Annotated in this window: 47 protein-coding genes and 1 tRNA gene (1 of these 48 running past the window's edge); 46 read left to right on the plus strand and 2 right to left on the minus strand. The window is 53.7% G+C overall.

Annotated elements, in window-relative coordinates:
* The first annotated feature begins 297 nt into the window (after positions 1-297).
* The 15 genes from NTX59_00390 to NTX59_00460 all read left to right on the plus strand — a co-directional run bounded on the left by NTX59_00390 (position 298) and on the right by NTX59_00460 (position 19782).
* On the plus strand, positions 298-1596 hold the full coding sequence (locus tag NTX59_00390) for an MlaD family protein (protein MCX5784125.1): 1299 nt from the start codon (positions 298-300) through the stop codon (positions 1594-1596).
* Between the two features lie 2 nt (positions 1597-1598).
* Positions 1599-3023 (plus strand): DNA repair protein RadA, encoded by a 1425-nt coding sequence (gene radA, locus NTX59_00395; GenBank protein ID MCX5784126.1) that lies wholly within the window; start codon positions 1599-1601, stop codon positions 3021-3023.
* 125 nt (positions 3024-3148) lie between these two features.
* A complete protein-coding gene (locus NTX59_00400) occupies positions 3149-4159 on the plus strand; it encodes a PIN domain nuclease (GenBank protein MCX5784127.1) in 1011 nt (336 codons plus the stop codon).
* A gap of 129 nt (positions 4160-4288) precedes the next feature.
* Positions 4289-5497 carry a 2-C-methyl-D-erythritol 4-phosphate cytidylyltransferase gene (gene ispD, locus NTX59_00405; GenBank protein ID MCX5784128.1) on the plus strand — a complete coding sequence of 403 codons (1209 nt, stop codon included), beginning with the start codon at positions 4289-4291 and terminating at the stop codon, positions 5495-5497.
* A complete protein-coding gene (locus NTX59_00410; protein ID MCX5784129.1) occupies positions 5494-6021 on the plus strand; it encodes a hypothetical protein in 528 nt (175 codons plus the stop codon). Before ispD ends, NTX59_00410 begins: the two co-directional genes overlap by 4 nt.
* A 1-nt stretch (position 6022) precedes the next feature.
* Positions 6023-7432: a cysteine--tRNA ligase gene (gene cysS, locus NTX59_00415; protein MCX5784130.1), complete on the plus strand. Its 1410-nt coding sequence runs from the start codon at positions 6023-6025 to the stop codon at positions 7430-7432.
* Positions 7429-8421: a phosphatase PAP2 family protein gene (locus NTX59_00420; protein MCX5784131.1), complete on the plus strand. Its 993-nt coding sequence runs from the start codon at positions 7429-7431 to the stop codon at positions 8419-8421. The genes cysS and NTX59_00420 overlap by 4 nt, the downstream gene beginning before the upstream one ends.
* 63 nt (positions 8422-8484) lie before the next feature.
* A tRNA-Gly gene (locus NTX59_00425) sits at positions 8485-8558 on the plus strand.
* A gap of 463 nt (positions 8559-9021) precedes the next feature.
* A complete protein-coding gene (locus NTX59_00430) occupies positions 9022-9975 on the plus strand; it encodes an MBL fold metallo-hydrolase (GenBank protein ID MCX5784132.1) in 954 nt (317 codons plus the stop codon).
* 244 nt (positions 9976-10219) lie between these two features.
* On the plus strand, positions 10220-10849 hold the full coding sequence (locus tag NTX59_00435) for a hypothetical protein (GenBank protein MCX5784133.1): 630 nt from the start codon (positions 10220-10222) through the stop codon (positions 10847-10849).
* Between the two features lie 442 nt (positions 10850-11291).
* Entirely contained in the window at positions 11292-13598 is a 2307-nt protein-coding gene (locus NTX59_00440; GenBank protein MCX5784134.1) for a hypothetical protein, read from the plus strand.
* 67 nt (positions 13599-13665) lie between these two features.
* On the plus strand, positions 13666-14982 hold the full coding sequence (locus tag NTX59_00445) for a hypothetical protein (GenBank protein ID MCX5784135.1): 1317 nt from the start codon (positions 13666-13668) through the stop codon (positions 14980-14982).
* Between the two features lie 388 nt (positions 14983-15370).
* On the plus strand, positions 15371-17656 hold the full coding sequence (locus tag NTX59_00450; protein MCX5784136.1) for a hypothetical protein: 2286 nt from the start codon (positions 15371-15373) through the stop codon (positions 17654-17656).
* 366 nt (positions 17657-18022) lie between these two features.
* On the plus strand, positions 18023-18355 hold the full coding sequence (locus tag NTX59_00455; GenBank protein MCX5784137.1) for a hypothetical protein: 333 nt from the start codon (positions 18023-18025) through the stop codon (positions 18353-18355).
* Between the two features lie 392 nt (positions 18356-18747).
* The gene (locus tag NTX59_00460; GenBank protein MCX5784138.1) at positions 18748-19782 is read left to right on the plus strand and encodes a C1 family peptidase; all 1035 of its coding nucleotides are present in this window, start codon (positions 18748-18750) and stop codon (positions 19780-19782) included.
* Between the two features lie 89 nt (positions 19783-19871).
* On the opposite strand, the gene NTX59_00465 is transcribed toward NTX59_00460, so the two are convergent.
* Positions 19872-20732, minus strand: a complete 861-nt coding sequence (locus NTX59_00465; GenBank protein ID MCX5784139.1) for a hypothetical protein — start codon at positions 20730-20732, stop codon at positions 19872-19874.
* A gap of 207 nt (positions 20733-20939) precedes the next feature.
* Between NTX59_00465 and NTX59_00470 the strand changes: the two genes are divergently transcribed.
* From NTX59_00470 to NTX59_00580, 23 genes are all read left to right on the plus strand, one after another.
* Positions 20940-22298: a hypothetical protein gene (locus NTX59_00470; GenBank protein ID MCX5784140.1), complete on the plus strand. Its 1359-nt coding sequence runs from the start codon at positions 20940-20942 to the stop codon at positions 22296-22298.
* 23 nt (positions 22299-22321) lie between these two features.
* Positions 22322-23101 carry a hypothetical protein gene (locus NTX59_00475; GenBank protein ID MCX5784141.1) on the plus strand — a complete coding sequence of 260 codons (780 nt, stop codon included), beginning with the start codon at positions 22322-22324 and terminating at the stop codon, positions 23099-23101.
* Between the two features lie 78 nt (positions 23102-23179).
* Positions 23180-24526, plus strand: a complete 1347-nt coding sequence (locus tag NTX59_00480) for a hypothetical protein (GenBank protein MCX5784142.1) — start codon at positions 23180-23182, stop codon at positions 24524-24526.
* Positions 24527-24766: 240 nt separating this feature from the next.
* The gene (locus NTX59_00485) at positions 24767-26485 is read left to right on the plus strand and encodes a tyrosine-protein phosphatase (GenBank protein MCX5784143.1); all 1719 of its coding nucleotides are present in this window, start codon (positions 24767-24769) and stop codon (positions 26483-26485) included.
* A 45-nt stretch (positions 26486-26530) separates the two neighbouring features.
* Complete coding sequence (locus NTX59_00490) at positions 26531-27412, plus strand: protein-tyrosine phosphatase family protein (protein ID MCX5784144.1); 882 nt, start codon at positions 26531-26533, stop codon at positions 27410-27412.
* A 28-nt stretch (positions 27413-27440) separates the two neighbouring features.
* Positions 27441-28667 carry a hypothetical protein gene (locus NTX59_00495; protein ID MCX5784145.1) on the plus strand — a complete coding sequence of 409 codons (1227 nt, stop codon included), beginning with the start codon at positions 27441-27443 and terminating at the stop codon, positions 28665-28667.
* A 275-nt stretch (positions 28668-28942) separates the two neighbouring features.
* Complete coding sequence (locus NTX59_00500; protein MCX5784146.1) at positions 28943-30019, plus strand: hypothetical protein; 1077 nt, start codon at positions 28943-28945, stop codon at positions 30017-30019.
* 50 nt (positions 30020-30069) lie between these two features.
* Positions 30070-31050 (plus strand): YiiX/YebB-like N1pC/P60 family cysteine hydrolase, encoded by a 981-nt coding sequence (locus tag NTX59_00505; GenBank protein MCX5784147.1) that lies wholly within the window; start codon positions 30070-30072, stop codon positions 31048-31050.
* A gap of 281 nt (positions 31051-31331) precedes the next feature.
* Positions 31332-31838 carry a hypothetical protein gene (locus tag NTX59_00510; protein MCX5784148.1) on the plus strand — a complete coding sequence of 169 codons (507 nt, stop codon included), beginning with the start codon at positions 31332-31334 and terminating at the stop codon, positions 31836-31838.
* A gap of 42 nt (positions 31839-31880) precedes the next feature.
* On the plus strand, positions 31881-32810 hold the full coding sequence (locus NTX59_00515; GenBank protein ID MCX5784149.1) for a hypothetical protein: 930 nt from the start codon (positions 31881-31883) through the stop codon (positions 32808-32810).
* Between the two features lie 56 nt (positions 32811-32866).
* Positions 32867-35095, plus strand: a complete 2229-nt coding sequence (locus tag NTX59_00520; protein MCX5784150.1) for a hypothetical protein — start codon at positions 32867-32869, stop codon at positions 35093-35095.
* Positions 35096-35303: 208 nt separating this feature from the next.
* A complete protein-coding gene (locus NTX59_00525; protein MCX5784151.1) occupies positions 35304-35858 on the plus strand; it encodes a hypothetical protein in 555 nt (184 codons plus the stop codon).
* Positions 35859-36034: 176 nt separating this feature from the next.
* Complete coding sequence (locus tag NTX59_00530; protein ID MCX5784152.1) at positions 36035-36826, plus strand: hypothetical protein; 792 nt, start codon at positions 36035-36037, stop codon at positions 36824-36826.
* A 76-nt stretch (positions 36827-36902) separates the two neighbouring features.
* Positions 36903-37421 carry a hypothetical protein gene (locus NTX59_00535; GenBank protein MCX5784153.1) on the plus strand — a complete coding sequence of 173 codons (519 nt, stop codon included), beginning with the start codon at positions 36903-36905 and terminating at the stop codon, positions 37419-37421.
* A gap of 40 nt (positions 37422-37461) precedes the next feature.
* Positions 37462-38559: a hypothetical protein gene (locus tag NTX59_00540; protein MCX5784154.1), complete on the plus strand. Its 1098-nt coding sequence runs from the start codon at positions 37462-37464 to the stop codon at positions 38557-38559.
* Between the two features lie 80 nt (positions 38560-38639).
* On the plus strand, positions 38640-39704 hold the full coding sequence (locus NTX59_00545) for a hypothetical protein (protein ID MCX5784155.1): 1065 nt from the start codon (positions 38640-38642) through the stop codon (positions 39702-39704).
* Between the two features lie 191 nt (positions 39705-39895).
* Complete coding sequence (locus tag NTX59_00550) at positions 39896-40660, plus strand: L,D-transpeptidase (GenBank protein MCX5784156.1); 765 nt, start codon at positions 39896-39898, stop codon at positions 40658-40660.
* 44 nt (positions 40661-40704) lie between these two features.
* Positions 40705-41811 carry a polysaccharide deacetylase family protein gene (locus NTX59_00555; GenBank protein ID MCX5784157.1) on the plus strand — a complete coding sequence of 369 codons (1107 nt, stop codon included), beginning with the start codon at positions 40705-40707 and terminating at the stop codon, positions 41809-41811.
* A gap of 203 nt (positions 41812-42014) precedes the next feature.
* A complete protein-coding gene (locus NTX59_00560; protein ID MCX5784158.1) occupies positions 42015-42209 on the plus strand; it encodes a hypothetical protein in 195 nt (64 codons plus the stop codon).
* Positions 42210-42365: 156 nt separating this feature from the next.
* A complete protein-coding gene (locus tag NTX59_00565) occupies positions 42366-44135 on the plus strand; it encodes a phosphatidylserine/phosphatidylglycerophosphate/cardiolipin synthase family protein (protein ID MCX5784159.1) in 1770 nt (589 codons plus the stop codon).
* 37 nt (positions 44136-44172) lie between these two features.
* Entirely contained in the window at positions 44173-44949 is a 777-nt protein-coding gene (locus NTX59_00570; GenBank protein MCX5784160.1) for a hypothetical protein, read from the plus strand.
* A gap of 187 nt (positions 44950-45136) precedes the next feature.
* Positions 45137-46447, plus strand: coding sequence for a HEAT repeat domain-containing protein (locus NTX59_00575; GenBank protein ID MCX5784161.1), 1311 nt, complete (start codon positions 45137-45139; stop codon positions 46445-46447).
* Positions 46448-46638: 191 nt separating this feature from the next.
* Positions 46639-47667 (plus strand): hypothetical protein, encoded by a 1029-nt coding sequence (locus NTX59_00580; GenBank protein MCX5784162.1) that lies wholly within the window; start codon positions 46639-46641, stop codon positions 47665-47667.
* Between the two features lie 87 nt (positions 47668-47754).
* Here NTX59_00580 and NTX59_00585 read toward each other — a convergent pair whose 3' ends face one another.
* A complete protein-coding gene (locus tag NTX59_00585; protein ID MCX5784163.1) occupies positions 47755-48663 on the minus strand; it encodes a hypothetical protein in 909 nt (302 codons plus the stop codon).
* A 246-nt stretch (positions 48664-48909) separates the two neighbouring features.
* Between NTX59_00585 and NTX59_00590 the strand changes: the two genes are divergently transcribed.
* From NTX59_00590 to NTX59_00625, 8 genes are all read left to right on the plus strand, one after another.
* A complete protein-coding gene (locus NTX59_00590; GenBank protein MCX5784164.1) occupies positions 48910-51111 on the plus strand; it encodes a hypothetical protein in 2202 nt (733 codons plus the stop codon).
* Between the two features lie 79 nt (positions 51112-51190).
* Complete coding sequence (locus NTX59_00595; protein MCX5784165.1) at positions 51191-52318, plus strand: hypothetical protein; 1128 nt, start codon at positions 51191-51193, stop codon at positions 52316-52318.
* A 335-nt stretch (positions 52319-52653) separates the two neighbouring features.
* Positions 52654-53751 carry a zinc dependent phospholipase C family protein gene (locus tag NTX59_00600; GenBank protein ID MCX5784166.1) on the plus strand — a complete coding sequence of 366 codons (1098 nt, stop codon included), beginning with the start codon at positions 52654-52656 and terminating at the stop codon, positions 53749-53751.
* 72 nt (positions 53752-53823) lie between these two features.
* Positions 53824-54681 carry a DUF2183 domain-containing protein gene (locus NTX59_00605; GenBank protein MCX5784167.1) on the plus strand — a complete coding sequence of 286 codons (858 nt, stop codon included), beginning with the start codon at positions 53824-53826 and terminating at the stop codon, positions 54679-54681.
* Entirely contained in the window at positions 54669-54911 is a 243-nt protein-coding gene (locus tag NTX59_00610) for a hypothetical protein (protein ID MCX5784168.1), read from the plus strand. The genes NTX59_00605 and NTX59_00610 overlap by 13 nt, the downstream gene beginning before the upstream one ends.
* A 6-nt stretch (positions 54912-54917) precedes the next feature.
* On the plus strand, positions 54918-55889 hold the full coding sequence (locus NTX59_00615) for a hypothetical protein (protein ID MCX5784169.1): 972 nt from the start codon (positions 54918-54920) through the stop codon (positions 55887-55889).
* Positions 55890-55922: 33 nt separating this feature from the next.
* Positions 55923-57203 carry a hypothetical protein gene (locus tag NTX59_00620; GenBank protein MCX5784170.1) on the plus strand — a complete coding sequence of 427 codons (1281 nt, stop codon included), beginning with the start codon at positions 55923-55925 and terminating at the stop codon, positions 57201-57203.
* A gap of 178 nt (positions 57204-57381) precedes the next feature.
* A protein-coding gene (locus NTX59_00625; GenBank protein ID MCX5784171.1) for a hypothetical protein crosses the window boundary here: on the plus strand, positions 57382-57671 show its 5' portion. The gene runs 190 nt beyond the window's last position; only the first 290 of its 480 coding nucleotides appear in the window; it begins with the start codon at positions 57382-57384; the stop codon falls past the right edge of the window.

Raw genomic sequence — 57671 nt, forward strand, 5'->3', positions numbered from 1 at the left:
CCGCGACGGTGAGGACCGTTCAAGTCTGAAAGCATTGTCTTTCAGACGCGTTCCGGAGCCGGCGGAAGACTTCAGGATTCTTCTTTAAAACCCGGTCCCGGAGCGCGCGGGGAAAGCGCCGGCGCCCGTTCCCGCAAGATACGCGGGCGTCAGGGTGCCTCATTGCGGAAGTCGGGTCGGCCCGGCTGACGCCGCAGCTGACCCCGTTTTATCCTGTAAAACCGCTGCAAAAATTGCTATTTTATATACTGGGCCGTAATATAGATATCATTCGCTGGCCCGGGTTAACAGGAAAGCATGAACGGCGAGATGAAAGTGGGTTTGTTCGTGTTGGCGGGCGCTATCCTTTTCAGCACCGCCATATTCCTGCTTGGCGACTATTCTTTCCAGCGTTTTTATACCATTAACGCCGAATTCAGCGATGTGGCCGGACTTCCGGACAAAGCCGCCGTCAAACTCTCCGGCGTTGAAGTCGGAAAGATCAAAAAAATATTTTTAAAGAAAGAGAAAGTGATAGTGGAGCTGTACATCAGGGAGGGCGTGAAAATTTACCGCAACGCGCACTATCTGGTGGGCTCAACCAGCGTAATCGGTTCCAAATTCCTTGAGATAGACCAGGGCACTCCCGGTTCCGGCGTTGTGGAGAACGGGGAAACCGTGCTTGGCGAAAATTCCCTGCCGCTGGACCGCGCCATGACCAGAATGATAACCGACCTGCAGGGGCTGATAAAAGATGTGCGCGGCAACGGCAGCCTGACGCGCAACATCAACGAAATCATGACTAATTTGCGCGAGGCAACGGCCAACTTGAACGAGCTGCTGGCCGATACCCAGCCGCATGCCCAGAGAGTGATGGAGCGCCTTGATTCTATCACCGCCAAACTTGACGACATGCTTACAAAGACCGACGCCATAGTGGATAAAATAAACAGGGGGGAGGGCACCGTGGGGGCTTTGGTGTCCGATAAGCAGATGAAGGAGAACGTAACCTCCACCCTTAACAACTTAAAAGACGCCAGCGCCTCGGTAAAAACCGTCGTGGGGCGCATAAACGGCTTTAAAACCTATTGGCGCTGGAATTGGGAATATGAGCCCGCGGCCAATGCCTCAAGAAGCGACTTCGGGATCAGAATTTATCCCAGGGACGGCCGCTACTATTATGTGGGCGCCGCCAATATCGTAAACATAAAAGACCGGGTCCGCGGCACGGATTATGAAACCAGAAACACCGTGGACGCGCAGATGGGCTGGGAGCTGAATGGCTTTGACCTGTACGCCGGCGCGATAAGCGGCTCGGCCGGCGGCGGAGTGCGCTGGCAGCCTTTCTATTACAATTCCAAATGGGATAAAATAAGCCTTATGTTTGAGGCTTCGGAATTTACCCGCAACCGCGTTATAAAACGCAGGTTTTTCAATACTCCGCGCTACGACGCGGGCGTGAACGTCGCGTTTAACAAATATATCTCGGCCGCCGTGCGCTTAAACGACCTGACCGAGGTAAAGCGGCTTGATTACAGCACCAGGATAGCCTTTGAGGATAAGGACATCTCTTATCTTTTAGGGTTCCTCAGCTTCGGCGGGAGCAGCAAAAAATAGCTATGAAACTGAGAACCATCTATCGCTGCCAGGAATGCGGCCAGGCTTCCGCCAAGTGGCTGGGCCAGTGCCCGGCCTGCAACGGCTGGAACACCCTGGTGGAAGAGGCCGAAGAAGTGCTTTCAAAGGCCGCATGCAAGTCGCGCGGGCTGACCGAATTCTCAAGCGACCCGGTAAAACTTTCACAGGCGGGCGCGGAGAAACACAGCTCCATCCCCACCGGCATAGCGGAACTTGACAGGGCGCTTGGGGGCGGCCTGATAGCGGGCCAGGTGCTGCTGCTGGCGGGGCCGCCCGGCATAGGAAAATCCACTTTAATGCTTGAAGCCGCCAAGGCTCTCGCTTCGGGCGCTTTTAAAGGCGGCGAACTGTTGTATGTCACCGGCGAAGAATCCGTTTCGCAGGTGGGGTCAAGGGCCGCGCGCCTCGGCGCCGTGGCGGACAATGTGTACCTGATGGCCGAGACCAACCTGGCCAAAGTGCTTGAGGCTTTCAATAAAATAAAGCCGGCCGCGCTTATCATAGACTCCATACAGACCATGTACCACCCGGATTTTGTGGGCGCGCCGGGTTCCGTGGGCCAGATACGGGAGTGCGCCTCGGAACTGCTGAAAACGGTGAAGGCCAAAGGGGCGCCGCTTTTTCTGCTGGGCCATGTGACCAAGGAAGGGACGCTCGCGGGCCCGAAGGTTTTGGAGCACATAGTGGATACCGTGCTTTATTTTGACGCCGAGAAGAACAATGTTTACAGGATACTGCGCCCCCATAAGAACCGTTTCGGCGCGATAGATGAAATAGGTATTTTTGAAATGGGGGAAAAAGGCCTTAAGTCCGTGACGGACGCTTCGGCTCTTGCGGCTGAAACGAACCGCGAGCGCGCGCTGGCGGGCCGGGCTTTTTCAGTGGCTTTTGAAGGTTCCCGTCCGATACTTGCCGAGGTGCAGGCGCTGGTTTCAAGGTCTTATTACCCGTTCCCCAGGCGCACCGTCACCGGCATGGATCTGAACCGCGCGCAGGTGCTGATGGCCGCGGCGGAAAAAAATGTCGGCCTGCGCCTGGACAACATGGATGTTTTCGCCTCTTTCCAGGGCGGGCTTAAAATAAAAGACACCGCGCTTGACCTGGCTTTCTGCGCCGCGCTCATCAGTTCGGCAAAAGATATAGAACTGCCGGGGGATTGTCTTTTTATGGGCGAGGTAGGCATACTCGCCCAGACCGCGAACCCCGGTTTCATGGCCAGGCGTCTGGCCGAAGCCGAACGGCTGGGTTTTAAAAAAGCTTTTATTCCGAAGCCCTCCGCCAAAGAGTCCGCGAAGTTTAAAAACCTCCGGCTTTTTCCTGTGGAGGATCTGGACGGGCTGAACTGCGAGTTGGCGAAGTTTGTTCCCGCCGCTAAAAGCGCGGCGGTGGATTGCCATAAGCCGTAAGGGCGCCGCGCCCGCCATAAGCCGTATGCCAGAGGCCATAGGCTGTTAGGAGCTTGTTGTTAGCTTATGGCATATGGCCTAAAGCATATGGCTGTTGGAAAGTTGCGTTGCTAAAGGAGAAAAAAATGATACTTTGGATATTCAGGGTTATAGCTGTGGTCGGCACTCCCGTGTTTACCTATTACACGGTTTCAAGAGACCTTAAGGGAGCGGTGTTCGGCTTTTTTATCGGTCTGGTCATTATAGGCATTGAGCATCTGTTCGAAAGCGTAAGCCTGTTCTATCTGATCGTAGGGATCATAGGCGCGGCGCTGGGCATTATTGCTTCAAAGCTGCTCGATTACACCGTGTTTCAGATAGAAAACGACAATTTCAACCGGATTTGGCTGATGTATAACGGCATTGTCCGGTACGCGCTGGCGCTGCTTGGCATGATGATCTGCGTCAATAAAATACCCGAAATCGACGACCTGGACAAGAATATCCTCTCGCTCGGGAAGCGCTCAGGCAGGAATATGAAGGTGCTCGACCTGTCGGCAATTGTGGATGGGCGGGTGATCGACATCTGCGAAACACATTTCATAACCGGCTCCGTGATCACGCCGCGTTTCGTGGTGCAGGAACTGCACGCGCTGGCGGAATCGGGCGAGCCCATAGCAAGGGCCAAGGGCCGCAGGGGGCTGGATATCCTGGCGCGTTTGCAGGAGTCAAAGGAAATACTTTTCCGCGTGATAGACCGCGACGTAAAAGAACTGAACGATAATTCCCTTAAAATCGTGCGTATAGCGTATGAGCTTGGCGCCGCTATCATTACCACGGATTTCAATATCAATAAGCTGGCCGCGCTTGAAAACCTTGTGGCCCTGAACATTAACGATCTCTGCATAGCGCTGAAGCCGGTGGTGCTGCCGGGAGAAGATATGTCGGTGTTCGTGATGAAAGACGGCAAGGAAAAAGAACAGGGGGTCGGCTATCTTGACGACGGAACCATGATAGTGGTGGAGGACGGCCGTGATTTCGTGGGTAAAAAAGTGGATTCCACCGTGCAATCCATCCTTCAGACCTCACAGGGCAGAATAATATTCGCAAGGGTAAAGGGCTCGCGAAACCCGGCAGGACCCGGGAACCGACAGTAACTGCTCAGGTAGCCAAGAAGCGGAATTCAGTAGCCAGCAGACAGTAGTCGGAATGAGGACGACAGAGAAGAGAAAGGTTCTACATTCTGAATTCTGTCTACTGAGTAATAACGAAGAATAAAGAATACGATGGCGAAGAAAAGCGATAAAAAGCCGCCAAGCCGCCAAACCGCCAGGCCGCCGGCAACCGCTCTTATTCTCGCCGGGGGCACGGGTTCGCGCATGGGCGCCGATAAGCAGTACCTGAACCTGCTCTCAAAGCCCATGATAGAATGGACCGTTTCCGCTTTTGAGGACAGCGGCCTGTTTTCTGAAATTGTCCTTGTTCTCAGCCCGGAGAACATTAAGAAGCATGGCGACTGGTGGAAGAGCAGGGGCGTGAAACTGGCGCCCTCGGGGCCGAACCGCACGGCCTCGCTTAAAAGCGGTTTTAAAAAAGTATCCGCGAGCTCCGCGGTTGTGGCCGTGCACGACGGTGCCCGCCCGCTTGTGAGCCGTAAAGTGATAGCCGGATGCCTCTCGCGCGCGCTAAAAACCGGCGCCGCCGTGCCGGGCGTGGCGCTCAAAGACACGGTTAAAAAGCTTTCAAAAGACGGTAAAACTTTTGAGGCCACGCTTGAGCGCGCGGCCTATATGGCGGTGCAGACGCCGCAGTGCTACAGGCGGGCGCTGCTGGCGCGGGCGCTTAAGGCGTCCCGGCCGCAAAGGGATTATACCGACGATTCCCAGCTGCTGGAAATCCTGGGCGTAAAGCCAGCCGCGGTGGTTTCGGAATATTCAAACCTGAAAGTCACAACGCCCGAGGATCTGATAGTAGCGGAGGCTCTTATGAACGCAAAAGAAGCAGTTAAAAAAACGCAGCCGCGTGCCAGGTTCGGCTTCGGCTACGATATACACCGCCTGGCCGGCGGCAGGCCCCTTATAATGGGCGGCATAAAGCTGGATTATCCGAAAGGCCTGCTTGGCCATTCCGACGGCGACGTGGTGCTGCACGCTGTCTGCGACGCGCTTCTCGGCTCAATAGCGGCCGGCGAGATAGGCGTTTATTTTCCGCCCACCGACCTTACCATAATGGGTATTTCAAGCGTGAATATAGCCGAAAAAACCCTTGAGATCATGCAGGCTAAAAAAGCCGAAATAGTCAATCTGGATGTGACCATAGTGGCGGAAGAGCCGAAAATGAAGCCTTATTACGACCAGATAAGAAAATCGCTCGCTAAAATTTTTAAGATCGAGATCGAAAGCGTGAGCGTGAAAGCAAAAAGCCGCGAGGGCCTTGGCGAAGTGGGCCGGGGCGAGGCCATAGTCTGCTACGCCGTGGCAAGCGTGGTTAAATGATAATGGACGGCAGCGGCAAGCCGAAGAAAGCGGAAGAAGGTCGGGAAAAGCGAAAGAAGGCGGCGGAAATAAGGAAAATTCTTTCTTCGGAAACCTTCAGCCGCGTTCCGTCGTTTTCAGCCGCGGCCCTTCGCTTTCCGTTGTTTTCCGCGGCTTTCTTGTGTTTTTTTTGCGCCTGCGCCGCGCCGGGACCTGGCGCGCCCGCCTCCGCGCGGGAGCGGGCGGTGGTTTTTCAAACCCGAAGCTACGCGCTCTCTAAGATCTCCGACCCGGAACTTGAAGCCGCCCTGCCGGATTTTGTGGCCCAAAGTTACGAGTCCGCTTTAAAAAGCTCGGCGGACACTCCGGCGGAGGCCGGTTTCAGCTACACGCTCTCCCCCAGGGGGGCGGTCAATCCTTTTTCGGAAGTGGAAGTATCGTGTGTCATAAGGAAAAAATACGCTTCCCGCTACGGCGCCGAACTCTGTTCCGCTTTTTACTCGGCCCTGGATAAGAAAATAAAAAACGCTTTAAAAAACAACTGATATGGACTTGACCGTTTACAACACCCTGACCCGCAAAAAAGAACTGTTTAAGCCTTTAAAGGAAAAGGCCGCCGGTATTTACACCTGCGGCCCCACGGTGTATCTATTCGCCCATATCGGCAACATGCGCACATACGTCTTTGAGGACAGCCTGGTCCGCGCCCTGAAGTTTCTCGGCTACAAAGTGAAGCGCGTTATGAACATCACCGACGTGGGCCACCTTACTTCCGACGCCGACACCGGCGAGGATAAGATGGAACTGGGCGCCAGGCGCGAAGGCAAATCCGCCTGGGATATAGCCAAATTCTACACCGAGGCCTTTTTTAAGGATTACAAGGCGCTCAACTGCCTTATGCCCGACGTGCTCTGCCCCGCCACGGAATATATTAAAGAAATGATAGAGCTGGTGCTCGAGCTTGAAAAAAAAGGCTTTACCTACCGCATAGGCGACGGCATATATTTTGACACCGCTAAGTTGCCGGATTACGGCAAGCTTGCCGGCAAAAGCCATATAGAAGGAATACAGGAGGGAGCGCGGGTCGAGGCTAACGCCGAAAAGCGCAACCCTCACGACTTCGCGCTCTGGAAATTTTCAACGCCCGGAGAGAAAAGGCAGATGGAATGGCCGTCTCCGTGGGGAACCGGCTTTCCGGGCTGGCATCTGGAATGCTCCGCCATGGCTATGAAACACCTGGGCGGGACCATAGACATCCACTGCGGCGGCGAGGATCACGTGGCTATACACCATACCAACGAAATAGCCCAGTCCGAAGCCGCCACCGGGAAGCCCTTCGCCAGGTACTGGATGCACGGCAGGTTCCTGGTGATGGGCGACACCGGAAAAATGTCCAAATCCGCCGGCGGATTCCTTACCGTTTCAACACTGCCGGAGAAAGGCTACGACCCACTGGCTTACCGCTATTACTGTTTCCTCACCCATTACCGCAAGCAGCTTGAATTTACCTGGGAGGGGCTTGAGGCCGCGGCGCGGGGCCTGGACGGCCTGCGCGCGCTGGCCGCGAAGCTGAAGGCCGAGGTTCAGGGAGAGCCTCCCGCGGCGGACAGGAGCGCTAAATATTTCAATGATTTTGAAGGGGCGCTGGCCGACGATGTGAACCTGCCGGAAGCGCTGGCCGGCCTGTGGGACACTCTTAAAAACGTCTCAATACCCGCGCCGCAGCGGCTGGCTTTCGCGGTTGCCGCGGAAGACGTGCTGGCGCTCGGCCTTTTTGCCGCCGCGGAGCGCCAGGAACTGCCGGCTGAACTGGCCGCCCTCATAAAAGAGCGCGAGGCGGCGCGCAAGGCCAAAGATTTTAAACGTTCCGACGAACTGCGCAAGGCGCTTGCCGACAAGGGCGTGCTGATAGAAGATTCCTCCGGCGGAACAAAGTGGAAACTGGCGCGCGGATGAGTAAAAAGCAGGGTTTAGCATATAGGGGGGAGAGGATAGGGGCGGTATTAGCCGCTTTTTTTATACTCTTTTCTTCGGCGGCCTCCGCGCAGGAAATCTCGTCGCGGACATATACCCTTAAAGACGGCTCCTCCCTTTCCTACGCCGAACCGGGACTTTTTAAAACACTGGGCTCGGCTCCGGCAGACTTCGGCGCTTTTGTTGCGGACAGCTTTAAAAAAGAAAAGCTTCCCTGGCTTGCCGCCATAACCGCTTCCACGCTTGTCCTGATGGAATACGACCGGAAAATATACGACCATACCCGCAAACTCGGCAAAAAAATCGGTATCTCAAGCGAGGACAAAAGCAGAACTTTTATTAAAATTGGCGGTATGTCCATCCTGGACGGGCCGACCGACGCTGGCTCGGCCATGTATTTTTTGGGCGACGGCTGGGTAGCCCTGGGCCTTTTCGGCGGGTTTGAAACTTACGGCCGGCTCAAAGGCGACTGGAGAGCGCGCCAGACAGGCTATCAGCTGGCCGAAGGACTGATCGTTACCGGCTTTGCCACGCAGGCGTTAAAGCACGTTACCGGCCGCGAGGAGCCGGGCGCCGCCGCGGCGCCGCGCGCGGTATGGCGGTTTTTTCCGGGTTTTGGCGCTTTCAGCCGTCACCGTTCCCGCTACGACGCTTTTCCCTCGGGGCACATGGCCACCGGCATGATGACCATCACGGTCATAGCTGAAAATTATCCGGAAAAAAAATACGTGAAGCCTGTCGGCTACACACTGCTCTGCGCGCTTGGTTTCCAGATGATAAACAACGGGGCGCACTGGTCCAGCGATTACCCGCTGGGCCTGGCGGTCGGCTACGGCGTGGGCCGTGCCATAGCTTACGGGGGGCGCACCGCGGCCCGACGCGCCGGGCCGAAAGATATTTCGGCTGTTAATGTCACTCCGTATATTTCTCCTGAAGGGGCGGCCGGCGCGGCTATGACTTATAAGTTTTAAAAAGCGGTCTTTTTTTGATAAAATATCAAAGCGCCTGAGGTGTAAGGCGTTGTAACGGCAAATGCGGGCGTGGTTCAGTGGTAGAACGCGACCTTGCCAAGGTTGAGATGTGGGTTCGATTCCCATCGCCCGCTCCAGTTTTAGTTAGGCCATCCCTTCAGGATGGCCTTTTCCATTTAATCCGGGGCGATGGGAATCTTCCTTATGGGGAGAGGTCGCTGCCGCTCCATGTCGCCCGCTCAAAAATTTTAGGCATCCTTTTAGGATGGCCTTTTCCATTTAATCCGGGGCGATGGGAATCTTCCTTATGGGGAGAGGTCGCTGCCGCTTCATGTCGCCCGCTCAAGAATTTTAGACATCCTTTTAGGATGGTCTTTTCATTTAATCCGGGGCGATGGGAATACGGTGACACAATACCTGTTTACCTGGAATTAAGTATCATCTCCCCGAATTACCCAATAAATTCTGCTTTTGTGCGATATCCACCAAAAGCCTATGGGAACATAGGCCTTTCGGCCCTTAAAATACGGAACCTAATGAGTTAAATTATTATTGCAGGATAACACCCTGAAAAAAGGCGGCGTTGTTTATTTAGCTTTCATGAAAATAAAAAACCAGATAAGCGCAATCGCGAACCTGAAAACTTTATTTGCCGCTGTTGCCCTCTCTTCGGGACTTCTTTTCTCTTCGCTTGGGGCAAATCTTTTTGCCGCCGCTGCCTTCGATTCTCTCACAACTCTTGCCCCCCTTGACACCGTTGCCATCCCTGCCGTTCCCGCTCTCAGCCCTCTTAAGCCCGCGAAGGCCCTGAACGCGTACTTCATAAGTGTCGGCCAGGGCGATGCCGAATACATAGAGCTGCCCAACGGCCAAAATGTACTTATAGACGGCGGCCCGAATCCTTCAACCCCGCTTTCCCAGTTCCTCACTCAGCACAATGTTACAAAAATTGATTATGTGGTGCTGACACACCCTCACTTGGACCATTACAGCGGGCTTGATTACGTTTTCAGCCATACGAAGGTAAGCAATTTTTATGATACGCGTGAAGATAACACCGGCACCGCCGGCGCGAAAACTTTGCGCGACAAAATAAGCGGTATGGGAGTTAAAGTTTCGTATCCGGCGCCGGGAGATAACCTGAACTGGGACCCCGGCGAAGTTAAGGTGAAAGTGCTGAACAGCTGTCCCACTCCCGGGGCCAGCAATTCGGGCCCGGTACTGAATAACTGCTCTATTGTGCTGAAGGTAACCTATCATAACAAATCCATTCTCTACACCGGGGATATGCAGTCGGATGTGGAAGCCACACTGGTATCCACCTACGGCAGCCAGCTGCAGTCGGACGTCCTTAAAGTGGGCCATCACGGCAGCAACACGGCCACCAGCTCCGCTTTCCTGAATATGGTAAAACCGAAATACGCGTATATTGAGGTCGGCGCTGGCAATACTTTCGGTTTCCCCGCGCCGGTGACCTTGTCCAATCTGCAAGCCGTCGGCGCGACCGTTTACCGGACCGACCTTAGCGGTACGCAGGAATATGTCATCAGGTAAGATAATTAGCTTTACAGGATCTGTGAACTTTGCTATAATAAACTTATAGCAGTATCGGGTAACACAGTGGTTTCCGTATCTTACAAGCTGCGCGGGTATCCTTAAAGACCTATTACTACCCGAGGCAGTGATGTCCTTCCCGGATAATATTTGGAAGGCGCGTTAAGTTTCCCCCACCTATAACGGAACTTAGCACAAAGTATCGGGAATATAATAAAAAATTATATTTCGGAGGCTTCTTGCTATGAAAAAAATAACTAAGTTCGTTTCGTGTATCACATTAATCACCCTGTCCGGCTCCGCTTTCGCGCAGTCCGGCGTCGGCAATTCCGCGCTTGAGACCGTTATCGCCAATACCGACGCGCAGCTCGCGCCGGCGATAAACGGCGCCCTGAAAAAATACCAGGCCGTCACGCTTCCCGCACCTTCCGCAGCACGGGCCGCAGCCGGAAATATTCAGCTTACCGATATAACCGAAAAATGCACATACCAGGGCGAAGTCGTTTCCTCGTATCCCGGGATATATAAAATGATCCACACTGAAGAAAATTCACGGATCATAAAGGTATTCCGTTTTATGGACCCGAAAGGGATAGAACGCAGGATAGAGGTTTATTTCACCGGCGGGGACTGGATGCAATTCGGATTGACCTATTTCGTGACGAACGCGGGACAGAATAAAGACCAGGCTAATGCGTATTTTATGACCGACCTTTCCACCCCTGACCGCGAGGAAGGCGCTATAGCTCCCAGGATCAATCCTTTTGATTCCCAGAAACTCGCGGAGTTCATCGCCGCCGATTTTCTGGATACTTACGGGAACGTGAGGCCCGTATTTAACAGCATAGCCGCCGCACCCGCTTCCGTAAAATAACCTTAAGCCGGAAAACCAACTCCCAAATAGCCGACCCACCCGGGCCTGCCCCGCCCTTTTGGGCTGACCGTTAAATCCAAAAGAGCGGGACCTGCCCCGCCCTTTTTCTCAAAAAGGGCCAAAAGGCCCGCGGGGCGCCGTCTGATCATATAGAGCTCCCGCCCCGTCACCCGCTTATTACCCTAAAGGAAATCACAGAGAAGAAAAGCCCGCCTATGGCGGCGCCTCCAATAAATAGTCCCGCCGCCTGGCGCAGGTGACGGAACCATAGGTTTGGACACATTACTTACCGTAAGGCCTATACATAATACCTATATCTATATGGGTCTTTTTTGCGCGGAATCAGGGTATTAAGACACTTTTGGGGTTTTACTCCAGGCGCTATACTATTGATATGGCAACAGAGATAAATTCCAAATCCGCAGTGAAGGAGCCAAAAAGCATGAAGTCATTATATATCCTTATTTGTTCTTTCCTTATATCAGTTTACGGCAGCGCGAACGCCGCGGGAAAATATGACGCTTTTGAATCACTTACAAAAGAGGCCCGGGGACTTGGAGCAGCCGAAGCCGCCCCCGCGGTATCAGCGCCTGAAGTCCCAACCTGGCAGTCGGAGACGGTTGAGACCCCTGGCGCCGGTGAACAGAATTTCTGGGATGACCTGTATGACAATGTAATGAAGAAGGATATCTGCGAGAACATACTGCATCAGATCCCTCCCGTAGAATACGGCATGGAACACGGCCTCGGAAACGCCTACGGAGCCGACATAACCGGCACTGTGACAGGCTCCGCGAACCGCAGGTTCCACAGATATGCCGACAAAACGCTGGCGCTGGTGGACGAAGCCAGCCTTAAATTTGAGTTCGGCGCCGAAAAGACCCTCCTTGATCTGTCCGATCTGTACGAGCTGCCCGAGAACGCCGGCGCGGCGATTTCGATAACGGGCGGCGTAAGGCTGGAAGGTTCCTCGATGGTCATCCGGCCGCTCGGCGGGACCAAAGCCTGCAAAGAGCTGCCGCAGATCCTCAATGCTTTCACATATAAGACCGTTCTTCCTTTCAAAGCCGAGCGGTTCGCGGCGATGCAGAACGGGGAAGTCTGGAAGATCCCCGTCGTCCTGTGGGTCGGCTTCAGCCCCACCGTGTCCGGCGGCTATGGTCCGGCAAGCGTAAGCGTCTCCTTCGGCGTGGAGAACCAGCGCCTTCCGACCATATCACTGGCCAAAATGAGCGACAAAGAGCTCCGCGTCCGCCTCCGCATAGACCAGGCCAGAATAATTTCCTATGGCGCCTCAGTGGGAGTCACAATAACCCCCGTGGTGACCGGCTTGGACAACCTGAGCGGCGCGCTTACCTCGCAGCTCGGGAATTTCGCCGGAACGGTGGCGGCAAATGCGATAGCCAAGAGATTTGAGGAATACACCTACGCGAGCATGGGCATTTCGCATTCCAACACCAAAGGCAAAAGAGTGCTCCTGGAATTCGTCCTCAACCCCCAGAACAAGGGACAGATGGATATCCTCGTTAAACTGCTCACGAAAGGCGAACTGAGCAATATAGGCGCCCTGGCGAAGCTGGCACTTGGAGTGAATTTACTGCCCGGCCACAACAGCACGACCGATGAGACCGAGCTTCAGGCGATGCAGGCCGAGTGGAACCAGAAACTCGGACTTCCGCCCACCTACTCCGGGCAGAACGGCTACAAGGAATCAGCGACTGAGTTCACCATCCACGTTCCCGTGATAACTGACTATTCCCACACCCACACCCATAATTACCAGACCGTGCATACCCCGGGCTCGAATGAGACCCTGCATGTCCATCAGCAATCCAGGGAAACCGCCCATGACCTGATCCACATCCCCTTCGTGGGCACGGTGGCCAGGCATAACACCGAAAGGGAAGTCACTGTGTTCAACAAAGAAACTGACGGAAAGGTGTCCGCCCCCGTGATGGTATACGAGCAGAAAGAAGGCGAGATAAGGCACACCAAAGAGTCGGCCCGCGAGATGCTGAACAGCGTCAATGAAATAATGCGCTTCGTGGGAACGCAGGGCGAAGGCGGCAGTTCAACCGCCGCCATACCGTTGGACGCCATACAGCCGACCCAGGGCCCCGATTCCACCGCGGACGGAGAGAAGCATTATAAAGCCACCTTTATGGCGTTCGCCATAAATTTCAACGAGAATGCGGTAGCGAACATAATAGCCGCTCCCGCGAACATTCTGATAAAAGCGTTCGCGAACTCACTTGACGAGGCTTCCCGCGCGATCATGACGAAAGTCCTGTCGGTATCCACCATCGGGGCAGACGGCAAGATAAAGAACAAGCAGAGCGACCTTGAGAGGGTACTCGGCGCGAGCCTTAGCGCCGTTGGCGATAACCAGAACAACAGCGTGATGAGCCAGATATCTTCCTTCTGCCGGACAGCGACGCAGCTGGTCACGGATATTATAAAAATACGCACCGCCGGGGACTGGAAGGCCCAGGCCAATATGCTCTCAAAGGTCATATCGGGCGGCGGCAAGTGCGATCTGAAGTACGAAGCAATATTGAAAGTGCTGGTCCAGGTTGTAAGCCCCGGCGATGTGTCTGCCGAACTGCTGTACCAGGCGGAAAAGAAGGCCGGAGATAGGAACGATATTTCGGTGCAGTATTCCTATAACGCCGACAATCCGTCCTTCGCCAGCGTGGATGGAGCTAAAGAAACCATGGACCACTACGAATCCAGCCAGTTGTCAGACTAAAACCTGCCCCGGAACCGCAGCCGAGCAAGGCTGCGGTTCCTGACGGGTTGAAATAAAGGGATAAAACATGGCAAAGCGATCAAACAACTTGTTAATAGCAGCAACCCTGCTTTTTGCAGTATCAGGCATCCTGTCCGCGGCTGATTTTGAAAAAGACATAAAAAACACCGAAAACTTGATCGCCGGCTACAAAGCGGGCTCAAGGCTTGAGCTTCCGGTCGTGGCCCCTGTCCCCGCGCCGCCGACGCCTGGGTCGGGCACAAAGTGGTATAGCGTGACTTTTTTCGGCTCTACTCACAAGTATATCGCCAAAGCCGCTCTTAAATTCATGGATAGGGGTGCTTTTCCGGATATGGCGGCCGCTAAAGATCTCCTTGTTGAAGGCAGCGAAGACGAAAGCGGGCATACGAACAGCACAATGAACGGCGGCCCGGTCCGGGAGATATGGTTCGGCAATACCCCTTTCAGCAAAGGCGGAGTGCTTTGGAACTATGAGCATTTTAAATTCCCTGAAGCTTACTCCCGGCTTGGCACTATCTGCCATCTCACGCAGGATCAGGGCGTTCCCACGCACGCGGCCAATATACAGCATGGCATAAGCGACAGTTTTGAGGGTTTTTACGGCAGCGACGTGAAAATTTCCGTCAAACGCGATAACGGGGAACTGGAGCCCTGGGAATATTATCAGGCTCTTCAGGATGAGACCCGCAGCAAGCTTCCAGGATGGACAGACCCTAAAACCGGCCTGCAGTACTGGGTAACGGCGCCTGACGCTCCGCCTTTGGGCCAGGATGTGACTTACGGACCCTGGGGGCATTACGGCGGCCGCAGGGGTTGGGATATGTATGCCGTGCCTCCTCCGAATAATAACAATAATTCGCACGGCAATAACAATCAGCCCTGGACCACCGCGCACCCTGAGATACGCTTAGAACAGCTTGCGGTTTCCGGAGTCGCCACAGTGAGCGTGCTGGAATCCGCCTCAAAACGCCTGCCGCCGCTGGTGCAGAGCCTCTCGGTAAGCACGATTTCGGTGCAATCGGGCGGCAGGGAGAGCAGGGGATACCAGATAAATTTCAATATTTACGAGAACCGCTCGCCCAATGTTACTTATAAGATCAATGTGTACAGGGACGGTTCGTTTATCGGAACGGCCGTAACAGGCGCCGCCGCTCTTTATCCGCCTAAGGACGGCGGTATTATGTTCAGCGGGGCCATAACCGCCTATTGGTGGCACGGAGCGGTGAATTTCAAACCCCTGCCTGCCGGCAAGTATGAGCTGGACGTGCGCGTAATGGACGCGGACGGGAACACTACCCCCGAGGATGTCAACAATGATGATATCCCTGACAACGATACCAGGGCGGCGGTGGTGTTAAACTAACCTGAAAGTTTCAGTTGAAACTTTCCCTTCGCGGAGCTCAGGTGCGCTTCGCGCGGCATACACCCTCGAAAACCTGGCGCGCATTGCGCTTGGTTTTCGACCCGCTGCTGCGGGGAATCCTGCAATACTTCTGTTCACCTGATTTCTAAATGGAAACCCGGTTGAACTGCAGGATTCAGGCTAAGCGGTTTCTTGATTATTATGTAAGAAGAATTATGTAGTAAACCGGGCCCTTATCGGGCCCAGACCTAAGGACCTAGAAGGGCCCATACGAGGGCCCATAAATATCCTATTCCAAGGCCTACCTGTGCATGGGGCTAAAAATACCCCGCGGGTGGGCTTTTTGTCACTGACATAAACCTCGCCCGCGCTGTATACTATTTGCGTGATGAACTTTAAATCCTTATCCAAAATCAGTTTAGCGGCGGTAGCACTTTCGCTTTCCTCCAACATTGGAGCTAAAGCCTCTGACCTTGCCTTTGACGGCGCTTATCGCGGCGCCAGCCTGTTCGATTCAGTGCGCGAACTTAAGGACCAGACCAAGGACGGAACCGATGGCCGGGCGCCAGTCTCCGTTCCCGTTCCTTCCAGCGCCACCTCGTCCAACGAATTGACCAACTTCTGGGACAATCTTAAGGATGGCGGGATGGACAAGCTCTGCAAAAGCGCGCAGATCCAGCTTAATCAGAACTACACTGTCGCCAATGTGCTGGGCCTGGGCGGCGGTATTAAAAGATACCTGAAAGCTTTCCCCGATAACCGCCTGGCCCTGGTAGACGAGATAGACTTAAGCCTTAGCGCCTCCATCGGGACTGAAGTGCTGCAGGTTCCCAATGTCGGTGCGTTAAACGTAGGAATAAGCGGCGGAGTGGAAGGCAAGTCAGTTGTAGTTCGGCCGCTTGAGAGCACCAAGTACTGCAAGGAACTGGGCACATTGGTAAAGCTTTATGAAATGAAGACCGTGCTCCCCATAACCGCCAAGCGCATAAGCAGGATGGAGAACGGCGAGATCTGGAAGTTGCCCGTGGTGGTGCGCTACAGCGTTAGCGGCGGGATAGGAGCCATGGCCGGCCAGGCGGTAAATATCTCCATAGGCGCCGGCATAACCAGAGAGCGCAAGCCCGCGGTAAGCCTTTACAGAATAGACGACAACAATTTAAGACTGCGCCTGAGGATAGATCATGTGAAGGTAACAAGTGTGGGTAATTCCGCCAATACCGTTGAGATTCCCGCAGGCGCCATCGGCCTGCTGACCGGCGAGGACCTTATTTCCAAGACCGTGGACCGCACGCTGGCGAGCGAGATCAACAAGATGATAGCTTTCAAGCTGGCCTGCAGCTACGCGCATACCCGCGGCCAGAAACTGCTGCTTGAGTTCTACATCAACCCCAATGACCCGGAGCAGGTGGAAAGGCTCGTTCAGTTCGTGCAGGGCGATCTGAGTACCATCCGTAAGTTCATCGAGATGGGGCTGAAGTTCGACACTTTCTCCGAAGACGCCAGCGGGCAGGCCGGGGTGGGCGACATAGATCAGCTGGCCGCTCAAGCCGGTTCGCAGGTGAACGCCAATGCCACCTTCGCCGGGTCCGACCATTATGACGGGAACAGCCACAACTTCTATATAAACGTACCCGTCATTCATTCGCACCAGAAAACCTGGTCTTCCACCTATCATCGCTACCAGTCGCTGAATAACGACGGCAGCACCATACATGTGCAGCAGCAGACCCGGATATCCAACGGCGATTCCATAAACATTCCTTTAGCCGGTACGATGATAAAATACAATTCGCAGAAAGATGTTTATGTGGTGAATAAAGAAGCGGCAAACGGCCAGGTTTCGCGGCCCGTGATGCTTTACCAGCAGTACGAGGGCTTCCTGCGCAACGGCGACGCCTCCGCCCGCCAGATGATAGACAAGGCCAACAATGTGCTGAAATACGCGGGCATGCAGGGCAACGGTGTAAATATGGACAACACGCTGCCTTCCGCGGGCATCTTCCCTCCGCTGCCGCCCCAGGAGCCTAATTACAACAGCGACAACAATCAGCCCGAGCCTTCAAAAACCTATAAAGCGGCCGTGATGTCGTTCAAGCTGGTGTTCACGGAAAAAGCCGTGCAGGATATTGTTTTCGCGCCGGCCCAGATGATAATGAAGTCCTTCATGAACGTGATGCGCGAAACCGAGGGCGAGATCATAAACAAGGTAATGGACCTGTTCACCATAGACAAGAAAGGCAAAGTGGCTTATGACTATGATGCCGTAAGCAAGCGCCTTGGCGTGAACGCCTCCGATTACAACAACGGCGATAATGGCACCAACCCGCTGGACATTGTCAGGACCCTGGCTTACTCGGCCACCAGGTTCATAGAGAAAATAATCAGCGTTAGGAGCGAATCCGGCTGGAAAGCGCAATCCGAGAAGCTTGCCAAAGTGGCCTCCAGCGGCGAGATGAAATACGAGGACTTTCTGAAAGTCGTCATCCAGATGGTGGATGTAAAGGACATCTCTTCCGAGATATTCGTCCACACCGACAAGCGCGTGGAGGGTGAAGCGGACATTACCCAGAACTACAATATGTTCAACAACCGCGAGAACGGCTTCGACAACACCATCTCGGACGTAACCCATATGAGGGAGCGGTTCGCCGAACCCACGGACCTGACGGACTAAAGGACAGCAAATAGCGAATGGCGAATAGCGATTAGGGAAGGAGTTTCTTCAGGTCCCAAGGTTTAAGGGGACGTCATGTGGTAAATGCCCTCCGGGGGACCGGAGGGCGGTTTTTTTGGCGGGACCCTTTCCAGGGGATTTACCCACAGTGCCTTTGGCCTGTCGCGGGCCTATGGCGTTGTCCGCGACTGGCGGACACCGCGCCGCGGTTTCCCCTACGTCTGAGGCACACCGTGCTTTGATGTCGACTCCTTCCCAACAGCTTAAGGGACACCACATAGTGGTTTCCCCTCCTACGCAAGCCCCGCCCTTTTGGTTTCGATGTATATATCCAAAAGAGCGGGGCAAGTATTGTATAGTATCTCCATGAAAAGAAGTCGTTTATTTCTGTTTTTATTGCCGTTCTTTATGGCCGCCTGCGCCGGCGGGGGGGATTACCTTAGCGGCTTATGCGGGCTTCAATGGCAATGGGTGGGGGTTGTGCTTTCGGTGGCTTCAAGCGGGTTATGGCTGGGCAAATCAATTCTCGCGATGTGCGATGAAAATTCCGAAGATAATCTGGTTTTTAACGCCGTGGTGCTGGGCGGCTTGCTGCTGCTGAATATTTACACCCTCAAAGACAACTTCACGCCTCTTCTTTCCAACAGCGTAGGCGGAGTATTCAGCGACACGGTATCTAAGCTGGGCAGAGGTTACTAGCCTATGGCTGTGCCGTACAGGCGCTATGTCCCGCTCTTTTGGGTTTACTATTCAGTCCAAAAGGGCGGGGCTATGCGCCTCAGACGGCCTGGCGAATCCGGTCTATTATTTACTGCAACTATAATATCCTGCCATTCTTCTTCATAAACTTCACTAAAGTCCGCCCCTTCCGGTAAATATCGCCGGGAACGCTGCCTAATGCCTTGGCGGGCATAACATACGATTAAGCCGTCAGTTTAACAAAAGGCCATTTTATTAAGCCGCCGCTCCTGGGTCAAAGGCCTCATGTAACTCATGGGTAAATTGGGGTAAACTTATATCTTAAACTTGGAGCGCTGCATGATAACGCCTGCCGCATCCAAGACTAAACAGAATAAGGAGCGTAAGAAAACATGAAGATGAAAAAAACGAAGAGGAGTATCGTTTCCGGAGCGGCTGTTCTTCTGATGCTGGGCATCGGCTATATGCCGGCTTTCAGCCAGGAAGCGGGGCTTACCGGCACGATAAACGAGCAGATAAGACAAATACAGGAAGCGATTAAGCAGAAAGGCGCGAAATGGGTCGCAGGTGAAACAGCAGTGACCAGGATGCCCAGGGATCAATGGGGTTCACTCGTCGGCTTGAATCTGAAAACCATGATCGGGGCGCCCGTCCTTACCGTTGAGAAAGGTAAAGTTCCCGCGGCCATTGACTGGAGAAACAATAACGGTAATTTCGTGACTCCCGTCAGGGACCAGATGAAATGCGGCTCCTGCTGGGCTTTCGGAATGACCGGCGCGCTTGAGTCTTATGTGCTGATCAACCAGAACAGGCCCGGAGAGAATCTGGACCTGGCCGAACAGATACTGGTTTCCTGCAGCGGCATCGGCTCCTGCCAGGGCGGAAAGCTCGACGGCAGTTATATAGTGAATACCGGCCTTCCGCTTGAAACCGCGTATCCTTACACCGCGACCGACGGAACCTGCGGTTCCGCCACCCCCGGCTGGGAAGCTACGGCCTATAAAGCCGACAAATGGGGCACTATCTCCTGGCCCGATGATGCCGCCATGAAAGCCGCCCTTGTTCAGTACGGTCCTATCCCCACCTCTATGATGGTTTACGAGGACTTTATGGCCTATAAATCAGGCGTCTACTCTTATACCACCGGCAAAAAGCTGGGCGGCCACGCTATCATCCTGGTCGGTTATGACGACGCGGAGCAGGCTTTCATCTGTAAGAACAGCTGGACCGAAAAATGGGGCGATAAGGGTTACTTCAAAATCGCTTACAGCGAGGTGTACAACTTCATGGCGACCATGTTCGGTATCCAGACCATCGCATTCCAGTCCAACGCGGCCGGAAAAGCGTTGCCTTCGAGCTTCAACGCCGACAAAGCCTGGATGAGGGTTCAGCCGATGTTCGAATCGCTGCAGAACGCTCGCTTCTGAATTGTCCGAGATACATTCTGAAGAAAGAACAATAAAGGCGGGAGGGCGTAAAACCCTCCCGCCTTTTTCAATTTTGAAGAAGCGGCGGTTTAGTGTCTGGGAATGATCTGGAATATGCTGGCGTCAATAAGATAGATGGCCGAGTCTTCTCTGTTTTCCTCGGCATTGCCATAGACGGCGGCCAGATTTACGGCTTTTTCCAGATGCTGGCGGTATATATTCAGGTTGGCCTTCGTCATGCGGACGGTCTGCCTCTTCATGGCGGCGAGGCTGGAATCCGCCAGCCACATGTTCCAATTGTTGCGCAGCGCGACCCTGATAGCCGCGGTCGCCGGCGTCCAGGGCAGCAGCTGGATAATTTTTCCCGTAAACCGGCCGCGCGCCTTATCCTTTGAAAAATCAACCAGCCCTCCGGAAGCCAGCGCTTTGAGAGCCTTCCTTATCGCTTCCGGCTTAAACTTGGTCGCGTCCGACATTTCCCGGACCGTGACCCAGCCCGCCGTATCGGCCAGGTAGCTCTGGCAGATGTGCGTCACCATATCCCGTGTGCGCAATTTCCACTGCTCCAGTGTAAGGTGGACGCTGAGCTGCGAGAGCGCTTTATGGGTTGCCGCTTCAGCCAGGTCCCTGCTGGGCAGATCCACTCCGGCAGAGGCCGGGGCTGACAGGGTATGGAGCAGTTCATCGGAGCCTGAGAGCGCCTTGAAATAAGCCCGGACCAGTTCCTGGGCCTTGGGGGAATACTGCGCAATACCCAGAGAGGCCATGATCGCCTTGAGGCGCCAGCTCTTGGGTAATTTCTTGCCTCGTTCCATATCCCAGTAGCTCATGAAGGAAAGCCCCAGGCTTTTGCTGCCCCCGACGCTCTTGAAGAATTGATGGGCGCTTGAAAAGCCCTGTTCTTTCCTGATTTTAGATAGAACACTGCTGAATGCTTTGGCGTTATTCATATCCCGATTATACCATATCGGTTAAGCCATAGGCTTAACCAGGGGCGTTTTTGATAAGCCGCCGCTCCTGGGTCAAATAACACGACGGCTCTGGTTCTTCGGCCTCAGGCGATTCAGCGGCCAACGGAGTAAACTTATACCATGAGGTTTTAAGGTTGCACGGCAAGCCGCATGCAAGACGAAACCAACTAAGGAGAGTAAGAATATATGAACAAATCAGCATATGCGGCGGTAGTCATGAAAAAAACGATCTTATCCGCAATAACCTTCCTGTGCATGGCTTCCGGCGGGTTTGCCGGCGGTTTTAATCTTGATTCCGTTTCCATTGCGGACTTGAAGGATTCGGATAACGTTTCCATCGCCGTCATACCTGCTCCGGCCGAGCCGGTCGCTTCCATTCCCAAGGACCTCAAAACGGCCCTCGCGCTGGATCTGGATATGAGCGTAAAAATCCCATTTTCCGAGCTCAACAAGCGGATGGTCGGCTTAGCGGCTATCATGAAAGTTTTGGACCAGTCTAAGCCGGTGCTGTTCCGCCAGGGCGACCACATCGTTTTTACCAACGTAACCGTCGACTACAAGGGCATGGATATCGAACCGACCATTTTGATCAAACCTTCATTTGAAGGGGAGAACCGCCTGGCTATACGGTTCACTAAAGCGGACGCGGATGTGGCTTTAGGGCCCAAAGGGATGGAGAGCCTCAGCAAAAGCGGCCTTATCGCCGGCATGTCGGTGCCTCCTTTCTCGCGTATCCAGCAGGTAAACAAAGACGACCTTATAGCCGCCATAGCCGACGGCCTGACCGCCAGCATGATCGAATCCATGGACGGGTCTTTTGCCGCCAATAAGGTCCGGCTCAGGGCGAAGGACGTGCTTTCCTTCACCTATGACAAAGCTTCCTGGACCCTGCGCGCCGCGATCAAGCCTGATTTCGTGGCCCCGCTTCTGCCGGGCCTTGTCAGCAATGTCAGCCTGACCGCCTTCAGCTTTGACGACACAGGCTTTACCCTGGGAGTTAAAGCCGGCTCCGGCGCCGCCATAGACCGGCTGCCCGGTTACAACCTGGCGCTTTCGGACGGCCTGCTCACTAATTTTCTGCGCAAGTGCGCTGAAGGCGGAGATTATGACCTGGCTCCGCAGGACTACGACGGGGGGGTCAGATTTCGCGCCGACGGCCGCGTGGAAGTGGCTTTTAAAAACTCCATGCGGAACTCGACTTATGTAAAGCTCGATGTTTACGCCACTATAGAATTTACGCCTATCCTCACCGCGCCTAACACTATCGCCATCCGTTTTGAAAAAGTGACGGTTGATAAAGCTTATGGTTTCGGTATTCCCGGGAAGCTTAACGATATACTGCAAAGCAAAGTGATCGCCATGATGGTGAATAACGTTATGGCCAATAAGGACCTTGCCCAAACTATGGCTATCAGAAAAGTGGATGGAAACACCGTGGAACTTAAACTGAAGAACAGCGCCTTCCTGCCCTCCTTCGGCAAGGGAGTGGTGATAAATAAAATGAAGATAGAGCGGGGTCTTATGTACCTTGGATTTGAGTTTTAAGCCGGTGAAACGGAGATGAAATTATGAACGAACTGATAAAAAAGATCACAGCGATGAACATTCTGATAGCCGCAGTCCTCTGTTTAGGGGGGCCGGCGTCCGCTTCGGAGTTTAACCTTTCTTCGGTTTCGGCCGATAACCTGCGCGGGACTGAGTTTAAGGCTGCGCCGGTTCCCCTGCCCAGGGTCCACAAGGCCGCGCCGAACGAGCTCATAGGAATAGGTCTCTCCATAAGGATCCCATTCAAAGTTATAAATAAAGCGATGCTCACGGAGAAACGGCTTTCCCTGATAAATCCTGCCGCGCCCGCGCTGGAACGGTCCGGTGAAATGCTTAAGGTCGTAAACATCCGCTTAAACATTAACGGCATTATTATAAAACCGGTCATTACCCTTAAACCCTATTTAGAGGACAAAGACAAACTCGCGGTCAAGGTTCAGCGCGTACAATTACACGCCTCGGGGTCGCCTACCCCGGGCAGCATCGGCTTACCGGCGGCCCTGCCCACGCCCGATACCGGGCCTGGATTCAACACCGAGAATACGATGGCCGATGTAATGGGCATAATAACCGACGCCATCAGGGAGGCAATCAACGAAAGCCTGGCTGCGAATCATAGTTCTCTTAGCGCCGACGATCTGATCGTTTCCCGATATGACAAGGCCGCCTGGACGCTGCACTCCGTCATTTCAACCGCGGTCCTGAAGCGCGTCCTGCCCGAAAATCTGGTCGGGGAGGTACACCTGACCGGTTTCAGGTTTGACGACAGCTCCCTCATTGTTGAATTGACAACCGGGAACTAGACCCTGAAAACTCCCGGCAGACCGGTATGTTGTGGATGTAAGCATGTAAACGAAATCGCGGTAACAGGAGGAAAAAGTATGGTTTCAGGAAAATCATTAGCGGTAATTATGGTTCTGGCGGCTTCGGCCCTGCCGATTCACTCCGCGTATGCAGCCGAATTCGGGGCTCTGGCGGTGAAAGCCTCGGACCTGAAAGCCGCGGCCGCAGCGGATACCGTTGCCGTTACCCCGGACAAGCCCGCGCGGACGAACGCGATCACTATCTATTTCTGCGGCACGGCCATAACAAAGGACTGGTGGAAAGCCGAAAATGCGCACAGCCCGGATGGTACTGCGGGTTTCTGGTCGCCTGAACTGGTTTCAACCCTCTTTTACGAGCAGAATGCCGACTCCTATAAACTCGTAGTAAATGGGATAGGAACGGACGCCAAACCCGGCTCTGCCGCCTCATACGCCGCGAAAGCCTCCCCTGAAGGAAAGATCGATATGAATTTCGTGGGAAACAAAGGCCTGTATGGACAAGCCCTTCCCAGTTCTTTCCTGGCGGATAGGGGCTGGGACAAGTGCGTAAGCGAAGCCGTAACTTATATCAATTCCGTTCTGGCCTCTGTCACGGGAGAGGTAACTCTTAACCTGGTGGGCCACAGCCGCGGCGGGGTTTTGACGATGATGACCGCGGATAAGGTTAAAAACAACCCCAGGATAACAGCCGTCAATATCCTGGCGCTGGACCCGGTGCCGGGCGACGGGTCGGTTCCTGTAGGGACCTATCTGCTGAGCGGGAAGGTAAAGAACTACGTCGGCATATATTCCGAAGACGAACGGACCGAGATGTTCGAGCCTGTTATTCCGGCGGCCGAGCCCGGAACAAAAGTATGGCTGCTGACGCTTCCCGGAAGCCATGAGGCCATGGTAGGGAACTCGCAAAAAGACGGGCACTCATCCGGCGATCATTATTACTCTTCGAACGCGGGAGACGGAAACACGCATCTTCCCGAATTGAAGCCGGTGGGTAGGCTGACTAAAATTATCGCGACCGGACTGCTTGCCTCTCCGGACTGGGGCGGGGTCAGGTTTAACCCGGACCGGCGGCAGGTAACCATTGAAGGGGCCAAAGCGGAATTGATCAAAACAGCCCAGGATATGCGCTCGCCGGAAGCGGCAAAACTCTATGCGTATCAGAGAACCGTTTCCTTCCTGCCCTCTTTGATCCCCTTTTACACCTCTCTTGTTTCTTTTACCGGCGGAAGGTCGCAGAGCCTTACCGATACGGAGGTGCGCCGCGGCCTTCAGAATGATCCGCGCGTTGTCTATAAAATGGAAGGCGGCACGCTTCGCGCCATGGCGCTTAACGAAGTTATCCCGGACAGGGAAACCGCCGCTCAGATACTTACGAAGCTTACGGAACTTGGCGGGTTGAACTGACGGCAAAGATCCGTTCGTGTTAATACTCCAGAGTGCAATGTCGGTTAAGCCATTGGTTTAACTAAAGGCTGTTTTGATAAACTGCCGCTCCTGGGTCAAATAACAAGTTAATTCTGGTTCTTAGGCCTCAGGAAATTCAGTGGCGGGCGGGGTAAACTTATATCGTGAGGTTCTAAACGCAGTGCGAGAAGCCGCATGCAGGACGAAACTGATAAGGAGAGCAATAAAAGAGAAAAAAATATGATGACAAAAAAATCACTGGCGGTAATTATGGTTCTGGCGGCTTCAGCCCTGCCGATGCGCGGGGCGCATGCTGACGAGATGTCAACGCTCACGGACCTGGCGAACGGAACGGCGGTTAAGGAAAGTCTGCCGGCCGTCAGCTCGCCCGAAACTCCTTTCCCCATGTTTTCGGAGTCGATAAAACCGTCCGGGAAGAATGTCACGGCGCAATACAATGCCACTCTCAGCGCGGTTTCTTCCGCCGGCTCCAGGGCCGATGTAAAGTACAAACAGCTCGCCGGCTACAGGATACTTTTCGTGCCCGGCTTCCTGACCAACCCTTCCGTGGATCCCGGCCTGCTTTATAAGCCGGGCGCGGACCGGATCAAGCCGGGGCAGGGCATGATGGCTACCTATTTTTATGAGCAGATCACCTGGCTCAGGGCCAACGGTCTGGACGCAGGCATAGTCAACATAGAGTCGGAAAGCGGCATAAAATACAATTCAAATTTAATAGAAGCGGCCATCTCGCTCTCGCCCAAGCCTGTTATAATCATCAGCCACAGCAAAGGCGGACTGGATACCCTGGAAACTTTGATCCGGCGGCCTTATCTGCGCGGTAAGGTGCGGGGAATGGTTTCCATACAGAGCCCTTACTATGGCACCCCTATCGCCGACTGGGTGCTGCGGGGGCGGGCCTTTATGTCTCCCCTGACCGCTATTGTGCTTAAGGCCATGGGCGGCTCCATGGAGTCCGTAAGGGACCTGTCGGTTAAAAGCCGCATAGCTTATCAGGCCGACAACGCCGCTGAAATAGCAAAGATAACCGCCGCCATCCCCACGATCTCTTTCGGCGCGTGGAAAAACGAAGAAGAAGGCGTTATGGACACGCTCTTTGAACCTACCCGCGACCTGATGCTCAAGTGGGGTGTCAAAAGCGACGGCCTGGTTCCGGTCGACAGCGAAATGCTGCCCGGCGCCGACCAGATAGCCGTGGAAGGCCTCGATCATCTTGCCACCGTCATCAAAGTCGAGCACCCGGCTTTCAACAGAGTGGATTTCATCAAGACGCTGCTTACGATGCTTATTGACAAAGGGGTTCCGGCGCTGGAAGCTCCCCCCAAGCCGGAATCCGTCGGCGGATTGATACATACCGGAGACCCGGCGGAACCCATGCATTTTGGCCGCATCAATATATCCAAAGACTCGGACCTGCGCGGCATAGCATATCGCGGCGGCAATCCGGCCCCTGAAACCTACAAATTCCTTAAAAAGCAGGGAGTAGACACCATAATAAATATAAGGAATATGACCAAGCCTAACTATAAGCTGTGTGAGGCAAACGGCATAAAGTGCGTAAACCATCCTGTTTGGGCTTTGGACCCTGATATTTTAGGCGGAGTTACGGTTGGCGACAGGGAGCTGGGCGGCATCATTCTGCATAAAAACAAATACTTCCTGGACGCTTTTCAAGCCGCTGTGGCGGAACTACAGGCCGGTAAAACAATATATATACACTGCCAGGGCGGAACCGACAGAACCGGCGCGTTGGCGGCGGCATTAACTATAAGAAGTTATGCCTGCGGGAAGAGTTTTAACAGCTATGAATTACGGGAGAATACGATGAACACCCTGCAGGAGTTCGGCTTTTGGAACCATGTTTTTCCGTCCTGGGAAAAAGAGATAAAAGGCTGGGTGGATAATTTTCCGGAAAATAAGGAGTGGCTCTGCAAATAAGCGAGAGGATCGTTCAGCGGCTGTTATTGCTAAGGGGATGAAAATATGATGACAGGAAAATCGTTAACGGTAATGATGGTTCTGGCAGCTTCAGCCCTGCCGATGCGCGGGGCGTATGCCGATGAACTTTCAACACTTTCCGCTCTGGCAGGCGGGACGGCGGTTAAGGAAGGCCTGCCACCCATCAGTTCACCCGAAACTGTCGCTCCAAAACCGGAGCCGGAGTCTTCGTATTATGCCGGCTTGGAGGAATTTCTGGAATATGCCAAAAACTCCCCTAAACCTCCTGCCGGCAATGACGCTTTCCAGGATACGGTGGCCGAGTTAGGCTATGAGCGTCCGCCGGTTAATAAGGATAAATATAAATTTCCCATTAAAAACTTCGGCGTTATAAAACTTTCGGCCACTCCGGCCGCCAGGATGATGGATGAGATGGCGTTCCGCGGCGGACCGCTTGAAGGCGAGCCGAATGAAATGGGGTATAAATTGCTGAAGGCAGTGGGGGTGCAAACTGTTATAAGTCTTCAGACCATTCATCCGGTGAATGATGCGGAATGCGCCAAGTACGGCCTGACCTGCAGAAATTTCGGCAAGCTGCCCATGGATATGTTCGGCTGGCGCGAAAGCTCCAGTTTCCGCGAGGGCTTTCAGTTCGCGGCGGACGAGTTAAAAGCCGGCAGAAAGATATATGTCCATTGTCTGGCAGGCAACGACAGGACCGGGATCTTTGTCGCGGCTTTAACCATCAGGGCCCGCGCCTGCGGCTTGGCCAATCTGAATGAAGAGGATAAAGCGGCTGTCCGCGAGGCGGCCCGCGATGCCTGGAAAGAATTCAGACTATGGTACAAGTGGTTCCCGAAATGGACGGCCGAAGTTGACGATTGGGTTGATAATTTTGACCAACACAGGGAATGGCTCTGTAAATAAGCGGGCAAATAGCCCCGGGAGGGATACAATGAAAAAAATATTACCGATCGCGGGTTTAGTCATGGCGGCGGGTTTATTGCTGCGTGTGAATGGTTCGGCGGCTGAAGCGCGGATTTCCGCTCTTGATCAACTGGACGGCTCCGTTTCCGGGGTCCCTGTCCCAAGCCCGGCCTCTCCCGCTCCCGAGCAGCCGCCAGTCGGGGTCGTTACGGTGTACGCATATCCGCCTACCTTCAAGCAGGATTGGTCTTCGCCCAGAGGCATGCTTGGCAGCATGCTCAGTTCCGACCTCAAAAAACAGCTCTATTCGACAAAAACGGGGTTCGTTTCGGATTTTAATGAGGAGGGGACGGTCGACGACAATTATAAGTCCGCCGTGGGCCATGTCGAGGCGCATGTTAAATGCACTCTGCCTGAGGGCGGCGTTTACGATGTCTGGACCGGCATGGTAGGCCGCAAAATGATGAGCGCCGACATTGATGTTTTAGTCAATAAAAAACTTGGGATGGGATCGATGTTCCACGCTTTTGTGGACGGTTACCTGGCCAACGGCGAAGAGAACATCTGGCGCCTGGTGAATTATAAAAGCTCCGGCAGGGACATACCCCGGTACTGGGAGCAGGAGATAGACTCACAGGCTTGCGGCAAAATTAAAGAGATGGTGGGATTTTACAGCGGGTTTCATTATAAGCCCGGAACCACACTGGCCCAGCTTCAGGCTCTTCCGCCGGAAAAGATCTTTTACTTTGACACGACCAAGGATCCCTACAATACCTATATGGCGCGCCGCGCGAATGGGGATAATACTCCGGTCGGAGGCGTTTGCGCTTCTTACGGCATGGCTTTGCTGAAGATGGCCGGCAAATACGACTATTCAATAGACGATCAGTTCAGGTCTAATATCGAGGTTTCCGAGCGGCTTATCGGCGGGATCCCGGACGAAACCGGCAAAATCCGCGAGGTGGAGCTGTCAGATCTGGTGTTTGGCAGCCTGGGCGGGAGTTGGACTTATCCGGGTTATAAGAACAGGTTATATAACAGTTATGACCCGCAGCATATCTGGCAATTCATCGGCGAAGTGGGCGATTGCGCCTGGGGCGGGCCGTTATGCACGCTGGCGGCGAGTGAATGGTACAACAAGAACAAAAGCAGGGTCGTATACGCGACACAGCATGCCGCGGAGCTTTTGCCCTACGCTCACGCCGACCGTGAAATTCCCGTTGGTTTCCGCATGGAAGGGATCCACGTTAAGTAGTCTGGCCAAACGGTTGAACCACAGGCCTAACTGAAGGTGTTTAACCCGAATCCTGCAGTTCAGGGTTATTCTCATTTAAAAACATTAGGGATAAAAATATGCAGGATTCCCCGCTTTGCGGGTCGCAAATCAAGCGCATTGCGCGCAGAATTTGCGAGGGCGGCCGTCTGAGGCGCATTGCGCTTATTACGGCACGGCCATAGGCCAGTATGCCGCGCGAAGCGCACCTGAGCTCCGCGAAGGGAAAGTTTCAACTGAAACTTTCAGGTTAATTCATGAAATTCATCTCTTTAAAAAGCGCGGTGATCTTAGGGAGCTTGATCGTGACAGGTGCCGCGTCCGTGCGCGCGGAGGAACCGGCCGCAATATATGCTCTGGGCCAGGCCCGCTGGAGCGCCGCCGAGTCTCCTAAAGCGGTGGCGCTGCTTACGCCGGAAAATCTTGCAGTTATAAAGGCAGCCTACGGGCCCGGGGCCGCCCGGACCCTTGCCGAGAAAAAAGACAGGGTTTCCGGCTTGCTTGTCCGCTACGCAGTTTGCGAGCTGAACGCGGCTGACGCGGCGGCCGGTGTTAAGTACCTGAGAGACGACTTTTCCCGCGAAATTTCGTACCTTGCCGGAGGGGGATGTCAAAAAATCAAAGCGGCTGCCGCCACGGGCGCGCCGCGATCCGCCTCCCTTGAAAAAATTTCCTCTTTGGCCCAGGCCGGTTCCTGCAGCCAGTCCGCCTCGGCCAGGCTTTTCGACGGCGCCATGGACCAGGGCTCTGTTTCCGCGCCGGCTGCGCAGGGCGTTTCCTATGATGCCGCTAAACCGGCCGGGTTTATGACCCCTGTTTTCCCACATGCCGCCAAACCGCTTTCTTCTTCCGTGCCGGCGCTTAATCATCAGGCGGACAAATCCGTAAAGCCAGCCTCAGATTATCCCGCTGAGCTGGGCCGGGATGGCCGTGTCAACCAGGCCGTGGCTTACTGGGACGATATGCGCAGGGAAAACTGGAAGGCTTATTCGGAAGGGGAGCTTCACGGCTATAAAAAGGCCAAAGCTTTTGCAAAAGCGGCTGTCGGTGCGGGCTTAGGCGGTCTGCTCAAGGTAAGCAATCTCCCCCGTGTTGAAACTGCGGCGGAAAGGCTGGGTTGGGACACGGGTCACGGCGCCGGTGCGGGCGTTATAGCCGCTGATTCCTCCAAGCTGGCCTTTAATTCCGGGGTTTTTGTTTTTGCCTTGCTTCCGATCTCCATATTGGACGTTTCCACGGCGGCGCTTGCCGGTGAGATCTGGGCCGTAACCTACCTGGGCATCATGGCCGCCGTTGCCGCAAACCGTTATTTACTTCATCTGGACGACGACTGAGCCCGCTCTAGGTTCTATGTCATGCGGTTTCAAATTTGGAGGAAACACTAATGGGAACAACAATGATGATGGTGGCTGTGTTAGGTTTGACCGGCGGCGCGTATGCCGCTGAAACAGGCTCCGGCGACTTGGAAGGATTGCGCAGTAAGGCTGAACTGAGGTGTTTGACGGCGAAAAGAGGGGCTGATCTGTTCGTGCCGGCGGCCTTGCCTTCCGCGGTCAAAAGGGCGGCTGTCACGGAACGGAAGGCCGTTCTAGTCCGAGTTTTGAACAGGGCGAAAATTTCAAACGGCGTTCCCGGCGCGGGTACGGAGTCGGAACAACTCAAGGCTTACCTTTGTTCTCCGCGCGCCGCCGCCGGGCTCAGCGGCGCGGCCAACTCTGCCGTGAAGGCCGACAGGTTCTCCGCGATCGACGCTATATGGGCTCTTGGCGAACTGCATGACAGAGCTTCGGTTCCGGTTTTTGAGGCTATGCTGGCATCCGCCGACCACACCGTCCGCCTGAATCTTCTGGCCGCCCTTAAAAAGTTGGATCCGGCGAGGCGGGGAACGGATAAGGAATTCAAGGATGAGGTTTTTTCGTCAATTCCGCCAGGCGACCTGCTTTTTCGTGAAGGAAATTTCGGCTTACTCAGTCCGGGGTTGCCCGTCGGCCATACGGCTATTTTTACAGGCATGGAAAACGGCATGCCGATGATGATACATGCCACCAGCACATACGGAGGTGTGACCAAGGATTCCATGGATATTTTTATTTCGGGACATCCTTATTACGGCAACCGGACAACGGCCGTGCCGCCCACCGGGGAACAGCGGGCGGGGATACTTTCCTGGCTTCTTAAACAGCTTGACAAACCTTATGACACCTGGCACTCAACGCAGAAAGGGCCGGATAAATTCGACTGCGTCGGCCTGACCGAAGCCGCCTATGAATCTGTCGGGCTGAATCCGACGCCCGATGAGCTTGAAGAGGGTCCCGGCTGGCCGCTTGAGCCTTACGAACAGTACGATAATACCGTCGCGGACTGATTTAAAACATTGTCGCGGCAAAATACGGCGCCCAAGGCGGTTAAAGCATGGACGCCGTATTTTTAAGCGGGATGGTCCCGATTCCGTTATCCCGGCCGGTTTTTGGAATTTCCTCCGGCCCCGGAAGATCGGTTAAGCCACAGGCTTAACTCAAGGCATTTTTGATAAGCCGCCGCTCCTGGGTCAAATAACAGGGCGGACCTGGTTCTTCGGCCTCAGGAAATTCATCGGCCCACGGAGTAAACTTATATTATGAGGTTTTATGTCAGGAGGAAACACTAATGAAAAAAATAATGATGATGGCTCTTCTGTCAGGTTTGACCGGCGGCGCGTCTGCCGCTGAGATGTGCGCCGGGGCTCTGGTGTGTATACCGGGCCCGAGGGGGCAAACGATGCCTTCCGGCAAATATTCCCCTGAATTCGCCGATCTGGCGGTACACGCCTCCGATCTGAAAACCCCTGACGCGGCGCCGGCCGTTCCGGCTCCCGCGGCACAGGGCGCCGACTTTGACGTGCGCAAGGTTTTCTTAATGCCGGAAACGGAAACCTGGAAGGGCCCTTTCGTCATACAATTCAGGAAAGGCGCCGACCTGCCTGCTGTCATGAACGTACTGAAAAAAGTGGGGCTTGAGGCGAAAGAACTCGTGGATAACGGCGATGGGCTTTACGCGCGGATAGAAATGGAGTATGAATTCGCCCCGGTGACAGTTATGCGGCTGACGGATTACACGTCCGTCGCGTCCGTACAGGTGAACAAGCGGCTCTGGGGCATGATGACCAGCTACTGATATGTGATAAACCGGCAATTTTTAAGTAAATATGAGAAAACCATGAAAAAAACAATGCTGACTACAATTCTGTCCTGCATACTTGCCTCCGCGGCGGCTGCCGCCCCCGATTTTGACTGCGGCAAAGGTGTAAATTTAAGTTCGGAACTGGTCGGTATCGAAATGCCCGCTCCGGCCGCACCCATGGCCGCGGAAATACCCGTTGTTGTGACCGTGGCCGGCCTGGCTTCCAAGAATATAGCGGGGGGAATGATCAGCGCGGCGGAGGGAGCCAGTGTGCATGATCCGGACACCTACCTGCAGGACAGGCTGACAAAGCTGCCCCCATGCGCCGCTATCACTGTTGTCCCATTTATATGGGCCAGAACATTCAGCGACACTCAGAACGCCTTGGACCGCTTCGTGCCGCAGCTGATGCAGGTTTATGATACCTATAAAAACACCGGCCGCCCGATCTATATTCTGGCGCACAGCTGGGGCGCCGTTATAATGCACGATGTCCTGCACCGGGTCGCCAAGATCAGGCCCGATGTGAAAATAGATAAATTCATAACCATCGGCACTCCGCTCGTGCCCCGCGTAATGGCTATTGATCTTATTTGCGGCTACCAGGTAATGAATCATGGCCTGCTGCAAGCGGTTTCAAAGCCGGCCAATCTCCGCTATTGGAAGAATATATGGGCCTCAAGGGACCCTTTTTCCAACGCCATCCCGGCGGCGGACAGCAATATACAGATAGACGCGGACCTGGGGCTGCCCGAGTACGACCTGGCGCAGCTTAGCGTTACCCGTCCGGACCTTAGACTGCAGATCAATAAAGATATCGCGCTCATTGATAACTCGCATGCCTGGCATAAATCCTATTACAAAGGTTTCAAGGCCTCTCTGGTAACCCTGAATGAGGAAATAAACCTTGAAGTGTTCGATTCCCAGATCGCGCCGCAACTGGCCGTCTGTATGGATAAAAAATAACAACTAAATTTAAAATTTCAAAGCTTGCAGAGCTGGATCAAGGAGAGTAATAAAACATGAAAAGATCATTATACGCGGCGGCGGTGTTGTTCAGTGTTAATATTTCTTACGCCGGGGAAAGTGCTCTTGATTCGTTAAAAGCTTCCGTTCCTGCTTCAACTTTAAGCGGAACAGTTTCATTCGACACCAATCACGTTAACATAGAGTCCAACGACCTCAAGACCCCCACCGTTTCACCCGGCGCCCCGGTCTCAAGCGACTTTGACCATTTCTGGGAAAAGCTCAAAGACGGCACCGGCGACAGTCTCTGCAAGGCCGCCCAGTTAAAACTTAATGAAAACGCCAAGCTGGCAAATGTGCTGGGGCTGGGCGGCGGTTTTAGCCGCTATCTGATGAAATTCCCCAACGAGAAAATAGCCCTTGTGGATGAAGTGGATGTAAAACTTTACCTCACCCTCGGAAACAATATCCTGCAAGTCCCAGGCGTACAGGGCCTGGGCGTCAACATCACCGGGCAGATCGAGGGCAAGTCACAGGTGGTCAGGCCGCTCGAAAGCGACCGCTACTGCAAAGAATTGGGCACGCTTGTTAAGCTTTATGAGGTCAAAACCGCTATCCCTTCCACGGCTAAGCGCATAACCGAAATGGAGAATGGGGAGATCTGGAAACTGCCGCTGATACTGCACCTTGGTTTCGGCGCCAGCATGGGCGCCACCATAGACGAGATGATAAACGTCTCCATCTCGGCCGGGGAGACCAAGGAGCGCAGGCCCTCCGTCACTCTTTACCGTATGGACGACAACCACCTGCGCCTGCGCGTCCGCCTTGACCGCGTGACAGTGCAGAGTGTGGGCGCTTCCGCCTCCAGCGTGCAGATCCCCATGTCCGACCTCGGCCTGTGGAACGCGGATAACATCCTTGCCAGCTTTATAAATAGGACCTGGGCCAATGCAGTGAACAGGTACATAGCCACCCAGCTTTCTTTGGGGTCTTCACGCACCTTCGGCAAGAAGCTGCTGGTCGAGTTCGTCCTGAACCCCAAAGATCCGGAACAGATGGCGGCGCTGGAAAAATTCATGCTGGGAGACTTCAGCATACTAAAGCGCTTCATAGACCTGGGCCTGAGTTTCAACCACTTCGCCGAGAACGACGAGACCTCTAACGGCCTTGGAGATCTGGCGGGCGTGGCGGACCAGTCCGGCCAGGCCGTCGGGTCAAAACCGGGATTTGCCGGCAGCGACATTTACCACGGCCACTCGAATAACATCCATTTGCAGGTGCCGGTAGTGCATGCCCAGGACCTCAGCTGGAGCGCTTCATATAACCGCTACCAGTCTATGGATAAGGAAGGCGAAACCCTGCACGTGCAGCAGCGGACCCGTATTTCGGACGGCAAATCCGTAAACCTGCCCATCCTCGGTTCGGAAGTGAAGTATAACTCACAGAAGACCGTCTATGTGGTAAATAAAGAAGGGGCGGACGGAAAAACCACCCTTCCCGCGCTGATGTACCAGCAGAACGAAGGTTTTGTCAGGCAGAGCGACGGCACAGCCCGCGACATGCTGCAGCAAGCCAGCGGCGTGCTGCGCTATGTCGGCGTGAACGGCAACGGCACGAACGAGACCAATGTGCTGCCCACCGACAGCATCTTCCCCGGGACGGGCGGTTTTTTCAAGTACTATAAGACGGCCGTGATGAACTTCAATCTGCTGATAAGCGAGCGCGGCGTGCAGGCTATCATTGCGGCGCCCGCGCGGGCCATCATGAAGGCGTATATGAACATGATGCGGGAGGAGGTGCCGGCCATCATAGACAAGGTCATGGACCTTTTCTACATCAACAAGGACGGCAAAGTGGGTTATGACTCAATAGAAGCCGCCAGACGCGTTGGCGGCACTTCCGCCGACTATGAGAACCCCGCCAAACCGGTGGATGTTGTGAAGCAACTGGCCCTGGGCGCCACGGAGATAATACGCGATATATCCTCAGTGCGGGATGTCTCCGGCTGGAAAGAGCAGTCCGAAAAACTCGCCAAAGTGGCCGCCGGCAGTTCCGGGAGCGGCCTGAGCTACGAGGATTTTCTTAAGGTTGTTCTGCAACTGGTGGACCCGCTGAACGTTTCCGCCGAGGTCTTCGTCCATACCGACAAGAAAGTGAAAGGCGAGGCCGATGTGACGCAGAACTACAAGTTCTTTAATAACAAGGATGATAGTTTCGACGCCAACATAGCCGAAGTGAACCAGATGCACGCGCGTTTCGCGGATCCGGCGATGCTTACGGACTAGCCAGTCCGGCAATTTACGTATTGGTTAAGCCATAGGCTTAACCAAAGGTATTTTTGATAAGCCGCCGCTCCTGGGTCAAATAACAGGGCGGACCTGGTTCTTCGGCCTCAGGAAATTCATCGGCCCACGGAGTAAACTTATATTATGAGGTTTTGAGGGCTGCGCGATAAGCCGCCTCCAGGACTAAACAAATAAGGAGAAAATAACAATGAAAAAAATAATGATGATGGCGGTTATGTTGGGCTTGACAGGCGGCGCCTACGCAAACGATGCGCTCGAAACTCTTGCCGCGCAGGCTCCGGCGGCAAACGCAAGTCCGATTGTCCCGGCACCGGCAAAAGCAGTTCTTAGTGCTGCGGAAGTGAATAAGCAGGCATATGATATACTGGCCGGACTTTTTGAGAGCGGGCATTATATTTCACTGGACAGCCTGGCGGATACCCCCTCTCATGCGGTGGATCTGATAACTGTAGCGAAAACAGGCGAAGTTAACCGAGACAGTTCAGGGGATATTCAGGTGGATAAAGTGGAAATTGGTTACCATGGTCTTGTGCAGCCAACGCCCATATACAATGTGTTATGCACGTTGATGGGTCGCTCCTATTATAAAGGCGACACGGGTTCCACATCGTTGATGACACTCAGCCGCCCTTCTGCAACTGTGACCGTTGAAATAAAGCAAAACGGAAAGTATGAGATACTCAAAGTCACCGGCCTGGAGGATGGTATCGGATACGGTTTAGTGTCAAACGAAAAAAAGTAGTTTTTCCATACATGGTAATTCTTTGTCCTGCTATGGGGCCGGGCGTCCGGAAAAACAGTTTAGTGTTGTCCAAAGAAGACTCTTCCGGGGTCGCTGTGCGGAGAAAACAATCTGGTTGGCGTCGAGTAATATATTAAAAACGTGGGAAATGCGGATTGCACGAAGGAGATTAAAACATGAAAAAAACAATAATATTCGCGGCGGTAATAATTGGATTGGTCAGCGGAGCTTATGCCAAGCCCGCGATGGAGCAACTTAAGGCCTCGCCTGATTCCGTTATAACCGCACCGGTTCCTGCAGCGGCCAGTGCTAAGGCCGCAACCGATGTCGGCACAGCAAAAATGAAACTGGGATCGCCGGCTGAAAACCTGGCTGGTAAAAATTCCGGTTCCGGCGGCACTTGTAACGCTTATGGGTGCAGCAGTTGCGGCACCTGTAATGCCTACGGCTGCCCTAAGTGTAATTCCGGGTATCACGGCGGAACGTGCAACGCCTACGGCTGCTACGATGGCGCTCACGGGTCATGTAATGCTTATGGCTGCAGCAACAACGGAGAATGCAACGCTTACGGCTGTCCTTCCGGTAATCACGACGGAACGTGCAATGCTTACGGCTGCAGCAATTGCGGCACCTGCAGCGCCTACGGCTGTCCTACGTGCAATTCCGGTTATCACGGCGGAGCATGCAACGCTTATGGCTGCTATGATGGCGCTCACGGGTCATGTAACGCTTATGGTTGCAGCAACAACGGGGAATGCAACGCCTACGGTTGCAGCAACAATGGAGAATGCAACGCTTACGGATGCAGCAGTTGCGGCACCTGTACCGCCTACGGCTGTCCTACGTGCAATTCCGGTTATCACGGCGGAACGTGCAACGCCTACGGCTGCTACGATGGCGCTCACGGGTCCTGTAATGCCTATGGCTGCAGCAACAATGGCGAATGCAACGCCTACGGTTGCCCGTAAGTAAGTCCGGTCACTATAGAGTGGGAAATTCAAGGATGTAGTACCTAAACCGAACAAATCAGGGAAGGAATTAAATATGAAAAGAATATTCACTTTCGGAATAACAATGCTGTTCGCGGTTCCCGCTATTATGGCCATGCCCGACGGGGTGATACTCGGCGAGAATAATATAATAGTCGAAAAAACCGAAAAAGTGACGATCTATGAGGTTAAAAGCGCCAGTATGACCGAACCGGTTGACTGGCTGGGCGGCATGAAGTCGTCCACGCTTGAGTTGACACTTACGGTGGAGGGTAATGTATGCCCCGCTAAAGAAAGCGATGTGGCATTTTTTTTAAACTACTCCGACCCGACCTACTTCAAAAGCCCAGCCACGCTTGAATTGCTCAGCTATTACAAATATCCGGTCAGTTACGGTTGCGCCGCTTATTCACAAAGGACCGATGTAACCGTGCGAATAAAGGTGACCGTGGCGGATTTTGAAAGCTTCGACTGGCCTATAAATGTGCCTTTTGGGATCGACGGGCGGGATGGCGTAAAAAAAGTCGTAGTCTCGGTTAAACCGTCCTTTAAAGTCTCAGTGCAGATCATGTAAGCCGCCTCTATGACCGATTAAATAAGGAGAGTAATAAAATATGGGAAGATCAGCACTATTAAGCATGAGTTTTGCCGGCAGTTCAAAGTCGGAGACGGGAGCTGTCAAACAGATGCGGAGAACAGCCCTGCTTCTTAGTTCCTTATTGATTATTGCGCCCGGCCTCGCTTTTTCCGGGCAAACGGCTTTGGACGCGCTTAATACTATGGCGCAGACCGCGCCTGAAGCGGCGCCGCTGCCGGTTCAGCCGGTTTTCATTACTGCTCCGGGAACCGAAGTAACGGGCGAATATATTAATTTTTTTGAAAATGCCGATGCACGCTTTGACGCGGCGGTCGTTAAAAAACTCAAAAAGTACAAAGTCATCTTTGTGCCCGGCTTCCTTTCGGATGTGGACCCGAGCCAACTGCACATTCCAGGTATAGCGCTTAAGTCCGCCCAGCACTTCGAAGAACAGATGAAGTGGCTTCAAGCGTCGGGCATGGAGTATGAGCGGCTCAGTATGACATCCGAATCCTCGGTCAAGGCGAATTCCGCCATCGTTTCCACCGCTATCAGGGCTTCGTCCCGGCCGGTGATCCTGATAGGCCACAGCAAAGGCGGACTGGACACCCTTGAAGCCCTGATCTCCGACAGAGGCCTGCTTAAAAAGGTAAAGGGGTTCGTGTCGCTGCAAAGCCCGTTTTTCGGTTCCCCGGTAGCCGATTATGTGATTTCAAATAATAATCTCAACAATCTGGCGGCCACGCTTTTACTTAGTATGGGAGGAAACAGGGATTCCATGGTAAACCTCACTTGCGCCGACAGGAAGCCGTACATGGCCGCCAATGCCGCCGCCATAGCTGATATTACTGCAACCATTCCCGTGATAGCGGTGGCCACATGGAAGGACCCTGTGCCCGGGCAGGTTGACACCGCCTTGGAACCCGTCCGCGATTTACTGCTGGTGCAGGGAATGCGCAACGACGGGGTGGTCCCCGTGGACAGCGCCCTCCTTCCCGGCGCGAACTTTGTAAAGCTCTCCGGCCTGGACCACGGTGTCACGGTAAGTCCTTCCAGTTACATAAATTTTGACAGGGTGAAATTTATCAAGGCTTTGCTGCTGACGCTTTTTAACAGGTTAAATCCGGAGATATAATACCCATGGTTTGAAATAGAATTCGGTATTGTGTCCCCGGAAGCCTATACGGATTGGGTATCGGTTGGAGGATAAGTTCGATGAATAAGGCGATAAAATTCTTTGCGGCTGCGATCCTTCTTTCGGTTTTAAATCCGCCTCTTTACGCGGAGACCGCCCTTGAACAGGCTAAAGCCTTAGCCCCGGGCACAGAACTTGCAATACTTCTGCCTGAGGCGGAAAACGCAGGGGCTATCGGCGCCCCCCCTGATACGGTCCTGAAAAAACTGGCGCTCTTTGATTATCAAAAGGGGGACATGCGTTACATTACCAGATACCCCGCCTCTTTCCATGAAAAATATTCCGTTGAGACAATTGAACTCCTTATCAGGGATCCTCTGCGCCAGATCGGTGAATTTAAGCAGAACTGCACGTTCTATAAGACAAACCTGCCGGGGCCCCGCCCTACGGTACTCGTGTCGATGCATTTCACGGGCGATAAGACGATAAGCGACTGGGCCGCCAGGCATTTCGCGGAAAAGGGATATAACGCGGTGATCATCAACGCGCGCGAATCTCTCACCGATGAAACCCGCCCGCTCAACAAATTAAGCGACCTTTTTATAAGGGAAGCCATAACCGGAAGAATGTGCGTAGACCTGCTTGAGACATTCCCTGAGGTGAATAAGGAAAAGCTCTACGCCTTCGGGATCAGCATGGGCGGAATAAGGGCCGCTCTCTTGTTCGGAGTCGAACAGCGGATAAAAAAAGCGGGAGTGATAGCGGGAGGGGGAGACATCCCCGGGATCATAACTGACACCCATTTTTTTCCGCCTGAGCACGCAAGGGATGAAAGAATGGAGATCGAGGGAATAGCCGATCTGGAAGATTTCAGGGCCTACATGAAAAAAACAATGACCGTGGACCCCCTGGACTTCGGGAGTCTGAGAAATCCCGCGGATCTCATCATGGTAATAAGTCGCGACGACCAGTTCATCCCTGATGTCTATCAGGAAAAACTTTGCAAAGCATTCTCAAGGCCCCAGGAAGGAAGATATGGAAGTTATCCCGTTGTAATACACTCAACCGTGGGGCATTTGCATACGGCCATGAATTACGCCAAATACATAGATCGGTTCATCCGCTTTTTTGAAGGTCAAAACTAACCAGACGGATGGGAAAAGGTTCCCCCAGTCGCCTCTTTTCGGTTAAACCATCGGCTTAACTATAGGTGTTTTTGATAAGCCGCCGCTCCTGGGTCAAATAACAACGCTGCTCTGGTTCTTCGGCCTCATGGAATTAACCGGCAAACGCGGTAAACTTATATCGTGAGGTTTTAGATAAGGAGGAAATATTAATGAAAAAAATAATGACGATGGCTGTTATGTTGGGTTTGACCGGCGGTGCGTATGCCGCTGAGATGTGCGCCGGGGCGCTAGTGTGTATACCGGGCCCGATGGGGCAAACGATGCCTTCCGGCAGCTACTCACCCGCGTTCGACGATCTGGCGGTAAACGCCTCCGCTTTGCAAACTCAGGCTGCGGCGCCGGAGGTGTCCCCGGCCGCCACTACTAGCAATATGGCGGCTGATCTGAGCCAGTTGACCGTGGAAATTCTGCGCGATGAAGCCCTGGCCGACCCCGCAGCATTCATTGACGCGCATACCCCGGAAGAAGTGGATGCGGCTTTCGGTTTCCAGCGCGACCGTTACCAGATAACGGACCCGAACAGGATAAAGAACGCCATCGTCCGCATGACCGTGGACCTTACCCGCCAGCGCCTTGTGATACAGTCGCCTACCCTTAACACCGAATTCAAGATCTCTTCCGGCGTTCAGGGCCATCGCACCGCGGGCAGCGGCAAATGCTTCTCCCCCGACGTGCTGGAGGAAATGCACTACTCCAGCCTCTACAACAACGCGCCTATGCCCCACTCCGTATTTTTTAATGGGAACATAGCCGTGCACGCCACCAGCCCCGCCAATGAATTGCTGCTTGGCCAGGTAGCATCCCACGGCTGCGTGCGCCTGTCAAGAGTGAACGCCGCGACCGTCTTTGCCCTGGTACGCGCCAACGGGAAGGCAAATACCGCGATCTGCGTGCAAGGCGCCCCGCCCAAATAAGTATTAGGGAAATTATTAAGTGTCACTATTAAGGAGATAACACAATGAACGCAAAAACCTGTATCCTCGTTTCTGTTCTTTCGATAGTGCCTTTTATTTCAGTCTTTGCCCAGGAGCCGCAGCTGCCGCGGGCCCCCGCTTCCGTTGCGGTTCCGGCCGTGCCGCCGGTTTCCGCGGATATAAATTTGCTGAAGGCGCAATACGATGAATATTACTCGGCCCTTCAGGTCTTTTCCGACAAGGCCTACGCGGCGCGGCAGGACAGCTCCGAATTCCTTGAGTACTCGGCCACGGGCAAGTACCTGCGCGCTATACTTGACAACCTTTCGGTCCGCATAAGCAGCGCAACCGGCGCCGTTTACCAGCCGGAACCTTCCAAAGAGGGCGGAAAAGTTTCTGCGAGAGTTACGGCGGAGGTGGAGAGTGTTTTTAATTTTTCCGGCATCCGCGAAGGAGAGACGCGCGGTGTGCCCATAAAGCCGGGCTACTGCCAGATAAACTACGTCAAAAACAACACGCCCTTTCTGGTGCAATTCGACGGTTTCCTTAATAAGGGTGAGGTTATATTGACCTTTGACGACGGCCCGGGGCCGCTGACCGAGGAAGTTTCCACCTCCATGAAGGACGCCGGCGCGCAGGTTCTGTTCTTCGTGCTGGGGATCAACCTTGGAGACAACGGAAAAATCCGCATAAAGGCCGAAACGGCGGACGGGCATCTTGTCGGCGTACACGGTTACAACCACGCCACTCCATCCGGCAAACCCTTCACCGCGCTTTCCCTTGAGGAAACCCTCAGGCAGCTGGGCAATGTGAACTCCTCCATAGCCTCAGCTATCGGCAAGAAGTCCTCTTTCTTCAGGCCGCCCTACGGCGTCATTTCGCCCGAGGCGGTCAGGGCGATATATTCCGATATCGGACTGGTTCCGGTCGGCTGGACCATAGATACGCTCGACTGGTCCACGAAGGATCCCGAAACGCTTTACCAGAACACAATATCCATGATAGCGAAGCGCGGCAAGGGCATAGTACTGATGCACGACATACATCCGCAGAGCCGCACGGCCTCCAAGCGCCTGGTGAAATGGCTGGCCGAGAACGGCTACAAAGTGGTTTCACCCGAGAGGCTGGTGCAGGCTTATAAAGGGGAGTAAAAAGTCCCGTAAGTAAAATGTAGGCAGGAGTCAGAATTCAGAGTAGCTGAATCTATCTGTCGCCTGAGCTCTCTAGCCCATGGCTGTGCCGTATCGGGGGCTATGCCCGTCAGACGGCCTTTCTGACTTCTGGTTACCTTAGCAGTTATTAATTTGCAAGAAAGCGGGCCGATCGGCCCCAATATGGGAGAAAAATAGATGCTATGAAAAAAAATAATACATTGATCCTGCGACAAACTACTTTCCAGTCCATAATCGCAGGACCGGGAAATGAAAGACAAATTAAAACGCTCGGCTACATAGTAGTTGCTTTCGATGAACAACTCTTGCCGGGAACACGCAGGAGGATATGCAGCTATAAAACTAAAGCTGACGAGGTTCTTGCGGAGGCACGATAATTTTTGCCTTGCGGAACTTCCCCAAGTGCCCAAAATAAACAGGCCTAAAGAGTTTGCATGTTTAGGTATTTGGCCTCATACCGTCCAGGGCGGCTTTTTCATACCATTTATATGAACCAAGTCCAAACCCCGGGAAGTTTAGGCGGAGAAATTAAAATGAAACTTTGCGGCAAAAGCGTTCACTGCAGTGGTTTTGTCAGCGGCCATTTAACGCCAAAAAAGTATTCAATACCGTATCTTGCGTTTTTACTCCTGCTCCAGATATCTTTCGTTTTCAATACTCATGCCGCGGCGGCCTCCGAGCCCGGGACCACCCCATTTGACACGGAACTCATATTCCGGACAGCGGTCTCACCTTCCGTTTCTTACATGGCGGATATTCCGATGCCCAAGGAACCCGTCTTACGGATCGCTCCGGAACCGGCGGAGCAAAAGCGGCTGGCAGGGGAATTCAGCGGGAAGATAGTAGAGATATTGCGCGACAACTGGTACAACCCCACGGCGGCCGCAAGAAAAATCGTAATAGCCGAAATGGGGCGGGCACAGGCGGCGGGCGTTCTGGAACCCACTCTGGTGTCAGTTCTCAGCAATCCCGCGATCAGAAAATTACTCCCTGAAAACTACAGGGAAAGTTTGATAAAAAATATAGTCGCGGAACTGGAAATTACGGACTCGGTTCCGGGCATACAGGGCGGCGAACCATGGCCCGAAATGGCGGCCAGACAATTGAAAATGGTCAAAGCCGGTTCATTCGCGCCGCGCGGTCCCGGACAAAACTCGCTTTTCCTCGAACCGGGCTTTATAGCCGAATTTGAAAAGCTTACGGGCGCCGCCTTTTCAGGCGCCAACAGCGCGGAACTTTTAATAAACGGCCCCGCCTCTTTTGCCATGCGCGAAAAACTGATAAAGAACGCCAAAAAAAGCATTCATATACTGAGCTGGGCCGTTTTTGACGACACTACGGGGAACTGGCTTGTGGAACTGCTGTCGGCCAAAAAAAAGCAGGGACTTGAAATAAAAGTGATGGTTGATGAGCAGGTGGCTGCACTCTATGGGGACAAAAGTTCCCTTCCGCGTCTTAAGGCTGTTGGAATCGAGCTTATCAGGTTCCGTGACCCTGCACGGAAATTCGACGGCCTTCACGCCAAACTGCTGGTGGTGGACGGAAAATACGCAATATCCGGCGGAATGAATTTCGGGGATGAATATTCCCATATGGGAAATATGCCCAAGTGGCGCGACACCGACGTCCTTATAAGCGGGCCCGCCGTGGAACAGGCGGAAATAAATTTCAGAAGTATATGGACAGAGCAGGCTAAAGTTAAGAACCTGTCCTTTCAGCCTTTTAATGAAACCACCCCGGCCTATACCGGAGGCAGTTCCAGGGTTTCATATGTTTTCCAGCAGCCGGCAAAGGAATCTTATGTCTTTCTGGGCATACTCAAGGCTATTTACGGGGCCAGCACCCGTATTAATATCGAGAACGCCTATGTGGTAAACACTCCGGCCCTCAAACAAGCCCTTAAGGACGCCGTTAAGAGGGGCGTTGAGGTAAATATCCTGACCAATTCCAAAGATTCGGTCGATGACCCGATAATGGCAGTGCCCATACTTACAAGTCTTGCAGATCTATTGAGATCCGGCGCCCGCATATACCTGAAGCAAGGCGCCATGGTGCACAGCAAGTTTATGACGGTGGACGGGGTTTTTTGCGGAATTGGTTCTTTTAACCTTCATCCCAGAAGCATACGCTTAGAGACCGAAATGATCGCAAACATAATAGACCCTGTTAAAACCGGGGAGCTGGATGACGTTTTTTACAGGGATGCCGCCGCAGCGAAGCGAATATCAACCAGGAAAGATCTGGGTATCCCCATGTCGCCCGTAAGCTGGCTGGCGGAAAAATGTTTCTTTAACCAGCTGTAGGAATAGGTGTTAAATTACAAGTTTAGGGAGGAATGATATGCGAATAGTAATATCCAAAGGTTTAGTCGCTCTGACTCTGGCTTTATGCGCTTCAAATGTTTTTGCCTCGGAATTGGAAAGCCTGGCGGCAGGCAGTGAAACGGCGTTTTTGAACCCGAAATTCGCGCAGACAGAGAGCCTGACGGCTATTCCCGCTCCGGCAATGCCTGTTAAGGCTTCGGCAACACAGACGCCATGGCCGTATTTCCCGGGAACCAACGAAGGCAAATCTCCTGAATTTAACAGTCCTATCCCCAATTTCGGCATGGTTATGAAGGGCGTATACAGAGGAGCCCGCATGACGAAAGAAGCGGACTACGCCTTCCTGAGGAAAATGGGGATAGACACCTCGGTCAATCTTCAATATCCCTTTATTATTTTCAAGGACGCCCCGCTGCTTTGTTCAAAATATCATTTGAACTGTTCCTATCTTCCTGTCAAGATCATCCCCCGGACCGACGTGATATTCGGCATGGACGAACTCAAGACCGCCTATAAATTCACGCGGGAAGAGATTAAAGCGGGCAAAACAGTGTACATCCACTGCTGGTATGGCCAGGAAAGGACCGGGCTGCTTTCCGCGGCCCTGATAATCAACGAGCGCATGTGCAAACCCGGGGCGGAGAGGGACCCGCAACTCAAAGAGAAGACGTGGCTGGAGGTGGATCAATCCCTCAGGAAATACGGTTATCGGGAGGTCCACCAGAAGCCGTTCTTGGCCATGAAAACCTGGATAACCGAGTTTGAAAAAAACAAAAGCTGGATCTGCCAGTAACAAAACGTACCCGGATCATCGTCAAGCGTCCTAACCTTCTCCGGAATATCGGTGATAATGCTTACAAGATACCGCCTGCCTGGGCCAAAGGGGCTATGTTTTTCATAGTTACTTTGCCTTTGCGTTCCGGACCGGCAGACTTTATGATTTCATCCTCGTCTGATAAACGATGGTCAGGAAATAAGGAATGAATAAAATTCTCAACCGTCTGCCGGTCAGTGCCGCGTTTTTTTTATTTCCCATCTCTTATTTAAGCGCCGCCGGAAATTTAAAAATTGAAACGCTCAGCGTCAATGTATCAGGCGGTCCGAAAACGGCCGAAACGGCGCTTGCCGGAGCTCTTAGGCAGGATAAAAGTGCCGATTACAGATGCGCCCGGATAGAAGCCTTGGGCGCCAGCAAGGACGATTTTGTAGCCAGAGAGCTCGCCATAATCGTCAACGACCCCGATGAAGACGTGAAGCGCTGCGCGACCAGGACCGCGGGCCTGCAAAAGAACATCCACGCGGCTGAGGCCCTTTTAGCGAATTTTGAGGACTACCATCGGAAAATAAGGAAGGGCGCTTATGAAAATAATCTTGGGGCGCGGCTCTCAGCTATAGATTCCATATGGTCTTTGGGAGAGATAGGCGACCCGATAACCTTAAAAAAGCTTTGGAGGCTCTATAGCGAGTCCGACGAGGTGGTCAAATTAAACATGGCGGTCAGCGCGGGCAAAGCCAAATCTAAAGACGGTAAACAATTCCTTTATAACATAGCCGGCTCCGCGCAAGATAGTTCCGCGGTCAGAGCGGCGGCCTATGAGCTGCTCGCCGGCCTGAAAGCCCCCATGCCCGCCGTAGGCAGGGTTTTCTCCGCAGGTATGGAGAAGGGGGATATTATCTATACCGGAGGATGGCTAGGCATACCGCAAAGCTGGATAAAAGATCTGCCCGTAGGCCACGTGGGCCTGTTCGGCGGCGCCGATGTCCGGAACGGCAGGATAGTGGTTACGATATACGACTGCCAACCGAATGAATTCAAGCCCGCAGGGGGTGTGCGGAAAATTTTCTCCTGGAGCGACTTTACCCAGCAGCACAAGTATCCTTTCTACGGCAACCGCACTACCAGCGTGCACCCCACTCAGGTCCAGCGCGAACTTATAATCAAGGCCGCTATATCCAAGCTCGGCCGCCGCTACAATAATACTCATATCGGCCCCAAGGGCCCCGACACTTTCGACTGCGTGGGGTACGCCGAATACGCCTATGAGGCGGCGGGCCTTAATCCCACTCCCGACGACCAGGAAACCGGTCTGGGCTGGCCGCTCACTCCGGCGGAGCAGTTTGCCGCCACCGTGCCGAATCAAAGCGCGCCCATGGCATATATCAGTGCGGCCAGGATAGGCTCCTCTTCCGCGACCCTTAAAAAAGTTTACGGATCCGGGGTATTCGGCGGCCCCTATTCCAATATCCCTGAACTCCCTCCTAAGATCGTCCCCTCCGAAACCGGCTATTGAGCCGCGCCCGAAGCGGATGTTCCATTTTCGGGGTCTGTTTAAATATTGTTTCCCGATGGGTTAAACAAGAGACCCACTCCGGGGTGGGTCTCTTTACCCGGGATATCTGGGACTATTGCTGCTTGTCGTATCCGGCCATTTGGGTTATACTTTTAATATAAGTGCAAGGCTTTCTCCGAAGGAGAACTAAAGTGAAATTAAATAAAATACTGCCAGTCGCTCTTGCGCTGGTATTTTCCCCTTTTAATATCCGTTCGGCCGGCGCGGCCGGAGACCGGGCCGCTCTAAACCAGTTGAAAGCGGAGGCTTCCAGCGTTCCTGAAGCTGCGCCCCTGCCCGTTCCGCCGGTTTTCAGCAATGCTCCGGGGACCGAAGTCACGGACAAATATAACAACTTTTTTGAAAATGCCGATAAACGCTTTGACGCGGCGGCAGTTAAAAAACTCAAAAATTACAAAGTCATCTTCGTACCCGGATTTCTTTCGGATGTCGACCCGAGCCAACTGCCCATTCCCGGAATGGCTCTTAAGCCCTCCCAGCCTTTCGAAGAACAGATGAACTGGCTGAAAGCTTCGGGAGTGGATTATGAGCGGCTCAGCATGACGTCCGAATCTTCGGTTAAGGCGAATTCCTCCATCGTTTCCGCCGCTATCCGGGCTTCGTCCAGACCGGTGATAATAATAGGCCACAGCAAAGGCGGACTGGACACTCTTGAAGCCCTGATCTCCGACAGGCACTTGCTTGGAAAAGTAAAAGGGTTCGTGTCGCTGCAAAGCCCGTTCTTTGGCTCTCCGGTGGCCGATTATGTGAGTTCAAATAATCATCTCAACAATCTGGCTGCCAGTCTTCTGCTCACGCTGGGCGGAAATAAGGATTCCATGGTAAACCTTACCTGCGCCGACAGGAAGCCGTACATGGCAGCAAATGCCGCCGCCATAGCGGAGATCACGGCAGCCATTCCCGTGATAGCGGTGGCCACATGGAAGGACTCTGTGCCCGGACAAATTGATACCACTCTTGAACCTACCCGCGATTTCCTGCTATTGCAGGGAATACGCAGCGACGGGGTGGTCCCCGTGGACAGCGCCCTCCTGCCCGGCGCGAACCTTATAAAGCTTTCCGGCCTGGACCACAATGTCACAGTAAGCCCTTCCAGGTACATAAATTGTGACAGGGTAAAATTTATCAAGGCTCTGTTGATGACGCTTTTTAACAGGTAAAAGCGCCTGTTGCACGTAAAACAGCCTCCGCTCTCGGAGGCTGTTTTTTTATCCCTGCTGACTTTACCTGATGTCGGGTGAGTTTATTCAGTCTTTGGGGAGAAACTGGTATATCCTGGCGTCAACAAAGTAGATGGCCGAATCTTCCCTGTTTTCCTCAGGATCGCCATGGACGGCGGCCAGGTTTACCGCGTTTTCCAGGTGTTGGCGGTAAATATTAAGGTTGGACTTCGTCATACGGACGGTCAGCCTCTTCAAAGCGATAAGTTTGGAACCCTCCAGCCACTTATTACAGTTGTCGCGCAGCGCTTTCCTTATCCCCGCCGTCGCCGGAGTCATGGGCAGCAACTGGATCGTTTTCCCCACGAACTTGCCTCGCACCTTGTCGCCGGAAAGATCGACCACGCCTCCGTCAGCCAGCGCTTTTAGCGCCTTCCTTACCACTGTAGGCTTAAACTTGGTCGCATCCGACAATTCCCTGACCGTGACCCAGCCCGCGGTTTCGTTCAGAAAGGTCTGACAGATGTCGGTCTCCAGATCCCGGGTGCACAATTTCCATTGATCCAGCGTAAGATGGACGCTGAGCTGCGCGAGCGCTCTATGGGTCGCCGCCTCGGCCAGCTCCCTGCTGGGGAGATCCACATTAGCGGAGGCCGGGGCTGACAGGCCATTAAGCAGTTCGTCGGAGCCTGAGAGCGCTATGAAATAGGCCCGTATCAGTTCCTGCGCCTTTGGGGAATACTGCGTAACGCCCAGGGCCGACATGATCGCCTTGAGGCGCCAGCTCTTGGGCAATTTCTTTCCGCGTTCCATATCCCAATAGCTCATGAACGCAAGCCCCAGGCTTTTGCTCCCGCCTATGTTCTTGAAAAATTGGTGGGCGGTGGGGAAGCCCTGCTCTTTTCTGATCCTGGACAAAACTTTGCCGAATGCTTTGCCGTTAGTCATGCTCCAATTATACCATATCAGTTCAGCCATAGGCTTAACTAACGGCATTTTTGATAAGCCGCCGCTCCTGGGTCAAATAACAAGGCCGCTCTGGTTCTTCGGCCTCAGGCAATTCATCGGCAAGCGGAGTAAACTTATATCGTGAGGTTTTGAGAGCTGCATGACAAGCCTCATTAAAGAGGAAACAGATAAGAGGAGAGATCAAGTATGAAAAACTCAGCACTCGTAAACATGAGGTTTGCAGGCAGCTCAAATCCAGCACCGAGAGGTATTAAATATATGAGAAAGACAACCATGTTACTTTGTTCCTTACTAATGGCCGCGCCCGGCTTTGCTTTTGCGGGGCAGACGGCTTTGGACGAGCTTAAAGCGATGGCGCAGACCGCGCCCGAAGCGGCGCCGGTCGAACCCGGCTCAGGACACTCCGGCCAGGTCGCCGCGGCCTCTCCCGCCTGGGCGAATGCGGAAGTGGAAGCAACGCCTCCGGCCGAACAGGGTTTTTGGGAATCATTTGAGGAGGGCGCCAACCTTCCCGATATGTGCCGGTTCGTTTCCCTTCCCGTCAGTTACGACTATGTCTCAACACTCGGAACTGTAGGCGGTTCGGCCAACAGAAGTTTTTCCAGCTATCCTAACGGCCAGCTGGCGCTGGTGGATCAGGTCGGCCTTTCCTTAGGTTATGAGCGCGAATCAGGCAAAGCCCTTTTTCAAGGCGGGGAAAAACTGCTTGCGCTTGCCTCCTCCGGGTTTTCAGTGGTCGGCGGAGTAAATCTTAAGGGTTCTTCAATGGTGGTCCGCCCCCTGGATGGAAAGAAATCCTGCGACCAGTTGGAGAAGATAATAAACATTCCTCAATTCAAGACCGCGCTTCCGTTCAGGGCCAATCGCTTCGCGGCCATGCAGGTCGGCGAAGTATGGAAACTGCCTGTTTCCTTCTGGATGGGCCTTACTCCGACCATCAGCGGCGGATACGGCAATGTCAGCCTCGGGATCTCCCTCGGCGTGGAAAAAGAGGTCGACCACAGCGTTTCTATCTATCGCATGAACGAAAGCGAATTGCGCGTCCGTCTGCGGCTTGATCAGGCCAGGATCATAAGCTACGGCGCGGAAATAGAAGCCGTCGTCGTTCCGCTGGAAGACACTTTCATCACGGCGGGCGACGCGCTGATAAAGCTTATGGGGCCGACGGCGGGCCCGGCGGCTGTCAATATGCTGATGCCGTCGCTTGAAAATTACACCATCGCCAGCCTGGGTATTTCACAGGAACGCGTGAAGGGCAAGAAAGCGCTTCTGGAATTCATTCTTGATCCGAAAGATTCCGCACAGATGGAAAAACTTTCGGAGATGCTGAACCACGGACAGCTGGGCGCTATCGCGGAGCTGGCCAAAGTGGCCGTAAAACGGGCTTTCCTGCCGGAACATGACGGTGAAACGTCCGAGGCGCTTCTTATGCAGGCGACCAACCGCTGGGAAGCCAGGCTCGGAGTGTCTTCTTCATATAACGGCGTGGACAGGACAAGGGAAGTAAACACGAACATACATATTCATGTGCCCATACTCGCGAACTACCAGCGCATTTACGGCACGACTTATCAGCATATACACACTCCCGGCTCGAACGAGACACTGCATGTTCACGAAAACACGCTGGAGCGCAGCGGCGGATACCTGGATGTCCCCTTTCAGGGCACGACCTTTAAGCATAACCGCGCCAGAGCGATCGCCGTGTTCAATAAAGAGGTATCCGGCAAGGTAAGCCAGCCGGTGCTGAAATATGAGCACTTCGAAGCCGAAATGAGGCATACCAAGGATGCGGCGCGCAGAATGCTTGAAAACGCCAACGATGTAATGCGCTATGCCGGAGCAAAAGGCGGCGTATTGAACCCCGCGGCTGCCATACCGCTGAACGAACTGCAGAGAGACACGCCCCAGCACGAGGGGCGCAGCAACAACTCGGCTTACATGACCTTCGCCATGGTAGTGAACGAAAAAGGCGTGCAGGATATAATTAACGCGGATGAAAGGTTGGTCGTAAAAGCCTACATCAACACCCTGAGCGCGGACGAAAAGATAATGATGCGGGACCAGATCAGGCCGGACGGCTCTATCAACTACACGCCGGTGGCCGGCAGTTCTGAGAGCACTGTAAAGCATCATCTCACTAAAGCCCTGAGGATACTGGGCGATATCCAGCAGGCGCGCATAGGGCCCGGCGGCTACTCCGCTAACTGGAAAGAGCAGTCCGAGAAGCTGTCCAAGATGATCAGCGGCGACAGCAAAAGCGACCTGAAATACGACGAGGTGCTTAAGGTTCTGGTGCAGCTGACCGACCTTCAAAATGTGCAGGCCGAAATAGCGTATTACGAGCTGTCCGGCGGACATACGGATGTGGCGGCGGCCAAGGAATTCAACGGTGAAAACCCCGCCTTTCAAAGCGCCGGCGAGTATGATGCGACGGTTGAGCACTTTGATGACCCGGCCGTGAATACGGACTGAACTGAAAGATCATATCCGCGCCCGGGTCCTATGACTCAGGCGCGGGTTAAGACCTAAAAATCAAACGAAACAGGAGAGTATGATGAAACTGAATAAACTGAAAGTTACGCTCGGAGTTCTCGCAGTTTACGCCGCGGCATACGGCCCTATGGCCTACGCGTGGAAGAGCCTGCCGTTACAGGCTCACACGAACATTATGCAGGCCGCTTTGGATAAGATAGACAAGTCCGAATATCCGGATCTTGCTACTTTTCAAGATAAACTTCGGGAGGGCGCTAATGATGAGAGCTGGCATACAGTAGACAGCCCGAACGGCGGCAAACCGAAAGACATCTGGCTCGGGGCAAAAACCGAGGACGCGGGCGGCGTGCTTGGCAATTACGCGGCCTTTGATCTTGAGCATGCGTACAGGCGTATCGGTTCTATCTGCCACTTAACGGAGGATCAGGCTTCTCCGCCGCACGCGGCCAATGTGCAGCACGGGTTGTTCGACAGGTTTGAGACCGCAGCCGGCGATTACTCGGCTCCCCTGTACAATGTGCCGGCCGATGCCGGTGCTAAAGAGCCGTACGTCTATTATCAGGAAACGCAGGATGCCACGCGCCGCCTGCTTGGCTCCTGGGTAAATCCGGAAACGAACAGGCCTTACTGGGTTGAAGATCCGGATTCGGGCGTTAAGCTTGGCCAGGACACTACATTCGGCGTGTTTGGCGGCTACGGGGGAGGAGAGGATTCTTTCCCGGTTACTCATTCCGAAAGCCGGATTCACTCGATAGTGGATGGGCAGTTCCAGTTAGCCGCCAAGGCCACGCTGAATATCATTATAGCGGCCTCAAAAAGACTGCCGCCGCTTGTTTCCGATCTGGCCGCTGTCAATACGGGCGGCGGTGTTGAGATCAGCTTCAACGCCGGAGACAACCGCTCCAGTCAGATCAAGTACCAGGTGGGCGTTTACCAGCACAGTCAGTTATTGGGCCTTATCAAGGAAGATGTTCTTGAGCTTGTCCGGCCTGGGGCGTACGGTCTGCCCTTGGGCGGCAGGGTGTCGTTGGTTTGGGATGGAACTGTGCAGGGCCATAAGCTGACCGCCGGTGATTACATGGTGCAGGTGATACTCACCGACTCGGACAATAACAGCACTCCGGACAGTGTGAACACGGATAAATCGCCTTTTAACAGTACGAAAGTGGATGTTTCTCTGCACTAGCCTGAAAAATTCAGTTGAATTTTTCCCTTCGCGGAGCTCAGGTGCGCTTCGCGCGGCATACGCCCTCGCAAATTCTGCGCGCAATGCGCTTGATTTGCGACCCGCAAAGCGGGGAATCCTGCATACTTTTGTTCCTTAGTAACGGTCGTGATCTTTAGGTGTGCAATTTGCCGGAAGTCCCCGGGCATTTCAGCCCGGGGATGAGCGGCGGACCGGACCGGCGCGAAGCGGAAGCCGGTTTTCGCATAGCCTGGCTACGCGAAAGGTCTGAGATCCCGTGCTTCAGTCCGGAAAGTGGTTTTACCATATTTTCAGGGGAGGTCTTTATAAACTTTATGCCAAAAACATTCTTCCATTCAAGTCGTTTAGCGGTTTTGTACGCCTTCACACTGTTCCTTGCTTCTCCGACCGGAGCCTGGAGCTGGGATCAATTTGGGAAGTACATATACGATTCCCACAGTGTGTTGACATGGTCCGCGATCGAAGGCGCGAATAACGCCTTACGCGGCACGAAAAACGCGCCCATAGAGGCCTGGCTTAAGCAGCTTAACCAAAAGCCGGTCATAGGGCTTGTTCCGAAAGATTTTGAGTTGAATATGAAAACATTGAAAGGCGGTTTTTATCAGATCGATGATTTCAAAGATTTAACGCTTTTAACTTCCAACAGGCTTCAGCTGGGAAATGTCGCGGCTGACTATCCGTATCGCCTGAACATGCCCGGAACCTCCAAGTCCGCGCTCTTCAGGTTTTACAGCCGGGTCTGGTCCGAGCAGCTTGGGGTTGAACTGGCCGAATCGACATACGAGAACTTCAATCCGACCGGCATGGGCATGCCCGTTCATTTCTTAAGGTCTTATCAGGAAACCGGCGGGACTCCCCCTGTTAAGCTTGACTCGGCGCGCCAATCCTGCGATAAAGCGGTAAGCCTGGTTGAAAAGTTCACGGAAAGCGCCTGGAAGGAATGGCTGAGGGGAAATAACGCCGCCGACAAAAGCGAAGCTTTGCACGCTTACGAACTTATGTATTTCGCGCTTGGGGTGGCCGCGCATACCATAGAGGATTCTTTTACGCCCGCGCACACGCAGAGGTCGGTTGAAGATCCTCGCGTTATAGAGGACCTGTGCTACTATTACGACAACAATCTTTTGCCGCCGGCCGCGGCGGGGGCCTGCGTTCATCTTTTTGGGTTTAACGCCGACCCGAGAGACAGCATACATTTTAAAGGGGACGATAGATATCCAAGCACCGCCGTTCCCGCCAGGCTGGCGGCCCAGGCCGCTCAGGCGTACCTTACGGGCTTCGGCGAACAGGCTCTTGACGAGTTTTCCGGCCTCAGGTCCCGTTCACTGCCCGAAGTCATGGAAGAGTTCCTGGTAAGCGGCAGGTATGTAGGTCAGGGTTATTTTGACTGTTCAAAGCTGCCGGTAAAATAGGATATTAACCGCCCCGGGGGCCAAATTACTGTCCTTGTAAAGATGCAGCTAACTTATCGGGAGGAATAAATAATGAAACCTATAAATAAAAAAATAAAGTATTTAAGTTTAATAGCAATGATCCCGCTGCTGGGGCTGAATTCGTTCGCCGCCAAAAATCTGCTTATTTCCGATATCGACGACACTATCAAAAAAACCGGCATTCATAGCAGCGGCGTCGTTGCCCATGCCGCGGGAACCACCAACGAATTCGCCGGCATGAGCATACTCTATAACAGCTATGCCAGAAGTAATGGAACGTCCGGCAAGGTCGAGTATTTAACGGCGGCGCCGGAGTTGGTGGATAATTTAGGGATTAGTTTTTTGCGGGAGGCCGGATTCCCTCCAGGGCGCGGAACAATAGCGGACTTCGTAGTGAGCGGGAGAAATCCCCGGATGGAAAGCTCGGGCGAATTTAAAGCCCGCAAACTTATTGAAATTTATCAGCGGGAAAAGCCCGAATTAATGATCCTTGTCGGTGACAATGGCGAGCAGGATATCGACGCTTACGGCGAGCTTATGAGGTATGTCGCGGACCATAACGGCGCAACCAGGGTCTATTCGTTCATTCACCATGTTTATGAGGTGATGGGAAAGGCGATCCCTTCCGGGCATATCCCATTCGTAACTTCCGCAGACCTGGCGGTCCAGTTCGCGAACCGCGGGTGGATAAAAGAAGATGGCCTGATGCGCGTTCTGGGGGAAATAGAATATGACAGCGGCGCCGGACAGTTCGCAAAAGAAGTGGTGCCGGCCTTTATGGAGTGCGCGTCGTTCAATGCCTGGCCTGAGATCAGTTCAGGGGTTCTGGCCCAAGCTCCGAACGCTTCAGCTATGATCGGAAGCTACGCGCAAGTTAAGGCGAACGTGAAAAATTTGTGTCAAAAGTAATTATCAAGAACATGAGGGTTGCGGCGTATGCCGGCGGCTATTTTAAAAGCGGCACATTCTCTTCCAAATACGAGATGTGTTCCGGCTTTACGCCGGCAACCCGGGGTATTGGGAAGGCCGGGCTGCGCGAATGGGCGTTTTACTGCCTAGCGGGCGGCCAATGGAATATGCTGCGGCACGAAGTATTATACGGTCAATGTCATAAACTTTTAAGGGAGGACATAAAATAATAACCCATGACAAAAATATTTTTTCTTATTCTTTCCTGCTGTTGTCTCCAGGCGCCGGTATACGCCTTCGGCCATGCGGCGGAATTTGAATGTCCGGCCGCTTCTTCAGCGGGGGAAACGCCGCTTGATTGTCCATGGGCCGGCGCGGCCCGCCTGATGGAAGCGAAGGCCGCCGCGAAAGAGCCGCTGGGCCCGGTCTTTTCCACCTATACCCCCGGCATACTGAAACAGCTGGCCGCGGACCGGTCCGACCCCGTACTTGCGCGGCTCTGGGGCGAGAGCATTAATTTTGACGAGATGGCTGACGCCATAATCGTAAACCCCGACATTCTTGTTTTCCTGGCCGATGAACTGGGAACGGCCCGGCCGAAGGGCCGCGTCTCACACGCGGGGATGGAACATACTTACGGCTACCTCTTCAGCCTGCTTGAAACCAAGTTCGGGTTCAAGCGTGCCCGCTGGGTCAGGGATGACATCGAGGCGGGCCTCGGCCTGCCGCGCGGGCTTATCGGCCCGGATCCCGCCGAAGGCACACTTTTAAGCAATGTAACCTGCCTGGCCGGCGGCATAGCCTTGAAAGACGACGCGGCCGCGGCGGCGCTTCTCGCCAAGACGGCCTGCCCCGACATTTTGAGAAAATACGCCGCCATTCGTATTCCGCGCTCCCGGCTGGTGGAGACGGTGGAGTTGGCGGGAAAGAGAAAGGTTTCGCTGCGCACCGACCTTGTGTCCTTCAGCACGACCTCGGCTGACGGGAACTCTCACCTGCTCATATATTCGGTCTATGATTCCGTTCTGGATCAGGCAGCGCTAATAACGGCCTTCCCCGTAGACGCGGCTTTCGTTCGGAGGACGCTGGACTCTAAAGCCCTGGGGGCCGGAAAGCCGGTCCAGACCCGCTATAACGCCTGGGTGGAGGGTCTCAGCGGCAAGAAACCCGTTAAAGGTCTGCGGGAAGTAATACGGATGGACGAATGAAAAAACTATCCGGTTTCTGAACGAGGTGATTATATGCCGTGCGGGAAAAATAAGTTTTGGCTTTATCCGCTCTTTGTGGTTTATTTTTCGGGCGCTGCGGCCGCACACGCGGCCGGGGCCCATACGGCGAAGAAAGCGGAACTGGTCGGGCCGGAATATCTTCTTCACTCCGGCGCCAGGTCTGTGTTGATGGAGGATGTCAACCAGCATGGTATCGCGCAGGACGTCTGGGATAAATTCATTATGGCAGGGGATGGCAACTATGACGGACTCCCTTCTTTCCGCCGCGGCCTTTACGGGGTCGTTGCCGGAGATCTTTCGCTGATATCCCTTTATGGCTATGATCAATGGGTAAAAGGCCGGGAAGACTGGGTGATGATCGTCCATTTGAAAGATGAGTGCCGCCAAAAAAGTTCAGTGGTTGAGAATTACGAAGTTATCTCCGATGAGCCTCCGGTGACGGACCCTTTTACCATATGGCTGTACGAACAAAAAAAAGAAAAGACACTGATACCTGAGACCATGGAACCCTGCCTCGAAGCGGGTATTCAGAAATTCTGGAACGTGGGGACCTTTTATAGTTTAAACAAAGCCGATGAGAAAACAAAACAAAGATCGAGAACTTGCGGCGGGGTCGTTCATGATTTTTTGGATCAGACGGGAGCCAAACTGGTGACGGATCCGGTTAACGGGGAGCCCTATGACAACGCAAGCTGGGCCATCAGGGACCGCTCTTGCATAGAGGACATTACCGGCACTCCGGAAGATCTTTTTCAGGCTGTTTTTTTGGGAAAATTGAATAAGCATAGAACGCCAATAGACTTATTCGGAGCGGGGTCCATAAAGCCATACAATCGCCCGTCGGCTACCCTGTTGCTCATGATAAACATCTTTGGCGAAGCTCCGGGGTTCTTAACGGCGGACTGGAATCATGTGGTCAGGACTTTCATGACCAAAACCGGATTTCAGTACACGGACCAGCTTCTGCCGGGATTTAACGAAGAGCCGCATTCCATTCGGAACGTCGAATTCGAGGTGGTCGGTTACTATCTGTTGAACTATACCGCTGGATGCGCGAAGAAAAACCGTCTCGTTGAGTTGCAAGGCCTTTATAAAAGTTACGCGGACTGGTATTTCGCCCGCAATAACAAAATTTGCGGGCCCCGGGACCTGAACGATCCCGTTTGCCGCTGGGGAAGCGTTCCGGCCATGGCCGGGGACGGTTCCCGCCCGGACCTTACGGACTGGGATCATGTATCCTCCGTGCTTTCGCTTCTGAAAGAGGTCAAGGGCCTTTGTGTTTCGTCCAGGTAAACACGGGCAGGACCGGCCCGTCCGGCGGGTAATGCCAGAAGCTTAGCCGAAGGCGTTTCTGATAAGCCGCCGCAGGCGCTCCGCTGTTCATTTTAGCGCGGTAGATGCCGGGCTCAGGGCCCGGGACTATTTTGGTTCAAAGACCAGAAAAAACATAAAAACAAGGAGACATAAAACAATGAAAAAAACAGTAATAACCTTACTTCTGATGACTGCCGGCCTGAGCGCCGCCAGCGCGGGCGAAGGCGCCGCCGGTTTTGGAAATCCGGCCATGAATACCTACACCTGCACGGCCACGGACAACGGATTCCTTATAGACGGCAAACCCGGGAAAATAGTTTTCCGGACCTCGGGCAACGGTATACAGTTCCTTGAGTGGAAATCCGCTTTCGGCGGCTGCGAAATGGACACCGCCAGGACCTTCCCGCTGAAGCAGACCTCTCAGAAGAAGATCCCCGAAGCTTACAG

This window comes from Elusimicrobiota bacterium (assembly GCA_026388155.1).
In the GTDB taxonomy this organism is placed as follows: domain Bacteria; phylum Elusimicrobiota; class Elusimicrobia; order Elusimicrobiales; family UBA9959; genus UBA9634.

What these genes read in the sequence shown, in the direction of transcription:
- NTX59_00490 (MCX5784144.1), top strand. Translation starts at nt 26,531, where the DNA reads ATGATGACAGGAAAATCGTTAACGGTAATGATGGTTCTGGCAGCTTCA.
- NTX59_00600 (MCX5784166.1), top strand. Translation starts at nt 52,654, where the DNA reads ATGCCAAAAACATTCTTCCATTCAAGTCGTTTAGCGGTTTTGTACGCC.
- NTX59_00605 (MCX5784167.1), top strand. Translation starts at nt 53,824, where the DNA reads ATGAAACCTATAAATAAAAAAATAAAGTATTTAAGTTTAATAGCAATG.
- NTX59_00470 (MCX5784140.1), top strand. Translation starts at nt 20,940, where the DNA reads ATGAACAAATCAGCATATGCGGCGGTAGTCATGAAAAAAACGATCTTA.
- NTX59_00475 (MCX5784141.1), top strand. Translation starts at nt 22,322, where the DNA reads ATGAACGAACTGATAAAAAAGATCACAGCGATGAACATTCTGATAGCC.
- NTX59_00545 (MCX5784155.1), top strand. Translation starts at nt 38,640, where the DNA reads ATGAATAAGGCGATAAAATTCTTTGCGGCTGCGATCCTTCTTTCGGTT.
- NTX59_00420 (MCX5784131.1), top strand. Translation starts at nt 7,429, where the DNA reads ATGAGTAAAAAGCAGGGTTTAGCATATAGGGGGGAGAGGATAGGGGCG.
- NTX59_00410 (MCX5784129.1), top strand. Translation starts at nt 5,494, where the DNA reads ATGATAATGGACGGCAGCGGCAAGCCGAAGAAAGCGGAAGAAGGTCGG.
- NTX59_00565 (MCX5784159.1), top strand. Translation starts at nt 42,366, where the DNA reads ATGAAACTTTGCGGCAAAAGCGTTCACTGCAGTGGTTTTGTCAGCGGC.
- ispD (MCX5784128.1), top strand. Translation starts at nt 4,289, where the DNA reads ATGGCGAAGAAAAGCGATAAAAAGCCGCCAAGCCGCCAAACCGCCAGG.
- radA (MCX5784126.1), top strand. Translation starts at nt 1,599, where the DNA reads ATGAAACTGAGAACCATCTATCGCTGCCAGGAATGCGGCCAGGCTTCC.
- NTX59_00400 (MCX5784127.1), top strand. Translation starts at nt 3,149, where the DNA reads ATGATACTTTGGATATTCAGGGTTATAGCTGTGGTCGGCACTCCCGTG.
- cysS (MCX5784130.1), top strand. Translation starts at nt 6,023, where the DNA reads ATGGACTTGACCGTTTACAACACCCTGACCCGCAAAAAAGAACTGTTT.
- NTX59_00520 (MCX5784150.1), top strand. Translation starts at nt 32,867, where the DNA reads ATGAAAAGATCATTATACGCGGCGGCGGTGTTGTTCAGTGTTAATATT.
- NTX59_00525 (MCX5784151.1), top strand. Translation starts at nt 35,304, where the DNA reads ATGAAAAAAATAATGATGATGGCGGTTATGTTGGGCTTGACAGGCGGC.
- NTX59_00550 (MCX5784156.1), top strand. Translation starts at nt 39,896, where the DNA reads ATGAAAAAAATAATGACGATGGCTGTTATGTTGGGTTTGACCGGCGGT.
- NTX59_00590 (MCX5784164.1), top strand. Translation starts at nt 48,910, where the DNA reads ATGTTACTTTGTTCCTTACTAATGGCCGCGCCCGGCTTTGCTTTTGCG.
- NTX59_00585 (MCX5784163.1), bottom strand. Translation starts at nt 48,663, where the DNA reads ATGCCGTTAGTTAAGCCTATGGCTGAACTGATATGGTATAATTGGAGC.
- NTX59_00570 (MCX5784160.1), top strand. Translation starts at nt 44,173, where the DNA reads ATGCGAATAGTAATATCCAAAGGTTTAGTCGCTCTGACTCTGGCTTTA.
- NTX59_00555 (MCX5784157.1), top strand. Translation starts at nt 40,705, where the DNA reads ATGAACGCAAAAACCTGTATCCTCGTTTCTGTTCTTTCGATAGTGCCT.
- NTX59_00620 (MCX5784170.1), top strand. Translation starts at nt 55,923, where the DNA reads ATGCCGTGCGGGAAAAATAAGTTTTGGCTTTATCCGCTCTTTGTGGTT.
- NTX59_00615 (MCX5784169.1), top strand. Translation starts at nt 54,918, where the DNA reads ATGACAAAAATATTTTTTCTTATTCTTTCCTGCTGTTGTCTCCAGGCG.
- NTX59_00595 (MCX5784165.1), top strand. Translation starts at nt 51,191, where the DNA reads ATGATGAAACTGAATAAACTGAAAGTTACGCTCGGAGTTCTCGCAGTT.
- NTX59_00435 (MCX5784133.1), top strand. Translation starts at nt 10,220, where the DNA reads ATGAAAAAAATAACTAAGTTCGTTTCGTGTATCACATTAATCACCCTG.
- NTX59_00510 (MCX5784148.1), top strand. Translation starts at nt 31,332, where the DNA reads ATGAAAAAAATAATGATGATGGCTCTTCTGTCAGGTTTGACCGGCGGC.
- NTX59_00455 (MCX5784137.1), top strand. Translation starts at nt 18,023, where the DNA reads ATGAAAAGAAGTCGTTTATTTCTGTTTTTATTGCCGTTCTTTATGGCC.
- NTX59_00485 (MCX5784143.1), top strand. Translation starts at nt 24,767, where the DNA reads ATGATGACAAAAAAATCACTGGCGGTAATTATGGTTCTGGCGGCTTCA.
- NTX59_00540 (MCX5784154.1), top strand. Translation starts at nt 37,462, where the DNA reads ATGGGAAGATCAGCACTATTAAGCATGAGTTTTGCCGGCAGTTCAAAG.
- NTX59_00495 (MCX5784145.1), top strand. Translation starts at nt 27,441, where the DNA reads ATGAAAAAAATATTACCGATCGCGGGTTTAGTCATGGCGGCGGGTTTA.
- NTX59_00445 (MCX5784135.1), top strand. Translation starts at nt 13,666, where the DNA reads ATGGCAAAGCGATCAAACAACTTGTTAATAGCAGCAACCCTGCTTTTT.
- NTX59_00480 (MCX5784142.1), top strand. Translation starts at nt 23,180, where the DNA reads ATGGTTTCAGGAAAATCATTAGCGGTAATTATGGTTCTGGCGGCTTCG.
- NTX59_00465 (MCX5784139.1), bottom strand. Translation starts at nt 20,732, where the DNA reads ATGAATAACGCCAAAGCATTCAGCAGTGTTCTATCTAAAATCAGGAAA.
- NTX59_00505 (MCX5784147.1), top strand. Translation starts at nt 30,070, where the DNA reads ATGGGAACAACAATGATGATGGTGGCTGTGTTAGGTTTGACCGGCGGC.
- NTX59_00450 (MCX5784136.1), top strand. Translation starts at nt 15,371, where the DNA reads ATGAACTTTAAATCCTTATCCAAAATCAGTTTAGCGGCGGTAGCACTT.
- NTX59_00560 (MCX5784158.1), top strand. Translation starts at nt 42,015, where the DNA reads ATGAAAAAAAATAATACATTGATCCTGCGACAAACTACTTTCCAGTCC.
- NTX59_00440 (MCX5784134.1), top strand. Translation starts at nt 11,292, where the DNA reads ATGAAGTCATTATATATCCTTATTTGTTCTTTCCTTATATCAGTTTAC.
- NTX59_00515 (MCX5784149.1), top strand. Translation starts at nt 31,881, where the DNA reads ATGAAAAAAACAATGCTGACTACAATTCTGTCCTGCATACTTGCCTCC.
- NTX59_00390 (MCX5784125.1), top strand. Translation starts at nt 298, where the DNA reads ATGAACGGCGAGATGAAAGTGGGTTTGTTCGTGTTGGCGGGCGCTATC.
- NTX59_00430 (MCX5784132.1), top strand. Translation starts at nt 9,022, where the DNA reads ATGAAAATAAAAAACCAGATAAGCGCAATCGCGAACCTGAAAACTTTA.
- NTX59_00575 (MCX5784161.1), top strand. Translation starts at nt 45,137, where the DNA reads ATGAATAAAATTCTCAACCGTCTGCCGGTCAGTGCCGCGTTTTTTTTA.
- NTX59_00460 (MCX5784138.1), top strand. Translation starts at nt 18,748, where the DNA reads ATGAAGATGAAAAAAACGAAGAGGAGTATCGTTTCCGGAGCGGCTGTT.
- NTX59_00530 (MCX5784152.1), top strand. Translation starts at nt 36,035, where the DNA reads ATGAAAAAAACAATAATATTCGCGGCGGTAATAATTGGATTGGTCAGC.
- NTX59_00535 (MCX5784153.1), top strand. Translation starts at nt 36,903, where the DNA reads ATGAAAAGAATATTCACTTTCGGAATAACAATGCTGTTCGCGGTTCCC.
- NTX59_00500 (MCX5784146.1), top strand. Translation starts at nt 28,943, where the DNA reads ATGAAATTCATCTCTTTAAAAAGCGCGGTGATCTTAGGGAGCTTGATC.